We start from the raw sequence: 57,671 nt of genomic DNA on the forward strand, positions 1-57,671 counted from the left end.
GAAAGCGGCCCGGGCACCTCATTTATCTGCATGAAGCAACCCGGATACAAACACTTGGTAGCAGGCTGGGAAAAATCAGTTGCAGCGCCACAGCCATGTCCCCAGCCCAGACAAAACCTACGACAACATCGACTGCATGATGCGCTGCAGCTCATCCAGGTCGAACGGCTTGTCCAGGACCGGCGCCTTGCGGGTAATGGGGCTGTCAGTGTCGCGCACTTCCTGGGCGTAGCCACTGATGAAAATGACCTTCAGCTCAGGACGCAACTTGACCGCAGGCTCGGCGATCTGCACGCCGGAGATACCACCCGGCAGGCGGAAATCGGTAATCATCATGTCCAGATGAGGCTTGCTCGCCAGGATCTCGAACGCCTGGGCACCGTTTTCGGCCTGTAGCACCCGGTATCCCTCGCCCGACAGGTAGGCCGACAACACCATCAGGATCGACGGGTCATCCTCGACGATCAATACAACATCTTGCGCATCTTCACTCATGAGAAGCCTTTGTTCGATCAATAGCTGCTGATACGACCTTGGGGTCTCGCAGAGGTTGCGTCTGTTCAGCGGTTTTGTCCAAGACAGTTTTCTGCAAAGGCAGGCAAACACGAAACAAGGCCCCTTCATGGAGGCGACTGTTGACCGTGATTGTCCCGCCATGGGCCGTGACAATCTGCTCGGAAATGAACAGCCCCAGCCCAAGGCCAGCAGCAGCCGCCTTGGACGATACGCGTTCGAACTGCTGAAAAATACGTTTCTGGTTTTCCTCGCTGATACCGATGCCATGGTCCTGGACCTCGATACAGGCGTGGTCGGGCGTCTTGTAGACGCGCACCTCGATCGGGCCCTTGCCGCCGTAGCGCAACGCATTGGTCAACAAGTTCGAGATCACCTGCTCGATACGAAACTCATCCCAAAGCCCCTCCACCGACGGTTCAGCCAGGCAGGTCAACGAGCATTCGGCAACGGCGATCTGCGGCTGAAAATTGCGCAGCAGGTTTTCCACCAATGCTGTCAAGTTGAAGCGGGTCGGACGAATCGACAGCTTGCCAGTGCGAATCCGCGAGACATCCAGCATGTCCTCGATCAGCCGGATCAGGCTCTTGATCTGCCGCTCATCGCGTTCAACCATCGCCCGCACCTTGTCCAGGCTGAAGGCCGCGGCGTTGTCCCGGGCCAGGTGCATCTTGCGCAGTTGTGTCTCGAGGATGAGGCCATTGAGGGGCGTGCGCACCTCGTGGGCGACGATGGACATGAAGTCGTCACGCATGCGCACCGCTTGCTCCAGCTCGCCCCGGGTAGCCTCCAGTTGCTGCAACAGAACCTCCTGCTCGCGGCGACTTTGCTCAAGGGCTACGACCTGCTCCTTCATGGCCTTTCGCTGACGGTACAACTCGACGAACACATTGACCTTGCTTTTGACCGCCTGGGTGTCCAACGGCTTGTGCAGGAAGTCCACCGCTCCGTTTTCATAACCGGTAAAGGCATAGTTGCGTTCACGACCAGCGGCACTGACGAAAATGATAGGGATGCTGCGGGTCTTCTCCGTGCCGCGCATCAGCTCGGCCAGTTGGAAACCGTTCATGTCCGGCATCTGCACATCGATGATGGCCAGGGCAAAGTCGTGTTGCAGCAGCAGGGACAGTGCTTCGTCCGCCGACAGGGCCTTGAAGACCTCGCGGTCGCCCCCCTTGATCAACGCTTCCAGGGCCAACAGATTCTCAGGCAGATCATCGACGATCAGCAGTTTGGCTTGAATATCTCTTGGCATGTGGTTCATTCCAGCCCGGCCAGCAATTGGCCGATGCCTTGCAAAGTAAGGATATGGTCGGGTTCGTGCAGGGCCAGCGCCGCTTCGGGCATGGTCGAGACCTGGGCTTCATTGGGGTCCTGGACCACCGTGATCCCGCCCAGCGCCCTGACCTTCGCCAAGCCACAGGCGCCATCGTTGTTGGCGCCGGTCAGCACCACGGCCAGCAATTTCTGGCCGTAGACATCGGCGGCCGATTCAAACAACACATCGATGGACGGCCGCGAATGATGCAGCGGCTCCTCCAGGCTCAACGACAGGCTACGGTCAGCCTCGACCGACAAGTGATAGCCGGGCGTGGCGACATACAAGGTTCCCGGCACGATGTCTTGCTTGTCCCGGGCTTCCTCCACCGGCACCGCCAGACGATGTCCGAAGACACGGGCCAGTTGGCTTTCGCGCTCGTCCGGCAAATGCAATACCACCAAAATGGGCACGCCAAAGCCTTTGCGCAGGTGTCCGAAGACCTTGAGCAGCGCGTCGACGCCACCGGCCGATGCACCGACGACAACGGCCTCGATGGGCGGGTTGGATCTGTCCTTCGTCTGGTTCATAACTTGCGATAGATCCGTTCCTGTTTGACCAACGGCTCGAATCGATGGCCGTAAGCCGAGAAATCCAACGTCTCCTTACTGCCCAATACCAGGAAACCACGGTGACAAAGGGACTCATGAAACAATCCGAACGCCCGATCCTGTAGTTTTTTATTGAAATATATCAATACATTGCGACATGAAATCAACTGAGTTTCTGAAAAGACACTGTCGGTCGCCAGGCTGTGATCGGCAAAGGTCACGTTCTCGCACAGGGTCTTGTCGAACATCGCATAATCGTAGGCCGCGGTATAGTAATCGGCAAACGAGCGCCGGCCTCCGGCCGCCTGGTAGTTCTGGGTGTAGGTACGCACGTTCTCCAGGGAGAAAATCCCCTGCTTGGCTTTTTCCAACGAGCGCGGGTTGATATCGGTGGCATAGATGAGCGTGCGGTCCAGCAGGCCTTCTTCGCGCAGCAGGATCGCCATGGAGTAGACCTCCTCCCCCGTGCTGCAACCAGCGATCCAGATCTTGAGCGAAGGATACGTCCTGAGCAGCGGCACGATTTCCTCGCGAATGGCCAGGAAATGCGTGGGGTCGCGAAACATCTCGCTGACCGGGATCGTCAGCAGTTGCAGCAGTTGCATGAACGCCCCCGGGTCATGCAGCACGCGCTCCTGCAAGGCCGAAATGGTCTTGCACTCGAACTGGCTCAGCGCATGGTGGACCCGGCGCTTGATGGACGCACCGGAATAGTCGCGAAAATCGTAGCTGTACTTGAGGTAGATCGCTTCGATCAACAAACGAAGTTCAATGTCAGTGTCACGTTCCACTAAATTCTTTCCATATTCGGCAACCACACGCGAATCAGCGAGAACAGACGATCCAGATCGATCGGTTTGGCCAGGTAGTCGTTGGAACCCGCCGCCAGGCAGCGCTCCTGATCATCCTTCATGGCCTTGGCCGTCACGGCAATAATGGGCAGCTTGCGCCAGCGCGGGTCCTTGCGGATCAGCGCGGTGGCTTCGAAACCGTCCATCTCCGGCATCATTACATCCATCAGCACCAGGTCGATGTCGTCGAATTCGTTCAGGCGATCGATCGCCTCCAGGCCGTTACGGCCAATGACAACAATCGCCCCCTTCGCCTCCAAGGCGCTGGTCAGGGCAAAGATGTTGCGCACATCGTCGTCCACCAGCAGCACCTTGCGACCTTCAAACACCTTGTCGCGGCTGCGGGCGGTCTTGAGCATCCGCTGCCGTTCATGGGACAACCGGGATTCGACTTTGTGCAGAAAGAGTGTCACCTCGTCCAGCAAGCGCTCTGGCGAACGGGCACCCTTGATGATGATCGAGCGCGAATACTTGCGCAGTTCGGCCTCTTCGTCGCGGGTCAGGTTCCGCCCGGTGTAGACGATCACCGGCGGGAAGGAACAGATGTCTTCGCTGGACATGCGCTTGAGCAGGTCATTGCCGAGCATGTCCGGCAACTTGAGGTCGATGATCATGCAGTCGTAGACGTTGGTCCGCAGCAGGTCCAGGGCTTGCTGGGCCAGGCCAACAGCGGTGATCTCGATATCATCGTCGCCGATCAGGCGGGTAATACTCTCGCGTTGCAGGTCATCGTCCTCCACCAGCAGCACCCGCTTGACCTTCTGGGTCAGCTTGGCTTCCAGGCGGGCGAAGACATCCTTGAGTTCTTCGCGGGTGGTCGGCTTGACGGCATAACCGATGGCGCCCATGTGCATGGCGGCTTCGACGCGGTCTTCGACGGAAATCACGTGCACCGGAATGTGCCGGGTTTCGGCCCGCTCCTTGAGCCGCTGCAACACCGTCAGCCCGGAATGATCCGGCAGGCGCATGTCCAAAAGGATCGCGTCGGGAGCCAGTTGCAAGGCCAGGTCGAAGCCTTCATCGGCACCGTGGGCCACGAGGCACTGGTAACCGAGCTCATGGGCCAGGTCGAACAGGATGCGGGCGAACTTGGGCTCGTCCTCGATCACCAGAATGCATCGGGTATCGAACGGCGCCTTGTCGCGGTCGTCGGCAAATCGGGCAATCGGCGTATCCACTTCAGCGATCAGCGGTGCCGGTGCGGTTTTTGGTGCAGCCGGCGCTGGCGCGGTGGCCGTCGGGGTGAATGTCAACGGTTCTATCGGCGACTCCCCGGGCTCGACATAACGTTCAGGCATTACCAGCGTAAACACGCTGCCCTGCCCCGGCTCGCTGGAAACGCTGATCGAGCCGCCCAACAACGTGGCCAGGTCCCGGGAAATCGACAACCCCAGGCCGGTGCCACCGTAGCGACGATTAGTCGTGCCATCGGCCTGGCGGAACGCTTCGAAAATGCTTTGCTGCTGATCGGCGGCGATGCCGATCCCGGAGTCGCGCACGATGAACGCGATGCCCGAGCCCGGCTGCCCGGCCACCGACAGGCTGACGGTGCCTTGCTCGGTAAATTTCACGGCATTGGACAGCAGGTTCTTGATCACCTGTTCCAGGCGCTGGCGGTCGGTGTAGAGCATCGCTGGCGCATCGGGCAATACCTGGACCTCGAACTCCAGGCCCTTGTCGACTGCCAACGGCTCGAACATGTCCCGCAGGCCCTCCACCAGACGCTGCACGCTGGTGTTCTCCGGGCGCACTTCCAGCTTTCCAGCCTCGACCTTGGAGATGTCGAGAATATCGTTGATCAGGTTCAACAGGTCGTTGCCGGCGGAGTAGATCGACTCGGCAAACTTGACCTGTTCCTCGCTGAGGTTCTGCTGCGGGTTTTCCGACAGCAGTTTGGACAGGATCAACGAACTGTTGAGCGGCGTGCGCAGCTCGTGGGACATGTTGGCCAGGAACTCGGATTTGTACTTGCTCGAACGCTGCAACTCTTCGGCGCGCTCCTGCAACTGGATCTGGGCCAGGTTCAGCTCGCTGTTCTTCTGGTCCATGGCGTCGCGCTGTTCGGCCAATTGCTCGTTGGTCTGCTCCAGTTCCTGCTGCTGGGCTTCCAGGTGGGCCTGGGACTCCTTGAGAATGCGCGACTGCTCTTCCAGTTCCTCGTTGGCAGTCTTGAGCTCTTCCTGCTGCACTTGCAGTTCTTCGTTCAACTGCTGGGTTTCGGCCAGCACTTCCTGCAAGCGCTGGCGATAACGAGCGGCCTCGATGGAGGTGCCGATATTGCCGGAAATCAGCTCCAGCATCTCAATGTCGCGCTCGGTCAATGGCCGCAGGAAGCCCAATTCGATGACACCGTTGATCCGGTCATCGTCACTGGTGGGCGCCACCAACACGCTGTTGGGCAGCCCTTGCCCCAATCCGGAGCTGACTTTCAGGTAATCGTCCGGTACGTCATCCAACCGAATGAGACGCCCCTGTCGGACGGCTTGGCCAGCAATACCTTCACCGTCGACGATCACCTGCTGCTGCGCGTCATCCTCCCGGGACAAGCCATAGCTGGCGACGCGCTTGAGCAGGCCATTTTCTTCCCGTACATAGAGCGCAGCGACCGCCACCCCCAGGTACTTCGCACAGAACTGCAAGATATTGCGGCCCAACAGGTCCAGGGACAACTGTCCCAGGACCTGCTCGGCCAGCTGCGTCTGGCCATTGCGCAACCAAGCCTGCTTCTCCAGGTGCAGGGCGCTGCGTTGCTGGACTTTCAGGCTGGCGCTGTAGCTCTCGGACAAGCTCAACAGATCCCGGCGACCGACGTAGGCCAGCAATCCACTGACTGCGGCGACGAACAGCAGATACAGGGCGATACTCCAGACCGTGGTGGCGCGCACCTCCGCATTGCGCGCCGCACGCAGTTGCTGCTCGGTCTCGACAATTTCTTCGAAGGACTGGCGAATCTCGTCGGTCAGGCGCTTGCCGCGCCCGGCCTTCACCGCCCCCCGGTAATCGCCACTGGTACGTTGCAGGTCGATCATGCTCTGGGCGTAATTGGCCCACTCGGTCTGGAGCGCTTGTATCTTGTGCAGGCGGTCGGTCTGGACAGGGTTGTCGGCTGTCAATTCCAGCAGAGTGTCCAGCGCAACGGTGATCCGGGGCTTGGCGACTTCATAGGGGTCGAGGAAATGCTCGTCACCGCTCAAGAGATAGCCACGCATGCCAGTTTCCAGGTCCACGCTCAGCTTGAACGCCTCGTTGGCGTTATTGATCACCCGGTCGGTGTGGCCGACCCATTGGATCACTGAGAGCAGGTACGTGATAAGGATGATGAAAAACACCGCGCTGAGGGCGCCCATGCCCAGCGGCAGGCTGATATTGCGGCTCAGGAGCTTGCGAAAACTTTGCTCGTCGACCGAAGACGAAGGAGTCATGGAAAGGGCCTTGGTGGACAGTTGAAAACCGTGGAGTTTGCCCGAAAAACGGCGCTTGGATCCACATTATCTGACGAGTCAAAGGCGCAAGTCCCGCGACGATCTACCTTGTAGCAAGGAAGCGACTATCCTTGTCAGCTCTTGTACTATAGATCCTTTCTTGTACAACCTTGGGAACTTGTGCCGCCTCGGAGCTTACTCATAAAAGAGGCTTATGAAAGAGACCGATTTCTTCGAGCCCCTTCCCGACCCCAACCTTCGAGAATGTCAACTATGTCCACCCCCCCTCCTGCCACCCCGCCCACCATCCTGGTCGTCGAAGACGACGACATTGTGCGGATGCTGATCGTCGACGTGCTGGAGGAATTGGAATACCAGGTGCTGGAGGCGGATGGTTGTGAGCAGGCGCTGGCATTTTTAAAAAACGACGCGCAACCCATCGCACTGATGATGACCGACGTCGGCCTGCCGGTCATGGACGGGCGCGAATTGGCGAAACAGGCCCGAGCCGTGCGGCCACAACTGCCTGTGCTGTTTGCCAGCGGTTATGCCGAAAGCATCGATGTGCCAGAAGGCATGTCGGTGATCGGCAAGCCTTTCTCCATCGATCAGTTGCGAGACAAGGTCAAACGCATTCTTTCTTGAGCCGGATCGTATTCTTGGTCACTATCGGCGCCCCGCGCGCCGACAGCGCCTGATCCGCTTCGAGGAACCCCCTGCTCATGCATCACCCCACCGCCACCAAGGTCCTGGTTATCGGCTATGTCTGGCCCGAGCCGCGCTCATCGGCTGCCAGCGGGCATGTCATGCAGATCCTCGACACCGTCCTCGGGCAAGGCTGGGACATCACCTTCAGCAGCCCGGCGGGCCCCGGTGAACAGCGCGCCGACCTGGTCGCGCTGGGTATCCGCGAAGTACCGATCGAACTCAATAGCAGCAGCTTCGACGCCTTCATCAGTGAGCTGGCGCCGGACATCGTGCTGTTCGACCAATTCATGATGGAAGAACAGTTCGGCTGGCGGGTCGAGAAGCACTGCCCCGGTGCCCTGCGGGTGCTGGAGACGTCAGACTTGCAGAGCCTGCGCCACGCTCGGCACCAGCGCTTGAAAGACCGCCTGAAGCAGGATGAGGCTGGCGAGGATTTCAGCGACCTCTTCGCCCCAGCCCTGGACGAGGAGTTCCAGCGGATGGCCGACACCGACCTGGCCAAACGGGAAATCGCCGCATTGTACCGCTGCGACCTCAACCTGATGGTGTCCGAGGTTGAAATCGAACTGTTGGTGGAGCACTTCGGGTTGCCCCGCAACCTGCTGCACTGGTGCCCGTTGATGCTGGACCTGCCCGGCGAGCCGTCGGCGCCGTTCGAGGACCGGGCGCATTTCCTGAGCATCGGCAACTTTCGCCACGCACCGAACTGGGACGCCGTGCTCTGGATGAAAAACGCCATCTGGCCACTGATCCGCCAACAATTACCCGGCGCGCAGCTGCACCTGTACGGCGCCTACACCCCGCCCAAGGCCGCCGCGCTGCATAACCCGGCCCAGGGCTTTCACATCATGAACTGGGCGGAGGACGCCTTGCAGGTGATGTCGGCGGCACGCATCTGCCTGGCGCCGCTGCGTTTCGGCGCCGGCATCAAGGGCAAGCTGATCGATGCCATGCTCTGCGGCACCCCCAACGTCACCACGCCCGTGGGGGCCGAAGCCATGCACGGCGACATGCCCTGGCCCGGCGCAATTGCCCAGAGCGCCGAAGGCATCGCCAATGCGGCGGTGCAGTTGTATCGCGATCAGGCGCGCTGGACCCAGGCCCAGGATGCTGGCCTCGCCCTGCTGGAAAATCGCTACCGGCAACAGGTGCACGGCCCGGCACTGATCGACAGCATCAACGCTTGCCGGGCGGACCTGGCACAACGACGTCGGGACAATTTCACCGGCAGCATGCTGCGTCACCACCAGCACAAAAGCACCCAATACATGTCCCAGTGGATCGAAGAAAAAAACCGCAACGGTTAGACGTCAGAGTGGCAGCCGCCTGGCGAAGGGGGCATTATCCAATGGCGATAACAATAAAAGCGCCAGGCCCATGACCCGTACAGCCAGAATCACCGACCCCTCCTACGAGTTGATGGACGACCATAATGGGTTGTCCATCATCTACCGTCAGCACGGTTTTCCCTGCCCGCTGGTGCGCTGGCATTTCCACAAGGAATACGAGCTGCACTTGATCGTCGCCAGTTCCGGCAAAGTGTTCATTGGCGATTACATCGGCAACTTCTATCCGCAGTCACTGTTCCTCACCGGCCCCAACCTGCCCCATAACTGGATCAGCCAGGTGGCCGAGGACGAAGTGGTGCATAAGCGCGACATGCTGGTGAACTTCACTGACGAGTTGTTCGAAAGTGGCCACCAGGTGTTCGCTGAACTCAAGACTGTCGCACCGCTGCTCGAACGTGCCCAGTACGGCATCGAGTTCCGCTGCAAGCGCACCATCCGCCAGGCCATGACCCTGATGCAGCGCATCGCCGATTCCCAAGGCATGAGCCGCCTGGGGCATTTTTTCATCCTGATGGAGCTGCTGGCCGCCACGGATGACTACCAACTGCTGTCCGGCGCGACCTCTGCGCAAACGGCGGACGAACACAGCATCGACCGCACCAACCGCGCGGTGGACTACATCTTTGCCCATTACGCCCGGGAACTGTCCCTGGAAGAAGTGGCCGAGCACCTGGGCATGAAACCCACCTATTTCAGCCGGGTGTTCAAACAGGCCACCGGTCGCTGCTTCATCGAATTCGTCAATCGCCTGCGCATCAGCAAATCCTGCGAGTTGCTGGCCGACGGTGATAAACCGGTGACGGACGTGTGCTTTGAATCGGGTTTCAACAACATTTCCAATTTCAACCGGCGTTTCCAGCAGCTCAAGGGCATGACCCCATCCCACTACCGGCGGCTGGCGGTGCAGCGGTTGACCGAGCAGAACCAGGGCTGACATTTTTCTCACCCAATCCCCTGTGGCGAGGGCGCTTGCTCCCGCTGGGCTGAAGCAGCCCCTATATCAGCCTTTCGCAGCGAGTTGTCAGGGGAATTGTTGAGGGCCGCTGCGCGCCCCAGCGGGAGCAAGCTCCCTCGCCACAGGTTCTTTGTCCGCCTGAAGTGGCAGGCATCAATCCCTCCAGTGCAAAAAAGTATCAGTGAAAGTGCGACGGATGATTTGTCACGCCGTCCATTGAGGGCTGTAATCAGCGCACATTCTTCCCTTCATCCGGAAGACACAAAAACAATAACTGTCCTTCTGCCGCCTTCGGGCGCGGAAAAGGAGTGCGCGATGAAACCTTCGGTAAAAGCTCTGCTTGTCTCCACCTGCATGACCCTCAGCAGCGTCAGTTTCGGCGCACAGACCCTCACCATTGCCACCGTCAACAACAGCGACATGATCCGCATGCAAAAGCTCTCGAAAACCTTCGAGGCCGAGCACCCGGACATCAAGCTCAACTGGGTGGTGCTCGAAGAAAACGTGCTGCGCCAGCGCCTGACCACCGACATCGCCACCCAAGGCGGACAGTTCGACGTGCTGACCATTGGCATGTACGAAGCTGCACTCTGGGGCGCCAAGGGCTGGCTGGAGCCGATGAAGGACCTGCCGGCCTCCTACGACCTGGACGACGTTTTCCCTTCCGTGCGCGATGGCTTGTCGGTCAAAGGCTCGCTGTACGCCCTGCCGTTCTATGCCGAAAGCTCGATCACCTATTACCGCACGGACCTGTTCAAGAACGCCGGGCTGACCATGCCCGAACACCCGACCTGGAGCCAGATCGGTGAGTTCGCGGAAAAACTCACCGACAAGACCAAGGAACAATATGGCCTGTGCCTGCGGGGCAAGGCCGGTTGGGGCGAGAACATGGCGCTGATCACCACCCTGGCCAACGGTTATGGCGCGCGCTGGTTCGATGAGAAGTGGCAGCCACAATTCAATGGACCCGAATGGAAGGAAGCACTGAATTTCTACGTCGACAACATGAAGAAATCCGGCCCGCCGGGTGCGTCCAGCAACGGCTTCAACGAAAACCTGGCACTGTTCAACAGCGGCAAATGCGCGATCTGGGTCGATGCCAGCGTCGCCGGTTCGTTCGTCACCGACAAGACCCAGAGCAAGGTGGCCGATCACGTTGGATTCACCTTCGCCCCCCACGAAAAAACCGACAAGGGCACTTCGTGGATGTACTCCTGGTCGCTGGCCATCCCGACCAGCTCCAAAGCCAAGGACGCGGCCACGGTCTTTACCACTTGGGCGACGTCCAAGGAATACAGCCAATTGGTCGCCAAGACCGACGGCATTGCCAACGTACCGCCAGGCACCCGCACCTCGACCTACAGCGACGAGTACATGAAGGCCGCGCCGTTTGCCAAGGTGACCCTGGAATCGTTGAAAGTCGCCGACCCGAAAGCGCCAACCCTCAAGCCTGTGCCCTACATCGGCATCCAGTTGGTGACCATTCCCGAGTTCCAGGCCATTGGCACCCAAGTGGGCAAGTTCTTCTCGGGCGCGCTGACCGGCCAGCAGAGCGTGGACCAGGCGTTGACCGCAGCGCAGTCCACCACCGAACGCGAGATGAAACGCGCCGGGTATCCAAAATAAGGTCTGCATTTCTCCAATTGTGGCGAGGGAGCTTGCTCCCGCTGCGGGCGAAGCCCGCCCTGGCAATCCACGGATTGCCAGTCGAAATAGGCCCGCTGCGCGGTCCAGCGGGAGCAAGCTCCCTCGCCACAGGGAATGCGTCGCAGAAGAGTAAACGTTCATGAATAGCTCAACGACAACTGCCAAAGCCCCCATCGAGATTGCCCCGCCGCCGGCACGCAAGATCCGCCTGGCGAACCCCGGTTGGTTCCTGGTCAGCCCTTCGGTGGCCTTGTTGCTGCTGTGGATGATCGTGCCGCTGGGCATGACCGTCTACTTCTCGATGATCCGCTACAACCTGCTCTACCCCGGCGAAAACGAATTCGTCGGGCTGGAGAACTTCACCTACTTCCTGACCGACTCGGGTTTCATGCCCGGTGCCACCAACACCTTGTTGCTGGTGGGCAGCGTGCTGCTGATCAGTATCGTGCTGGGGGTGTTGATCAGCGCGCTGCTGGAGGCCAGTGAGTTTTTTGGTCGCGGCATCGTCCGTGTGCTGCTGATCTCGCCGTTCTTCATCATGCCCACCGTCGGCGCGCTGATCTGGAAGAACCTGATCTTCCACCCGGTCTCGGGCATCCTCGCCTCGGTGTGGAAACTGTTCGGCGCCCAGCCAGTGGACTGGCTAGCCCATTACCCGCTGCTGTCGATCATCATCATCGTGAGCTGGCAATGGCTGCCCTTCGCGATCCTGATCCTGATGACCGCCATGCAGTCGCTGGACCAGGAACAGAAAGAAGCCGCGCGCCTGGACGGTGCCGGCCCGATCGCGATTTTCTGGCACCTGACCCTGCCGCACCTGGCTCGCCCGATTGCCGTGGTACTGATGATCGAGACGATCTTCCTGCTGTCGGTGTTCGCCGAGATCTTTACCACCACCAACGGTGGCCCCGGCTACGCCTCCACCAACCTGGCCTACCTGATCTACAACCAGGCGCTGGTGCAGTTCGACGTCGGCATGGCTTCGGCCGGTGGCCTGATTGCCGTGGTCATTGCCAACATCGCCGCCATCATCCTGGTCCGGATGATCGGCAAAAACCTCACCGACAAGCACTGAGGCCGTCGCCATGACTCTTCAACAATCCCGTCGCCTGCAAAGCCTGCTGCTGGGCACGCTGGCCTGGGCCATCGCGATCCTGATCTTTTTCCCGATCTTCTGGATGGTGCTGACCAGCTTCAAGACCGAAATCGACGCGTTCGCCACGCCGCCGCAGTTCATCTTCACGCCGACGCTGGAGAACTACCTGCACATCAATGAGCGCAGCAACTACTTCAGCTTCGCCTGGAACTCGGTGGTGATTTCCTTCAGCGCCACCGCCCTGTGCCTGCTGATTGCAGTGCCGGCGGCCTACTCCATGGCGTTCTATGAAACCCAGCGCACCAAAGGCACGTTGCTGTGGATGCTCTCCACCAAGATGCTGCCGCCAGTGGGCGTGCTGATGCCGATTTACCTGCTGGCCAAGCAATTTGGCCTGCTGGACACGCGTCTCGCGTTGATCGTTATCTACACGTTGATCAACCTGCCCATCGTGGTCTGGATGATTTACACCTACTTCAAGGACATTCCCCGCGACATCCTCGAAGCCGCGCGCCTGGATGGCGCGACGCTGTGGCAGGAGATGGTTCGCGTCCTGCTGCCAATCGCCAAGGGCGGCCTGGCCTCCACCGTGCTGCTGTCGCTGATCCTGTGCTGGAACGAGGCCTTCTGGTCGCTGAACCTCACCTCGTCCAAAGCCGCGCCACTGACGGCGTTGATCGCCTCTTACTCAAGCCCCGAAGGTCTGTTCTGGGCCAAGTTGTCGGCCGTCTCGACCCTGGCCTGCGCGCCGATCCTGATTTTCGGCTGGATCAGCCAGAAACAGCTGGTGCGCGGTTTGTCCTTCGGCGCGGTGAAATAACGCGCCCTACACAATAATCAGAAGTGGAGGCCCATCATCATGGCCAACCTGAAAATCAAGAATCTGCAAAAGGGTTTCGAAGGTTTCTCCATCATCAAGGGCATCGACCTTGAGGTGAACGACCGCGAGTTCGTGGTCTTCGTCGGCCCGTCGGGCTGTGGCAAATCCACGCTGCTTCGGCTGATCGCCGGCCTTGAAGAGGTCAGCGACGGCACCATCGAACTGGATGGCCGGGACATCACCGAAGTCAGCCCGGCCAAGCGCGACCTGGCGATGGTGTTCCAGACCTACGCCTTGTACCCGCACATGAGCGTGCGCAAGAACATGTCCTTCGCCCTGGACCTGGCCGGCGTGCCCAAGGCCGAGGTCGAGAAGAAGGTCAACGAAGCGGCGCGCATCCTCGAACTGGGGCCGATGCTCGAGCGCAAGCCCAAGCAACTGTCCGGCGGCCAGCGCCAGCGTGTAGCGATTGGCCGGGCCATCGTGCGTAACCCGAAAATCTTCCTGTTCGACGAACCGCTGTCCAACCTCGACGCCGCCCTGCGGGTGCAGATGCGCCTGGAACTGGCACGCCTGCACAAAGAGTTGCAGGCGACCATGATCTACGTGACCCACGACCAGGTCGAAGCCATGACCCTGGCCGACAAGGTGGTGGTGCTCAATGGCGGGCGTATCGAACAGGTCGGCTCGCCGCTGGAGCTGTATCACCAGCCGGCCAACCTGTTTGTCGCCGGGTTCCTCGGCACGCCGAAAATGGGCTTCCTCAAAGGCAAGGTCACCGGCCTCGACAGCCAGGGCTGTGAAGTGCTGCTGGACGCCGGTACGCGTATCAGCCTGCCGTTGAGCGGTGCCAACCTGAGCGTCGGCGGCGCGGTGACCCTGGGAATTCGCCCGGAACACCTGAACCTGGCGCAACCGGGCGACTGCACGTTGCAAGTTACCGCCGACGTCAGCGAGCGGCTGGGCAGCGACACCTTCTGTCACGTCGTCACGGCCTCCGGCGAAGCCTTGACCATGCGCGTTCGCGGCGACCTGGCGAGCCGTTTCGGCGAGCAACTGAGCCTGCACCTGGACGCTGAACACTGCCACTTATTCGACGCCGAGGGCGTTGCGGTGACCCGTGCGCTGCGCGCCGCCGCCTGATTACCGAGACCTGCGATGAAACTCAACCGACAAAACCTGCACAACCTCAACCCTGGCGTCGCCCTGCCCGCCTACCCTGTGGGCGATGTCCGCCAGGGCATCGCCCACATCGGTGTCGGCGGTTTCCACCGGGCGCACCAGGCCTACTACACCGATGCGCTGATGAATACCGGCACCGACCTGGACTGGGCCATCTGCGGCGTGGGCCTGCGGGCCGAGGATCGCCGTGCCCGGGATGACCTGGCCAGCCAGGACTACCTGTTCACCCTGTACGAACTGGGCGACACCGATGACACCGAAGTCCGGGTGATTGGCGCGATCAATGACATGTTGCTGGCTGAAGATGGCGCCCAGGCGCTGATCGACAAACTGGCCGATCCGCAGATCCGCATCGTCTCGCTGACCATCACCGAAGGCGGTTATTGCATCGACGACAGCAACGGCGAGTTCATGGCCCACTTGCCGCAGATCCAGCACGACCTGGCCCATCCTGACGCTCCGAAAACCGTCTTCGGTTTTCTCTGCGCCGCCCTGGCCAAGCGTCGCACGGCGGGCATCCCGGCGTTCACGTTGATGTCTTGCGATAACCTGCCCCACAACGGCGCCGTGACCCGCAAGGCGTTGCTGGCCTTCGCCGCGCTGCGCGACGCGGAGCTGGGGCAGTGGATCGACCGCAATGTCAGTTTCCCCAATGCCATGGTCGATCGCATCACGCCCATGACCAGCGTGGCCCATCGCCTGCAACTGCATGACGAACATGGCATCGACGACGCTTGGCCGGTGGTCTGCGAACCGTTCGTGCAATGGGTCCTGGAAGACAAGTTCGTCAACGGTCGCCCGGCCTGGGAAAAGGTCGGCGTGCAGTTCACCGATGACGTCACACCCTATGAAGAGATGAAGATCAAGCTGCTCAACGGCAGCCACCTGGCGTTGACCTACCTGGGCTTTCTCAAGGGTTATCGCTTCGTCCACGAGACCATGAACGACCCGCTGTTCGTGCGTTACATGCGCGCCTACATGGACCTGGACGTGACGCCGCAACTGGCGCCAGTGCCAGGCATCGACCTGACCGACTACAAGAACACCCTGGTGGAGCGCTTTTCCAATCAGGCGATTGCCGACCAGTTGGAACGGGTCTGTTCGGACGGCTCGTCGAAGTTTCCAAAATTCACTGTGCCGACCATCAACCGCTTGATCGCCGACGGTGGCGAAACCCGCCGCGCGGCGCTGGTGGTGGCCGCCTGGGCCGTGTACCTGAAGGGCGTGGACGAGAACGGCGTGACGTATTCAATCCCGGACCCACGGGCAGCGTTTTGCCAGGCATTGGTGGCCGACGATGCGCTGGTGACCCAGCGGATGCTGGAGGTGGAAGAAATCTTTGGCACCGCCATTCCCCGCTCGCCGGAGTTCGTGGCAGCATTCGAATGGTGCTGCAACAGCTTGCGCGAGCATGGCGTCACGCGAACGCTTGAGCGCGTGCTGGCTGACGCGGACTAACGGTCCGCTTTTGTGGCGAGGGAGCTTGCTCCCGCTGGGCTGCGCAGCGGCCCCCAAGACAGCCGACACGGAGAACCTGACAGACCGAGTGGCAGGTTTTGGGGCTGCTTCGCAGCCCAGCGGGAGCAAGCTCCCTCGCCACAGGTAGGTGTTGGCTGACCGAGCGGCTATTTCCTGCGGGTATTGATCTGACGACCAAGGATTTCCATGGCAAACCAACAACTGTTCCTGGGCATCGACTGCGGCACCCAAGGCACCAAGGCGCTGATCCTGGATGCGATCAGCGGCCAGGTACTCGGCCAGGGCGCCGCTGCCCACAGCATGATCAGCGGGGCCAACGGTCGTCGTGAACAAGACACCCAGCAATGGCTCGATGCATTCACCCAGGCAACTCATCAGGCCTTGGCCGCCGCCGGCGTCGATGGCCAGGCGATCCTCGGCATCGGCGTCTCCGGCCAGCAACACGGCCTGGTGCTGCTTGACGAGCAGGGCCAGGTCTTGCGCCCGGCCAAGCTGTGGTGCGACACCGAGACAACGCCGGAAAATGATCGGCTCCTGGCCCACCTGAGCGGTGAAGACGGCAGCCTCGAACGCCTCGGCGTGGTGATCGCGCCGGGCTACACGGTTTCCAAACTGCTCTGGACGCGGGAGCAGCATCCCCAGGTATTCGAACGCATCGCCAGCGTCCTGCTGCCCCACGACTTCCTCAACTACTGGCTCACCGGCCGCCATTGCAGCGAATACGGCGATGCTTCGGGGACCGGCTATTTCAACGTACGCACCCGCCAATGGGACGTGCAACTGTTACAACACATCGACCCCAGCGCACGCTTGCAAGCGGCGCTGCCGGAACTGATCGAGGCCCATCAGCCCGTCGGACGCATCCTGCCGGCCATTGCCGCGCACCTGGGCATCAACCCCGACGCGGTGGTGGCCAGTGGCGGCGGCGACAACATGATGGGCGCCATCGGCACCGGGAACATCCAGCCCGGTGTGATCACCATGAGCCTCGGATCCTCCGGCACGGTGTACGCCTATGCCGCCGAACCTGCGGTCAGTCCACAGCCGTCCGTGGCGACGTTCTGTTCCTCCAGCGGTGGCTGGCTGCCGCTGATCTGCACCATGAACCTGACCAACGCCACTGGCGCGATACGCGAACTGCTGGACCTGGACATCGACGCCTTCAACGCCCTGGTGGCCAAGGCCCCGATTGGCGCCGAGGGGGTCTGCATGCTGCCGTTCCTCAACGGCGAGCGGGTGCCTGCCCTGCCCCATGCCACCGGCAGCCTGCTGGGCCTGACCTCCACCAACCTGACCCGGGCCAACCTGTGTCGCGCCGTGGTCGAAGGCACGACCTTCGGTTTGCGCTATGGCTTGGACCTGCTGCGAGCCAACGGACTCCAGGCCCAGAGCATTCGCCTGATCGGCGGAGGTTCGAAGAGCGCGCAGTGGCGGCAGATCGTCGCCGACACCATGGACACCACGGTCATTTGCACCGAACAGAGCGAAGCCGCTGCATTGGGGGCGGCGATCCAAGCGGCATGGTGCCACTCCGGTTCACAGACGGGCTTGGCCGAGCTGTGCGAGCGCTGCGTCAAGCTCGACCCGAGCAGCGAAACCCGGCCAATCGCCGCGCATGTCGCGGCGTCGCAACAGGCCTATGAACGTTATCGACAACACGTCGCAACCCTTTGAGAGCGGGAAACTATGTATTTGGTGTGTGGTGAAGCGCTGTTTGATTTTTTCAGTGAGACCGAGGCGGATGGTCCGGCCTCGCACGTGAGCTACAAGGCCATTGCCGGTGGTTCACCGTTTAACGTGGCCGTGGGGCTGCGTCGCCTGGGTATTGAATCGGCGCTGTTTACCGGGCTGTCCACCGACTACCTGGGTCGACGCTTGCACCAGGTGCTGCTCAATGAAGGTGTCAGCGCCCAATACCTGGTGGACTTCGACGCACCGACCACCCTGGCAATGGTTGCCGTAGGCGCCAATGGTTCGCCCCACTACAGTTTTCGCGGCGAAGGCTGTGCGGACCGACAACTGAGCCTGGCGCATCTACCGGACCTGGGCCCCGAGGTGCGCGGCTTGCATTTCGGCTCGTTCTCGCTGGTGGTCCAGCCCATCGCCGATACGCTCCTGGCCCTGATGCAACGCGAAAGCGGCCGCCGCCTGATCAGCCTCGACCCGAATGTGCGACTCAACCCGCAGCCGGATATCGAGCTGTGGCGCTCACGGATTGCGACGCTGGTGCAATATGCCGACCTGATCAAGGTCAGTGACGAAGACCTGGACCTGCTCTACCCCGGCAAGAAGCCCGAGGCGATCATCGAAGGTTGGCTGGGGAACCGCTGCCAATTGGTCTTCCTGACCCGTGGCGGCCAGGGCGCTACGGTCTTCAGTCGCCAACACGGCTCATGGTCGCTGCCGTCCTGTCCGGTGAAGATCGCCGACACCGTGGGTGCAGGCGATACCTTTCAGGCCGCGCTGATTGCGTGGTTGACTGAACAACAATTGGATTCGATCGAGGGCTTGCATACCCTGACCCGGGAACAGATCAGCGCAATGCTTGAATTCGCCATTCGCGCCGCCGCCCTGACTTGCGGCAAAACCGGGCCAGACCTGCCCTACAGGCACCAATTGAACTGAATGGCGCATCGCAGCTAAAAAAACAGCTGAAAAAAACTGGACGCCGGGTTCGGACATGACCGGACCCGAGCGTCAGGCTTACAAGGACAAGGCCGTTATCAGCGGCCAGTCATCCGCTGGTGTTGCTGATGAAAGTGATTGCCAGCGGCAGGGTTGTGGTCGAGCTCGGTACGCAGTTCCGCGATCAAGTCGTTGATGGCCCGACAACCGGTGAGTTTATTGGCATCGATGTCGGTTTTGAGCAATGCCACGCGATCGGTTGCATGATCGTCGTAAATCTTGACCGTCATCTTGAGCTCAGGTGACAAGGTGCATTGCGAGCGCTTGGGCAGCAAGCTGCTTTCAATGATGTTTCGCATTTCGAGGGCAGATAGAAACATGGCGACTCTCTCCTGTTGAGGCGGCCAACTTATGTTCACGCCGGCGGTATTTTCGTCCGTTTTCTTCCCTGCGGACTGGGACTACGAATACCGTGCCGTTCGTTCGTTCTTTTTAGCGTTTTCAGTCAACGAGTTCGCCAGGCGAACTCTTGAATCATCCCGCAAGAAGCATGCCTGTATCGAAGACCTTGCGGATTGATCTGAATCAAGCGCTTAGCTTCGTCCCGCGCCGGAGAACTCGTGCAAAATGCAAGGAAACGCTACTTTTTCCATGCAAACTGCAATCGCTTTTATCCTGTTCGCAACTTAGAGTAGCCCCTAATACGAAGACGCAAGTGGGCATCCGTCGCCTGCTTCAAAAAAAGTGTGACGTAGCGTAAAAAACTCAAAACGCGCCCACTGCCGCCCGCTCGGCCACGTGGCGCAAGCTGTCGAAATTGATATTGGCACCGGAATCGATCGCCACCAGCGTCTGGCCTCGCGCCCCCGTGTCGGCCACGTACTGCTTGATGCCTGCCACCGCCAGTGCGCCCGACGGCTCAGTGATGGAGCGGGTATCGTCATAGATATCCTTGATCGCGGCGCACAGTTGATCGTTGCTCACGGTCATCACCTCATCGACACAGAAACGGCAGATATCGAGGCCATGGGCGCCGATCTGCGCCACGGCCACGCCATCGGCGAAGGTTCCCACCTCAGGCAAGGTCACTCGCTCACCGGCTGCCAGCGCCGCCTGGAGACAGGCCGAGTGCTGCGACTCGACGCCGATGATGCGTACTTCCGGGCGCAGGTACTTGACGTAGGCTGCGATCCCGGCAATCAGCCCACCGCCACCGACCGGGACAAAAATCGCATCCAGCTGGCCGGGGTGCTGGCGCAGGATTTCCATGGCGACGGTGCCCTGCCCGGCGATCACGTCCGGGTCATCGAAAGGCGAGACGAACTCCCGTCCGCTCTGCTCGGCCAGGTCCAGCGCGTGCGCCAGGGCAAACGGAAAGCTTTCCCCGTGCAGAATCGCTTCGGCGCCTCGGTTGCGCACGCCCAGCACCTTCAATTGTGGAGTGGTCACAGGCATGACGATGCTGGCCGAAATACCCAACTCCCGTGCCGCCAGCGCGACACCCTGGGCATGATTGCCGGCGGACGCGGTGATGACGCCACGGGCGCGCTGCTCCGGGGTCAGTTGCACGAGTTTGTTGTAGGCACCGCGGATCTTGAAGGAAAAGGTCGGTTGCAGGTCTTCGCGCTTGAGCAGGATCCGGTTACCCAAGGCCTCGGACAATGCGGGAGCCGCTTGCAGCGGCGTGCGCACCGCCAGCTCATAGACCGGCGCGGCGAGAATCTTCTTAACATAGTGCTCGAGCAGGGTTTGCTCGGTGCGGGTAACGGTCATGGCGATCTCCTGGTTCAGGCGGAGCCCAGGAGACAGAAAGAAAAAACCCGCCTCCAGGGCGGGTTGGGTGCAGCCGACAGCTAACCCGCCAAATAAGGAATGGCGGTAATAATGCTTGGCTGGCTGCGCAGTACGAGTGAGTTCATGCCTGGAAATTAGCGGTGCGTTGGCGGCAAGTCAATGGGCAATATCAAGTGCCAGCCGATATTCGCTGCATTGACCTCAAGTGAACAACATTCCCTGCGGGAGCGAGCTTGCTCGCGATTGCGGAGTATCAGTCGGCATCAATGCCAGCTGACCCATAGCAATCGCGAGCGAGCTCGTTCCCACGGTTTTCTCCAACTATTTGAGGCCGACTTTGTACAACGCCCCGTCGTCCTCATCCGTCAACACATAGAGATACCCATCCGGGCCCTGGCGAACATCACGGATTCGCGCCTTGAGCTCACCCAACAGGCGCTCTTCATGGACGATCTTGTCGTCTTGCAATTGCAGGCGGATCAGTTCCCCTGGCACCAAGGCGCCGATGAACACATTGTGTTGCCAGGCCTTGAAGCGCCCATGGTCGTAGAACGCCATGCCACTGAGCCCCGGTGAGACCTGCCAGACGTGGTGAGGGTCAAGGCCACCCTCGACGGTCTTGCCCTGGGCTTCGGGGATCGGAGCGCCGGAGTAGTTGATGCCATGGGTCGCCAATGGCCAGCCGTAGTTCTTGCCGCGCTCGATGATGTTCATCTCATCACCGCCCTTGGGCCCGTGTTCGTTCTCCCACAACGTGCCATTCCAAGGGTTCAGGGCCGCCCCCTGGGGGTTGCGCATGCCGTAGGACCATATCTCGGGACGGACGTTTTTCTGGCCGACGAAGGGGTTGTCGTCGGGCACCTTACCGTCGGGGTAGATGCGCACGATCTTGCCTTGCAGCTTGTCCAGATCCTGGGCGGTGGGCCGCTCGTTGTTTTCCCCCAAGGTAATGAACAGATAACCGTCGCGGTCGAAGACCAGGCGCGAGCCAAAGTGGTTGCCCGTGGACAACTTGGGCTGCTGACGGAAGATCACGTCGAAATTCTTCAGGCTCTTGAGATCTTCGGACAGTTGCCCGCGCCCCACGGCGGTGCCGGCCTTGCCATCTGCGCCCGCCTCGGCATAAGACAGGTAGACGGTACGATCCTGCTTGAAATCGGGCGACAGCACCACGTCCAGCAGACCGCCCTGGCCCTTGGCCCACACTTCAGGCACGCCACTCAAGGGGGCGGACAATTGGCCATCGGCGCTGACCACCCGCAGGTTACCCGGTCGCTCCGTCACCAGCATGCCCTGCTGGCCAGGCAAGAATGCGACAGACCAAGGGTGCTCCAGCCCCTTGACCACGGTGGTCACTTCCAGCGTGCCCTCCTCGCTCTTGAATGACTGGGTTGGCGCGGCATTGGCCGGGGTGGCAAGGGCCAGGACAGCGCTGGCGCAGAATGCGGCCAGGAGTGTTTTACGCAACATGCACATTTCCTTCTGCGGTGTTGAAAGAGAACAACGGGCGCCAGCGCCTAGCGGTTGCCATTCTGGCTGTTGCGCGGTGGCGCAGGAGACTCGATGGTCGGTCGCGGCGAACCCGACGGCGGGCCGGAACGCGGGTAGCCGTTGCCGATGCCGCCGTTTTCCAGGGTCGGTGGCCGTGGTACCGGCACTGTCGGGTTGTTATGTATCGTCGGCACGTTGGGCCGGGTGCCCTGCATGCTGTTGGGATTGGCCCGTCGGGTCGGGCTGTTATAGGGATTGTTGTTGCCCGGCAGGTTTTGGGCCAGGACCGTTGCGCCTGCGCTGGGCGTGGCGGCCTGAGCAGCGGCAGTCAGTAATAGCGTCATGATGACGAGCATCAGCCTGTTCATTGGGACACCTCTGGGGTTCAGGCATATCGAAAGCACGCTACGCCGCAGGTTCGCCCTTGTTAAGCGAAATATCCCGGTGAAGATGTAACGAAGCGTCTCCGAGGACAGGTGGGAGCAAGCTCGCTCGCCCTACAATGGAAACTTTTCCCAAGGCGCGAAGGTCACCAGAAAGACATCCACCGGCAAGGACAACACCACCATGGCACGGGCAATCTGGAAAGGCGCAATCAGCTTCGGACTGGTCCACATTCCTGTCGCGCTGGTGTCGGCCACCTCGTCCCAGGGGGTGGATTTTGACTGGTTGGACAAACGCAGCATGGATCCGGTGGGCTACAAGCGGGTCAACAAGACCACGGGCAAGGAAGTGACCAAGGATGACATCGTCAAAGGCGTCCAGTACCAGAAAGGCCAGTACGTGCTGCTCAGCGAGGAGGAAATCCGTTCCGCCCACCCCAAGTCCACCCAGACCATCGATATCTTTGCCTTTGTCGACAGCGAGAAGATCCCGTTGCAAAACATCGACACACCCTACTTTCTCGCCCCCGACAAACGCGGTGGCAAAGTCTATGCCCTGCTGCGCGAAACCCTGGTCAAGACCCACAAGGTCGCCCTGGCCCATGTCGTGCTGCATACCCGCCAGCACCTGGCGGCGCTCATGCCCCTTGAATCGGCGCTGGTACTGGTGATGCTGCGCTGGCCTGCGGAGGTACGCGACCTTGATGTCCTCGAGTTGGGCGACGAAGTGACGAACCCAACCCTGGCCAAGGGCGAGCTGGAAATGGCCAAACGTCTCGTGGAAGACATGAGCGCCGACTGGGAACCGCAAGAATACCGGGACAGTTTCGAAGACAAAATCATGGAACTGGTGGAGAAAAAGGCCAACGAAGGCCGCCTCGAAGCGGTGGAAACCGACCCGGGCGAAGAACAACGCAAGACCGCCGATGTTATCGACCTTACCGAGTTGCTCAAGCGCAGCCTGGGCAGCAAGGGCAAGGCCACCGACAAATCCGCCGGGAAGCCCCCTGCAAAACCTGCGAAAGCCCGCAAATCCGCTCCTGCCAAAAAAGCCACCAAGGCCTCCCGGGGGTAAACCCTGGCGTGCGCAATACAAGGGAATCTGTCATGGCCAACGCCGAGAGTGAATCTGCTCGTTTGTCCAACGCCAAGCCGGACGCTAAGACAGCCCGAAAGGCGCCTCAAAACCGCCTGCCCGAGCGCCTGTCGCCGCAATTGGCCACGCCCGTGGAAGAACCGCCCACCGGCGAATGGCGCTATGAAGTCCAATTCCACGGTTATCGACTGCTGGCCCGCATCGAACAGGGTGAAGTCCGCTTGTTCAATCGCAATCACCAGGACTGGACCGAGCGGCTGAAGCTGCATGCCGACGCCCTGGCCGGGTTGAACCTGGGGGACAGTTGGCTCGACGGCGAACTGGTTCTGCTCGATGAGACCGGCCGCTCCGATTTCGCGGCCCTGCGCCAGGCCTTCGACATCAGCCGCACCGTCGACATGCTGTATTTCCTGTTCGATGCGCCGTTCCTCAATGGCGTCGACCTGCGCCAGGCTCCGGTGGAGGAACGCCGTGCGGCCCTGAAAAAAGCCCTTGGCAACAACGCCAGCAAGCGCCTGCGCTTTTCCGAGTCGTTTTCGGCCAGCCCGCACGACATGTTCGAAAGCGCTATCGCGCTTTCATTGAACAGCGTGGTCGGCAAGCGCCTGGGCAGCCCATATAGGTCCCGGCGAAGCGCCGATTGGGTAAAACTCAAGTGCCGGTTGCGCCAAGCCTTCGTCATCGTCGGGTTCACCCGCCCCCAAGGCAGGCGCAGCGGTTTCGGCGCGCTGTTGCTGGCGGTCAACGGGCCGTCGGGGCTGGTGTACGCCGGTCGGGTCGGCACGGGATTCAGCCAGACGCAAATCAAACAATTGCATACGCAACTGTGCGCGCAGCAACGCGAGACTTCGCCACTGGCGTTGCCACTCAACGGTGTGCAGGGACGCGGCGTGCAATGGGTCGAGCCTGGCTTGACCTGCGAGGTAGAGTTCATTGAATGGACTGGCGACAACCAAGTGCGGCAGGCCATTTTCCTGGGTTTTTCGACCGAGACACCGGCCAACAAGGTTGTTCGTGAGCAGCCGCTGCCGATAAAATCCACGACAGCAAAAACCCAGCGTCGCAGCAACGCCCGCGCGGCCAAAGTCGACGGTGTGACGATCACCCACCCCGATCGGGTCATCGACAGTGTCAGCGGTGTGCAAAAGGCCGAGCTGGCGCAGTATTACCTGGACATCGCCCCGTGGATCCTGCCGCACCTCAAGCAGCGGCCGGTCGCGCTGCTGCGGGCACCGGACGGTATCGGCGAAGAGCAGTTCTTCCAAAAACACGCCGATCGCCTGGACATTCCCCATATCAAACAGCTGGATCCGCGACTGGACCCGGGCCATGCAGCGCTGATGGAAATCGATGACATCCACGCCCTGGTCAGCGCGGCGCAGATGGGCACGGTGGAACTGCACACCTGGACCGCGACCCACGATCGGATCGAGACACCCGACCTGTTTGTCCTGGACCTGGATCCAGACCCTTCGCTGCCCTGGAGCGCCATGATCGAGGCGACCCACATGACCTTGGCGGTGCTCGACGAGTTGGGTTTGCAAGCTTTTCTCAAGACCAGCGGTGGCAAAGGCATGCACGTGATCGTGCCCTTGGCGAGAAGTGAAGGCTGGGACACCACCAAGGCATTCGCCAAGGCCATCTCGCAGTTCCTGACCCGGCAAATGCCAGAGCGCATCACGGCCACCATGGGACCGAAGAACCGCGTCGGAAAAATATTCGTCGACTACCTGCGCAACGCCCGCGGCGCCAGCACGGTGGCCGCCTACTCAGTGCGCGCCAGGCCAGGCCTGCCGGTCTCGGTGCCAATCGCCCGGGCCGAACTGCCGACCCTGCGCAACGCACAGCAATGGGACATCTATACCGCTCTGGAACGGGCCAAGGGCTTGGGCGCCGATCCTTGGGAAGGCTACCACCACCGTCAGCGGATCACCGCCAGGATGTGGGAACAGCTGGATGCGCAAAAGCCCGAGGCATGAAGGTAAATCCAGCGTTCAAATCCAGATAAAGATCACCAGCAGGCCGCCAAAGAACGCCCACTTCTGCAGGTAATACAGCGTGCGGTTACGTTTTTTCAGAGCCTTGCCCTGTAACCGTATCTTGTAGAGCCTGGAAAACGCCCGGTTCAAGGCGCCCGTCCTGTCGCCCGCGTCGTTGGGCGCACCGGCTGCTGCCATCACGGTGCGGCTGAACCAGCGGTTGAACGCGCTAGCCCAGCGAAACTTCATGGGCCGCTCCACGTCGCAGAACAAGATGATGCGATTATGGTCGGTGGTGTTCTGGGCGTAATGAATGAACGTTTCGTCGAAGATCACCGCCTCGCCATCGCGCCAATGATAGGGCTCGCCATCGACATTGATGTAGCAGCCAGCATCGTTGGGCGTTTCCAGGCCCAGGTGATACCGATAGGAGCCGGCATAGGGGTCGCGGTGCCGGACCAGCTTCGAACCCGGTGGCAACTCGGCGAACATTGCCGCCTTGATCGAACCGATGCTCTGTACCAGCTCGGTAGTACGGGGGCATAGCTTCATGGCCGAAGGATGGCTGTCGCCGTACCACTTCAGGTAGAAACGCTTCCAACCGGTCTTGAAGAACGAGTTGAAGCCCACATCGTCGTATTGATCGGAACGCTTGATCTCCCCCGCGTGCAGCAGGCCCAGGCCTTCGGCCCGGATCTCTTGCCAATGGGCCTGCAACGGGCTCAGGTCCGGGAACTGCGCCGGACTCAGGAACGGCCTGTTGGGCAGTTTCGAGCACAAGTAAAGCAGGCAATTGATCGGCGCGAGAAACGACGAATGATCGCTCAGTTGGCGTCCGAACTTATGCCGCACCCGACCGCGCAGGTGAACGTAGCCAATGGAGAAGATGTAGAGTGCGACAATGATGAGCTTCACGAAAAACCGTCACAATGCTGGAGTGAACAGATCGTTTCCCCGGGGCCAGCCAAACGGCAAGGCAGTGGCACAGGGTGAAATGGCATTCTAGCCACAGTTTGTAACCAAAAGTTATCCTTCAATTGTGAAAAACTGTCTTGCCCGGGCAATACCCTATCGTTTATGCGGCCAGACCAGTACAATCGCCGCCAACTATTACGCGTCCCCTTTGGTCGATACCGCAAACGCGGCTTCGACGCACGTCTACCGGGCCAGGCGCTCCGTATTGCTGCTGTCCTCTTATGCCGGATGGACCCTTGCGCTTGCGACCGCGACGCCTTTGCGCGGTCGGGACGTGCGCAAACAGGTACTGAACAGGTACTGCCGCACCCTTAGCTACTCTGAATGTTCCGCAGGATAAACCTTTGATCTCTACAGCTAACATCACGATGCAGTTCGGCGCCAAGCCACTGTTCGAAAACGTCTCTGTCAAATTCGGCGCGGGTAACCGCTACGGTCTGATTGGCGCCAACGGTTGCGGCAAGTCGACCTTCATGAAAATCCTCGGCGGCGACCTCGAGCCGTCCGGCGGCCAGGTCATGCTCGAGCCGAATGTGCGCCTGGGTAAACTGCGCCAGGACCAGTTCGCCTACGAAGAATTCACCGTGATCGACACCGTGATCATGGGTCACGAAGAGCTGTGGAAGGTCAAGGCCGAACGCGATCGCATTTATTCGCTGCCGGAAATGACCGAAGAAGACGGCATGGCCGTGGCCGAACTGGAAACCGAATTTGCCGAGATGGACGGCTACACCGCCGAATCCCGTGCCGGTGAACTGCTGTTGGGCCTGGGGATTGGCATCGAACAGCATTTCGGCCCGATGAGCGAAGTGTCGCCAGGCTGGAAGCTGCGTGTGTTGCTGGCCCAGGCGCTGTTCTCCGACCCGGAAGTGCTGCTGCTCGACGAACCGACCAACCACCTGGACATCAACACCATCCGCTGGCTGGAAAACGTGCTGACCCAGCGTTCGAGCCTGATGATCATCATCTCCCACGACCGTCACTTCCTGAACAGTGTCTGCACCCACATGGCGGACCTGGACTACGGCGAGCTGCGCCTGTTCCCGGGCAACTACGACGAGTACATGACCGTGGCGACCCAGTCCCGCGAGCAACTGTTGTCGGACAACGCCAAGAAGAAAGCCCAGATTTCCGAGCTGCAGTCGTTCGTCAGCCGTTTCTCGGCCAACGCCTCGAAAGCCAAGCAGGCCACCTCCCGTGCCAAGCAGATCGACAAGATCCAGTTGGCCGAGGTCAAGCCATCGAGCCGCGTCAGCCCGTTCATTCGCTTCGAACAGACCAAGAAACTGCACCGTCAGGCGGTCATTGTCGAGCGCATGGCCAAAGGGTTTGACGGCAAGCCGCTGTTCAAGGATTTCAGCTTCACCGTCGAAGCCGGTGAACGCGTGGCGATCATTGGCCCGAACGGTATCGGCAAGACCACCTTGCTGCGCACCCTGGTCAATGAACTGGAACCCGATGCCGGTACCGTGAAATGGACCGACGCCGCGGAACTGGGCTACTACGCCCAGGACCATGCCCACGATTTCGAGGACGACGTCAACCTGTTCGACTGGATGGGCCAGTGGACCCAGGGCGGCGAACAACTGGTGCGTGGCACCTTGGGCCGCATGCTGTTTTCCAACGACGAGATCCTCAAGTCGGTCAAGGTCATTTCCGGTGGTGAGCAAGGCCGCATGCTGTTCGGCAAGCTGATCCTGCAAAAGCCGAACGTGCTGGTGATGGACGAACCGACCAACCACTTGGACATGGAATCGATCGAAGCGTTGAACCTGGCGCTGGAAAACTACCCGGGCACGCTGATCTTCGTCAGCCATGACCGGGAGTTCGTATCGTCCCTGGCCACCCGCATCATCGAGCTGAGCGCCGATGGCGTAGTCGACTTCAGCGGCACCTATGACGACTACCTGCGTAGCCAGGGTGTGGTGTTCTAAGGGCAGCTGCGAGTTGCAAGCTTCAAGCGGCAAGTAAAAAGCCCTGTCCACTGTGACAGGGCTTTTTGTATTTCAAGGCGCATATCCCGTGATGCCGTTCATGCAAGAAGAATGAGGAAATCCGACAAACACGTGCGCCATGAACACGCTGGGCTTTAACAGCACAGTGAAGGGATGGCGATGCACGGGTTAGGCTTATAAAGCCGTTCTAATATTATTCGCTCTCCATTTCTGGTCACTGTCCCCACTCTGCAGCACGCGCCTATAATTAGGGTCATTGTAATTAGGTGGTGCATCTCCAGGGTTCGGTGGCATGATTTCTAGTCCCGTTGATTTAGAATAACTCGGCGGATTAGAAGGAAGGGGAGCAGTAGGAGCGTATGGATTGCCAGACTCTACCGACGCTGAGGATACAGAAAGCCGGGGAGCAGTAGCAGCGTATGAATCGCCAGCCTTTCCCGACGCTGAGGATACAGAAGGCCGGGGAGCAGTAGCACCAGCGAATGGATCGTTAGTCGACGCATTGCCAGTTCCAGTGCGAGACCGTGGATGCGCAACGGGCATTCTATTCGGCGCTGGGGTCATCCTAAATGCCGCCACGCCTAAACCAATCGACGCCGCCGCCGTTACCGAAGCAATGGCGATAAACACAATGCGAGCCGTGTTGTCGTCGGTGAGAGCCGCACCAACACTTGTGGAGGCAGCTATAACGCCTAAAAGCAAGGCGCCCAACGCCGCGTTAACAACGAAGTGCCCCGTAGGGTCTACCTCATCGAGCGGCCTCTGGCTGTATGCATACCCATTGAGCCCCCCCTTGCCGAATGGACTCCAGCTGTCCGGGCTATTGAATCGCATGAGCACCGGGCTATACACCCGGTAACCCTTTCCCAGCATATATCCTCCGGTCTGAGCCTCCCTCAGTTCACCATTGAAACCCAGTTCGGTACTGATAGGTTGTTCGGCGCTACGATGGCCATAAGGACTGTAAGCAAGAGAATGGGTTGAGTTGGAGCTGACTTCATTCATTACACTGTTGGTGAAATTACCGGCCAGTAACAGCGTGTTGTCGCCCTGACGCTCTGCCAATAAATGGTCATCGCCGCGCATGAAGGTACTGCTCCGCTCCCCGTCCACAAGGTTGGCGATGTGATCGCCCTTGTAAAAATGTTGCTGGGAACCGCCACCGTCATCGTTATTGGATAACCGGTCCAGCGGATCATACTGGAAGTTACCCGTTTTACCCGATCCGGACTCACTCACACTGAGCAGCCGATTAAGCGCGTCATATTCCAGGACTCGGCCTTGCTCGTCTTGAATCAGGTTCCCGTTGGCATCATAGGAAAGCACCAGCTCGTCTGGATGCCCCGCATCCCCTGAGTTGGTGACTCGACTCAGTTGGGCAGGGTCTTGCGGATTTTCATAATGATATTCGGCCATGTTGTTTTTTCCATCGACCGTCTCTGTGATAACGATGATCAGATTATCCATCGCATCGAAGATAAAGGTTTGTCCCGAGAGCCTGTTGCCATACGGATCAATTGGCGGTTGGCTGCCCGCACAGGTATACGTCTCCAGGCGTCCACGAAGATCATAGGCATAGGTTTCGTCACGCAGCGTCTGGGGGCCTTCGGTCAAGGTGCGTCGCACGAGACAGTCAAACTCGTCGTATACCTGATCCAATACCTGGATAACACCATCAAGGTCGAACGTACGCTTTGTTTCACGATGAAACTCATCGTATTCAAGGCTGATACCAAGGGTTCTCGCCGGTGCGCCGTCGACGATGTCCTGCGTGGTGATGGTAGCGACACGCCCCAAGGCGTCGTAAGTGAAGGCCGACGAAGTCGTTCCCAAGGATGTACGCTCCAATCGACCTTTAGGGTCATATTCATACTGCTGTATTTGATCGAGCACATCGGTATAGCTGAGCAAACGACTGCGAAAACTATACTCGTAGGCCATCGCGAAAGTTTGCCCATCCGCTTCAACGGTTTCACTCTTGGGCTCGCCAAAACTGAAATAAGTACGTGCCAGTGTCCGCCCGCCCACGCTGGCCTTCATCAATCGCGCGTTGGCCGGGTCATACTCGTAGTTACAGATGTCCCCACCTGAAAGTTGGCGACGCAGAGGTTCGTCACTCAACTGTGGCATGTACTGGTATTCGACCGTTTGACCACTGGCGGGGGTCACGGTCTTAGGTCGGGTCTGCTGCGGATCGTATTCATAGCGTTGCAAACGCCCTCCGGTGACCGACTCGGTCATGCGGCCCAGCCCGTCGAACGTTTGCGTTCCCAGTTCCTGTCCATCCACGCTGATGCGTGTAGGCCAATCTTCAGCGCTGTGCTCGGCATATTCGCGCACAATCCTGGCACCTTGAGGCAAGATGGTTTGCGTCATACGGTCGAAAGCATCATAGCTGTACTCGGTAACGCGCAACGGAGTCCTGAGGCCCAACTCTTCCTTCACCGACCGTCCCAACCCGTCATAACTATACTTTTGCCGACTGATTACGCTTTCATCCAAGGCCAGACGCTCTGTCTGGACAGGCTTTTCAAACAGGTTGAGACGCGTTTCAGTGATCCCGCTGAAGTGGACCTTCGTCAAATCCTGCTCCCAGCTTCGTTCAATCGGGCCTGACCAGTTTCGATCGCCAATCGGGTTGACTTGCTTATAGCGCTCCACCCCGTCCGGGCCGATCTCGCAGAAGGGCTGATTCCAGTCGTCGAACAGAAACCGTGTCTTGAAGGCTTTCTCCTGCGCTCCCCACCAATCGTATTCGGTCTGCTCGATCAGGTTCCCGAAAACATCGTACTGGGCGGCATAGGTCTGGCGCATTGCCGGTTGGCTGCTGTCGGCATCGTTGCGCTCTTCGTAAACCGCCCTGTTAAGCCCATCGAATGCCGTCACGGTCTTCACGCCCTTGACGTCGAACAACCATTGCTCGGCCCGTTGCCCAATGCTGGCGGAGAGATAATATTCATAATTGCGCGTTGCCTTGTAGCGTGGGTCGTTCGGTGCCACGGTTTCACTGGTGACCCGATTCAGCACATCGTAAGTGCGGCGTATCTCTACGTCATTGTCGTCGCGCTCAAGCAGCGACTCGCCGTTGAGTAGCGAGCTTTCCAATGTAATGATTTTGTGCACCTGATCGAAGTCTGTCGTCAGCGTTTCCACTGTTTGCAGAACCGTCCCGTCGGCCAGGGTGCCCATCGTCACCCCGTACGTGTAGGCGGTTTTCGTTGCTTTTTCATTCAAGGCAACCGACTGGTGCTTCAGGCGTCCATGCACCACATGCGCCTGCGCGTCGTCCTTGTCGTGGTAGTACTCATAGGCCGTGCTACGTAATTCCATGACGGCGCCGGGAGCCGTTCGCGTGAGCGTTTCACGTTCGAGCGCCAGCCACGACGAACGTCCGCTGCCGTCCAGCGATGGATACAGCTCGTAGCGATAATCGGTCCGCAGGGTCGGCGCACCGGCCACATAGCCAGGAGCGGGCGTCTGGGTTTGACTTTTGAGATTGCGCACGAAGCCATCGGGGTCTTTCGGGCAGCCATCTTCTCCGTCCTTATCGTAGTAAAAACTGGTTTCGACAACACCTGTGGGATGGGTCTGGACCAACAGATTGCCGTAGCTGTCATAGGTGCTACTGGACTTTTCGCTACGTAATTGGCTACCCAACCGCCAGCGGTTGGTGACTTCGTGAGGGAGTTGAAACCAGTCTGGTTGGCCATCGAACCCACCGGGGATCTGACCATACACAGTCTCGACCTCCTGCTGTGCCGTGTTGCGCGTCGTGGTCTCCAGGGTGAGCAAGTGAAACTGGTTGAAGGTACGTTTGATACGCTGGACCTCCACCCCGCCATCCATCAGATGCTCGGTGCAACCGTAGGCGTAATGGCTGCCAGTGAACTGATAGAGGTTATCCAACCCGTCATCGTTCCAACTCAGCACCAGATTGCGACCCAGGAAATTATTGGTCTCCAGGTAGGTCGAACCGTCGGTGAAACTGTAATGCGTTTCTACCATGGGCTGTCCGCTGCCAGGGAACACCCGGTGTTCTTTCACCCGGGGTATGGGCTGACGACCACTGCCGGTGGGAAACTCATGGCCCTGCGCGTCATAGACCACTTCTTCCCGCCCGCCCAGTGGCGTTTCCACCGACACGATGCAGGTGTATTCGCCCACTGGCCTGTAATTCAGACGCCAGGCAACGTTCCGACCCGCTTCGCTCGGCAAAGTAATGACTTTGACGTACTTCTCGGTGCCGGAATCCAGCGTCATCGAATAGCGCGCCAACGGCGTGCCGTTGGCGCCGGCAGTGGGGTGCAGGTCCAGGATGACGCTGCCCTCCTGACGGTCTACCTTCAGCAAATCGCCGCGCTCATCGCTGATGCTCGCAAGCCGGAAATCATGGGCACCGAAGGGCAAGTGCCCCAGCGTCACCGCATGACCTTCCGGCGCGATCATCCGGACAGGCAAGGCAACCGCATCGTCTCCCCGGCCATGGACCCTGAGTTCTTCGACCAGACCGGACTTATGCACCAGTCGGTAGAGTTGATCGTCGTCTTTATCACGGTAAAAACGGAAGGTGTTGAGCTTTTTCTCTTTCATCAGAAGCTCGACCAGAAGCCCTTCCTCCCGTTGCGCCGTAACCTTGTAACGCTCGCCGCTGTTCAAGGTCAGGATTTGCCGCTGAACCCGATATTGCGATTGCTGCACGTTCCAGCCAGTGCCGTAACCGCTGTCATGACGGTTCATGGGATTGAAGCCCATGGCCAGGGACAGCAGCGGACCGTTCAAGAAGTTGGGTTTGAATTCGGGGAAGTTGATGGAAAAAGTGTATTGATTGGTTCGAGGATCAACCCCGCCCGCTATGTAACTCATGAAATTGAAAGCGTTGGAATGTACCGCCGTGGAGTCGGTCATGATTGCCACCTCTGGAAAGAAACAAACTCAGAAAACCACGCGCCAATATTGAGTAACCTTGAGCTTCCCAACCGCTTGCTTTTAGATTTCACCGCCAAAAGTGAACGCTAGGCAGGCATGATTAACTTGCAGGCGTACCTGGCCATATATAAACACAGGACAGCTTCCCTTCGACATTCTCATTATTTTTGTTTTTCCCCTCTACAAACATCACTCCCGGCTTGAGAAGTTGCCCTGGTATCGCCGATGCCACTACACCCGGAAGTGAAATCAAGGATGTATTAGTGGGATCAATATAGGTCTTCACCATATAGTACCAGTCCCCCGTATAGCCCGGCCCCGTAACTCGGCAGTTCCTTTCCGAACCGAAGGCAATCCTCACGGCAGACTCCACATTGTCGAGGGTAAAAAAGCTGTACACATCATTATCGCAACCATGATATGCCATATCATAGTCCTTATATGCAGCGGGAATAGCAATAACGCATGTTTTACCAGGATCCTCTATACTCCCTTTTTGATATAGCTTAATACTTCCCTGAGCCAGAACGACAGTCATCGCCTGAACGGCAACAATCAGCAAGCCGGCGCCTATTTTCGTAAAAATGTTCATTGTCAGTCACCTGCAAAGGTTCGACCAATCATGGATGAAGGGGAAAGATCATAAAGCCGTATTATCCAGATAATTACGATGATAATAGGTTCCCTTGGGCTTGAATGAAATTCTCTGTTTGTGAAGATTGCCGTTCTTGTCTCGCAAGGCAACCTTCAAATCTTGATCCAACCGCGGACGCGGATGGGCGCGAGGCAAAATGTACGGAATGTTATCGTTTCGACACAGTAAAACAGCAAAGGTGAAGGGGTCATACCGAGTGGATTTGGCAACATCCAGAAGCTGGGGATCTTTTACAACATCAGGCATGAAATCATCGAAAGCCACCTTGTTTTTTAAATCATTATTTCCAGTAACATCTTCAAAGTAATAGCCCAGCCAACTAAACATAGTCTCCTCCAGCTTTTCGCTTTCCCAGCGAATGGAAGACACATTAATAAAATTCGGAGCACCCGGTTCTAATTGATCAGGAAGTAGCCATTCGAGCATGATAAAGTCCTGCCCCCTGCACTTGAGCGTCCACCAATCCTGGCTGTTAAGAATCATATCGAAGTCAGCGTTATCATTGCCAGGTTCGCCTCCGCTGCCACCGGCTATGCGCACCCGAGTGAGATCATATACAAACTCTGCAGGCTTCACGGACCTGACAGTGATTCGTTTACCGATGCCCTCTTCCCCCTCTTTCGCTGTATCGATCCACTCACCACCGCCATCGGCGCTGTCTTTCTGAAATCTGGCATGCAGCGTTGCGGTGGTATTGACGGGCGCAACGGAATGAAGATAGAAATCCTGCTCGACCAGAGAATCATTTGCTCGCAGAGCGTCGGCATTCGGTACTTGGCCGGGGTTAGATGGAATGGCCAGGTCGAAGTAAGGACTCAGGATTTTATGCACTTGCAATTCTTGTGACGCCCCCGGATCGACTCCCAGATCCTCCACCGGTATAAAAGGCAGCTCATTGTAATTTTTGTAGAGCAGGCGCATGCTTGCCAACTCCGTCAAACTCAGTTTGTAGTACTTGAGCTCTTCGTCTATTGGATCCCACACACCATTGGTCTGGGTGCTGACTTGAACATGAAGTTGCTGGTAACCATTGGCCAGCACATTACCTTGCGTATCCAGCTCCGGCCCACCCACCACTTTGATCGTGAACAGGGCCAGGGGGACTTCCCAAGTCGGATCCGGGTCCTGCTGTTTTTCGCCAATCACGCTGTAGCCCCGGAAAAACACCACGCCGTTACGTACGACTTCGCACAACACCACGCTTGTCTGCTCCACCCCTTGCGGTGGGGCGGTGTAAAGCCCTTCGTCCACGCTGCCGACACCACTGACCACTCGCCACCGCCGCGGCACCTGCGGCATCAGAGAAACATCGTGGTTCAATTGCACCGTATTGGCGGCGTTGAGACGCTCCACCACAGCCGGCTCGACGCTTAAAAACGACTGGGCATTGTCCAGCACCAGGGTAGATTGCGTTGTTTTGACGTTAGCACCGAGCGTCTCGCACAGCACCTTCTGAATCGAGAAGCTCTTGAGCTCAGCCTCGGCGCTGGCCACGAACCGCCACTGCGTGTCGGCAACCCTGGTCAGGCTGCCTTGTAGCGGCGCAAGCAGGCTGCATCGGGCTTCCTGCCCCATCGCGGTCGCGTTCAGTGTAACTTCGCCAGGTTCCTTCTTGAGCAAGTGGGTCACCAGTTTCGGCGCGATTTCCACCTTGCTGTAGTCCACCCTGAGCAAAGTCGAGGCGGTGTAGGTTTTGCCGTTGTTTTCATAGGTAGCCGTCACCAGCACACGCAACGAGTGGTAGCCAATACGTTGCGACGACACCGCCCTATACAAGCCATTGTCTATGGTGCCGTGCCCGTCCTCGGAGTGACTTTGCAGGCTGACGGCTTTCCACGTTTTGGCCGTCAGCGTCCTGCCTTCCCAATCGAGTAGCTGGAATTGCTGTCGCCCCCCGGCCTCGATGACTGGGAACGCGGGCTCCAGGCGTATGCTGGTCTGTGCGGGGCTGATGCGACCAAACGACACCACGTCATGAGGTCTGTGTTGCGAGACTTCTTCGTAGAAATTCAGTCCGGGGAAAGATAGATGCGCCGGTAACTCCACGTCGTTATTGCTGGCATACCTCAGCATGTCCCGGGATAACACCCACAAGGCGGTGTATTTGCGATCACCACCAGGATTGGTGTCATCGGGCATCAAGTAAGGAAAGTCGACACCGAGTTCTTGCCCCGGGCCACTACCGGCCAGCAGTTCGATCAATGCGAGCACCACACCATCGCCTTCATTTGCCGCACCTCTGACCTTCGCTCCGGGTGCAGCCTGGGTCCGCAGGCGGAAACGCCTTGGGGCAAGCCCGTGGTAGCCCTTGAGGCCGATTCGTCCCAGCTGAAACACCGTCTGGTCCGACGACAATTTGTCAAACTGCTCTTTAAAATAGGCACCGAGGCGCTCTGCGTGCTCCCCGCCCAAGAGATCGCAGGTAAAGGTACTGGCCCCCTTCAAATCCATCGTGATACGGCCTTGCCGGTCGACTTCAGCCACCACCAAGAACAAGTTGACCTTCATCGTCAGGGTGAAACCCTGTTGTTCGGTGATGTAACCCGTGGACAATAGAGTGTCCGAAGCGCCCACTCGAGATTGCCACGTCTTGATTTCCCCGCCCACGATATTCATCGTCACCGTAGCGCTGGAGTCCGCTAAGGTCGCACTCTCGAAAGACACCTTCGGCGCACCGAGAACGATTGATTTAACCTCGACAGACTGACTCTCAGACGCGTTAATGACAGTGCGACCATTCAAATAGGGTAAGAAAGTGAACTCTTCATAACGCGTTACATATTGCTGTTCCAGAAGATAATTAATGCGAAGGCGGTCGCATATGAATAATGCATCCCAACCTCGGGTAGTCAGTCTACCCTGCATAAGCGCAAGAACTTCATTCAACGTAGCCATGATAAATCCTCTTCCAATAAAAGGATGGATTACAAACTCAACGCTCGAATGACCGCACCTGAATCGGCTAACGGTAATGGCACGATGGTGTAACCTTCAAATAGACCAAGCACGGGTTCAACCCATTTTGCGCCAATGACGACGCAAGGTTGTGCACTGGGTCCGCCTTCACGATACAACCCCGTATCGCTATCGATTTCTCCGGGACCGTCAAAGGGGAGGAACCACTCTGCCTCGATGGGAAAGTGGTTAATCGTGGCGCGTAACTGAAGTTCACCTTCGGCGGAAGATTCAAGATCGGGCTTTATAACCATTATCGTGTTTTTATGTTGTGCCACCACATAACTTGACCATGTATTGCCGCTGTCTTCATCAGTCACGTTGATTTCATCGAAAACAAAGGCGGCCTCACCCGTAATCTCGTCAGCGGCAATATAGTCGTATCCACCGGTGGCAGGATTGGGGACCAAATCTCCACTTTCACCCGGTACCCGATTCTTTATTTCCCATGTCAATGGTCCGCCACCGATGGAGCCCGCCAAAAACGAAATGCGATCCTGCGGGTTGCACACTTGAATAACGGGATTGACCACAAGACTTTCCCTGATCACCGTTACTACGACCACACTTCGCTCGTCACTGGCCTCATCATGGGCAATGACCAGTACCTGAAGAGGGGCTGCGCCCAGCGTATGGGCCGGCGGTGCCCGGTACTCCCCTTCTGGCGTCATCCTTCCAGGATCCAAAGCGCCCGGCGCCTCTATCGTGAAACTGACTCCGGGGGCGGCCGGCTCCACCTCGAACAAAACAATTTCCCCAGGCAATAACAGCGTTTTCGGCGCACGGATCGTGAACGAGGCGCTGGAGGAAAGAACCCGGCCAAAGTCGACATAATCCTGTGGGAGCGCCACGACTTCCGATTGCAACCGGTGGGCACCCGCCAGGTCTACATCCGCCAAAAACACTTGGGTACCGGTGGCCGTCAGGCATTCGGCGTACTGCTCGATCAACGCGGTTTTAACCGCATGCCCGATAAACGCCACGATCCGACCGCGCAGGAGTTGCGGTGTGTTATCCGGCAGGCCACTGATATACGTCACGTCCGGCGTCTGCGTGCGTGGCACAAATAACTCGGCACCCACTTCGTACGGCGCGAACTCATCAACCATCATCCGAAACACCTGCTCAAGGCTGAAGGTGAACGTCACCGTAAAAGAGGTCCATCCACCCGTGCTGCCCTGGAGCCGATAACGCAGTGGCACATCGGCCCTGGTTTGCCAGTGCTGAACGGCCCGAGTCAGTTCAAATTCGGCCGTCAGTGGCTGAGCTCCTTGCACCAGCGAGATACCAAAAGAGTCACAGCCAAAGTCGTAAAGATTGTCCTTATAATCGCGAGCCGTAATGGTCAACTCGCCCGAGGTGGCTTTCATGCCTATCACATGTCCATCGTCTTCCATCAGTTCGAAGTGATTGCTGCCAAACATGCTCAACAGTGCCCCGCCGAACGCGGCCCGATTGATCAGCCTGGACGAGAACAGCGCGGTGCTGGCGTAGTCCTTATCGGCGTCATTGGCGATCAGGTATCGGTATTCGCTCGGTTTGTAGCCGGGCCTGCCCATCGCCATGGTTTGATAAAACAGCAACGCCCCTTCGCCCGCGACCTCCCCGCTCGATTGAGTGCCCACATCAATGGACTTGATACACAGGAAAGGATTTTCCTGATCCGGGAACCTGGCCAACGGAAATACGGAACGTTCATTGGCCAAGGCTTCAAATTGCGCCTTGAAGAACTTGCCGCCAGCGACCTGTTCCTCCGGCACCGGCGAACTCGTCAGCCTGAGTTCTTCTGCCAGCGTCAGGTCCAGCACGACCTGCGCATCGCGCCCGGCTGCTGGCTCTTGGAAAGTAACCGGTTGCTCGTCTGTGACCAACTTATAAGCATTAAGTGGGCTAAAGAGAAAAACCGACTGGATAAGCTGTTGATCAATTTTTTTTTGCGTGATCACTTCTTGACCGCCGCTCACTTGCAGGGATGAACCCACGGCATTCGATACATACGACGTTGATGGAAAGGAAATCTCGGGATAACTCAATGAGCACCCGATCAAGTGATGGGTAAGCGGAGTATCCGGCACCTCGTAACTTCCGGTGATGCCATTCAGGCTTATGCCCTGGCTCAATCGGAGTGCATGGTCCTTTTGTAGCGCCTGGTTCACCGAATGACCCGACAAGGCAAACAATGCATCCCACTCGCGCATCTGGCTGGTGCCCTGCATCCAGCCTAACAGTTCGGTTACCGAATAACTGGCCATCGCTACTTTCCTCATTTAATAAATGGGTTGCAAGCAAGTCGTTATACAGATCAATAAACCAGGCCTGTCCCGCCCTCAATCGCGGCAACACTCAGCGGCACATCGGGAATATCGAGCAAGGGCAGCGCGAGCAGTAAATGACCTTCAAGAACACCTATAACCACCGAGTCCCAGGACGCTCTGATGAACACGAAAGCCTGCGGGGCCATTTCGTCAACCTTATAGACGCCTGGGGTTTCGCTGTGCCATGAGCCGGGGCCGTTGAAGTCAATACTCCACTCAACGTGTTCGGTAATATCCCTGTTATTGGCTATGGCTCTTAAAGCGACTTCTGTCAAACCTTTCAAGCTGCCAGGGGCTTGAATGGTTATCCCGGGATTTGTCTGTGTAACCACCATGTAAACCGACGCCGTATACCCTTTGTAAGTCGCCACGAGCTCATCCATCACATAGGTTTTCTCTTCGACGACTTCTTTATTTGAGACATAGGTGTAAACGCCATTATTGGATTCGATAGAACCGCTCTCCCCCGGAACCGGATTGTTGATGACCACCGTAGGCGCAGGGCTGTCCTCATCGTCCTTCAGATAGCCAAGCTTTAACGGTACACGCTCGTCTTTATCGCAAATCTGAATCAGTGGATTGATCGTCAAGCGCGAGCGGACTACCGTCACCAAGGCAGAACTGCTGAACTGGGTAACAGGGTCGGTTGCGGTGACCCGTACACGGGTGAAACGCCCCTGGACCTGGTGCACTGCCGGAGGTGTATAGACCCCTGTGTCTTCATCGATCGTACCTACGCCGACAGCGAGACGCCGCAAGTGCTCAACAGCCCATTTCAGGCCGGGTCTTTCAGGAAAAACCTCAAAAGCATAGTGCGGCGCGCCGGCGGCAATACGGGGTTCCGGCGTGGTGATGGCGAACGTTGTTTGAGCGGGATTGATGCGACCGAACAGGCCGACATCATAAGGGGACTGTAAATTGAGCATCTGAATGGTTTCGCCGTAGTTAAGCTCGAGATTTTCCGCAATAAATCCCATCACAGCGTGGCCCGTAGGGAACTGCTCTTTGATTGCACCCTCAATCATCCCCGACGCATCCATCGTCAACAACCGAAGTAAAACTTCAGCAGCCTGCACCATCGCCAGCCCTAGCAAAAAATACAGTATAAGCGATATACTCGTTGTTTGACCTTCCAGAATCAACTTACGCTTAACGGCATTTTCAAATCCGGAAAAATCATCGCCTGGCTCAGGGACTACATCGCTTTCAACATCAAATTTTATTCTTTTTAACGCGCCGCCGGCGGCATCATCAACCAATTGATAGGTCGCCGTGACGGTTAAGCCGTAACGCAAAGTATTGCCCGGATACAAATCTATGAGCGATTGAAGTGGATGATAATTAGTTTCTAAAACATTAATTTTAGCGTTAATAGTCCCGCTACACGGCCACTCGACGCTAATCTCTTGCCCCCGCAGCGCAACCTTCAGACTTCCACTGGCCGCCAGAAGAAATTCAGGATGAACAACCTCAAGATCCGCCCATATTGGCCCCCCCACCACGGGATTCATATCCAAACGATGATTAAATGTCCCACGAGGAACCGTAATACCCCCGCCTTTAGCTGTCGCAGTAACGTCTCCGCTATCATTATCAAAAACAAAATCAAAATCATCGCTATCAATCATTTCCCCCAGCGATCGTACCAACTCAGCAATAACTACTCGGCCTCGCCCTACCAATACAGTGGCAGAGTAATCTCTTCCGGCGTCATTCGGGATCAAGTAACGAAAACCACTGTTCGCACCAGGAAAGGCTCCCTCATGTCTACCCTCCATGCGCACGAAGGCAAGCATCGCTCCCTCGCCCTCCTGGGCACCCCGCTGCGTGCGCAAGCCGAAAGAACGCGGTTGCATCATGGGGTTGCTGCCCCGCTTAATCGTGCCCAGGGTCCAGACACGCTGTTCATCATCCAATCGATTAAACAAGTCCTTGAAAACTCTGCCGGCCAGCTCTTGTTCGGTCTGGGTTTCGGCAAACGTCAAGCGAAAGTTATCGCTTTTGCTCAGGTCCAGGCGGATATTCCCATTGTCGGCAATTTCTCCCGACACCTCGGGCAATAACAGGTCGAGGAATAAGCTCGGCCCGTCCAGCGGGTCATAATCCAAGATGCGCTTGGCATGCCACACCGTCACGTCTTTTTCGATGGAGACTTGACGACCGGCCACAACGGCCATCCGCAGATTGGCCTTCGAATTATCAAGACCGGTATCCTCGTAATGCAAACGAGGTACATCCATTACAAACTCTTGAATATATTCCCGAAAACTGCCACCAATGCCACCTGTTGCAATGGCTCCGGTAATGTACGGGATATAGCTGCCGTAACTGAACTTATCAATGTAGTTTTGAATCAGCAGCAGATTGGTTTTGTTGCGCTCCATGGCCACAATCGCATCCCATTTGCTCATGCGATCCTGATCCTTCATCCAGCTCAGAAGCTCTGCCAACGTATAGGTAGTTGCCATTGCCATACCCTCAAATGTCAAAATCAATGGTGAGCCGAGCCGTCTCGCACACTCACGACTGAGCGCTTCCTATCGAGATAAACGTCACAAAACCATCTGATCGCCAGAACAGCAAAAAGCGATTACCGAACCATGCCCTTCAACGACAATCAGTCTTTCCATCCAAAAAAATAGTGCGTTCAGGGCGCCAGAAGAAACAGCCGTTCATCCACCTTCTTATAAGTGCTGCCCTGGTCGTAACTCAACTGAACCAAGACAGAAAGTTTTTCAGCCATTACCAGCGAATCTAAAAAGCCCTTATCAAGCGCTGGCAATATATATCCAACGTAGTATTCATCGTCGGTAAGGGGCTGCGTTTCGTCACGCATCGTATTAGTCACTACCTGGCCTGTCGCTGACGATACGCCGCTTGCCTGAATTTTTAGAAGTTGCCCTTCTGCGATGAAATACCAGCTTTCCAATTTAAAGAGCATGACCGGGTCGGTGATCTCGCTTAACTTGATAGAGCCACCGCTAAGTTTCGGCCTTTCCGCCTGGATCCGCGGCCAACCACTGTCGAAGTTTCTTATTTCCAGATCATAAAACGGTGAAGCGTGAGGAACGGCTTCATCTGGCGGCAGAACCTCGTAATGAATCAAAACATGTTTCCCCACATTCATCGGTACGGCCGTACGGGGAATGTTGAATCGCCTGTCGTTGCCGATCGAGGGTGTCGTCACCACCAGCGGATCGCCAAAGCCGTCCCAGATCATGCTGACCTTGTCATCGTTGCCAATCACGGAGTCCTGCGGGATATCGATGACGGCCCCGGTCAGCACATCAGCGGCATTCACCCACCCCTTGACCACGCCCGACCCGTCGTCATCGTAAAGATTGGCCTTATCCACATTCGGTGCATACAGCTCAAGGGGGCGCCGAACCATCAGCGTCAACGGGCGCGAGCTGAACGAAGCCCCTGCCCGCGCATAGTGATAAAGCAGCTCGACAACCTTGCCGTTGTTCTCCTGTAACCAGCGGTGTTCGAGGACCAGCGTGATAATCCCGCTTTCGACCGCCGACACATCCAGCAGCGCGGTAGCGAGCAGGTTGGTGTCGCCTTGCGCATATACCGTCACCACGTCACCTGGCTGCCGGCTGTCATACAGTGGCACCTGCACGGGCAAGCCATCGGGGTGTCGTGCCGGGTCAATCGAGCCACTGTCGGCACCCGCGACAATCAGTTCGGGCAACAACGGTTCAAGGGTGTCCACTGCCGTAATGGTCTGTTCGGCGGAAGTTGATTCGGGCGTGAGCGGATCCTGTGGATCGGCGTACTGCACCTGGTACTGCATAACCCCATGACCACCGTTCTGGATCAATGTGAGTTGTGCCTTGGGCAAAGACCACTCCAGGGTTTTGCCCACGTCATCGGCGCTCAATGTCCGGCGTATCGTATGGGTCGTAGGGGTCCCTCCGGTAGCGCGATGGGCCACCCAGGTGAAAGTAAGCTCATCACCTTCGGCCATCGCCTGATAAGGCGCGGTGGAGATGAGCGCGGGGCCGGCGATGGCGCTTGGGTCCACGCACAATGCGTGAGATTCCTTCATCTGCGCCACAGGCAAGCTCAGGATACCGACGCGCTTGCCCACATAAAAAAACAGACGCCGGGACTCTTCCCCCAGCGGTCCGCCATCCGATTGCCGATAGGAGTAAAACACTTCGCCCTGATTCAGGCCGATGAGTTTGGCGTTCTCAATCACTATCGGCATTCTTGGATGACCATTCTCGTCATGTTCCAAACGGTCATCGACATCCTGGTAGTTGGTTTCATCGATCGCTTCGCCCAACGGGCTGCGCCCTCGCCAGTTGGGTTCGATCCCATGACCTATTGCAAGCCCTGGATACTGCACATAGGTCAACAAGTCGTCTGTTCCCAACACATCCAGATCAATCACGTTATCGCGACCGAGTAGCGGAATGTGGGGAGCCGGCGGGGCATCTTTTGTATTCATGGGTTTGACACCCTCGTTGAGTTTTCATGCAGCGATAAAGACGTTTTACCCCTGACCGATCGCGCCGACCACTATCAGAACTGTTAGGTTACCGGCGCTCTGCAGTCTGTTACCGTATCGACAACTCGCCGTAGCCCTCCCGTTAAAAAGCGCCGTTCATTATGGCTATCGCGGCAATGTCATGACCGACGATTATGTCGACTACAACGCTATTGCATTGCACCAAGGCGTCGAGCCCATGGGGAGCTTTAATAAATGGGTTGCAAGCAAGTCGTTATACAGATCAATAAGCCAGGCCTGTCTCGCCATCAGTCTCGGCAACACTCAGCGGCACATCGGGAATATCGAGCAAGGGCAGCGCTAGCAGTAGATGACCTTCAAGAACACCTATAACCACCGAGTCCCAGGACGCTCTGATGAACACGAAAGCCTGCGGGGCCATTTCGTCAACCTTATAGACGCCTGGGGTTTCGCTGTGCCATGAGCCGGGGCCGTTGAAGTCAATACTCCACTCAACGTGTTCGGTAATATCCCTGTTATTGGCTATGGCTCTTAAAGCGACTTCTGTCAAACCTTTCAAGCTGCCAGGGACTTGAATGGTTATCCCGGGAGTTGTCTGTGTAACCACCATGTAAACCGACGCCGTATACCCTTTATAAGTCGCCACGAGCTCATCCATCACATAGGTTTTCCCTTCGACGACTTCTTTATTCGAGACATAGGTGTAAACGCCATTATTGGATTCGATAGAACCGCTCTCCCCCGGAACCGGATTGTTGATGACCACCGTAGGCGCAGGGCTGTCCTCATCGTCCTTCAGATAGCCAAGCTTTAACGGTACACGCTCGTCTTTATCGCAAATCTGAATCAGTGGATTGATCGTCAAGCGCGAGCGGACTACCGTCACCAAGGCAGAACTGCTGAACTGGGTAACAGGGTCGGTTGCGGTGACCCGTACACGGGTGAAACGCCCCTCGATCTGACTCGCTGCCGGAGGTGTGTAGACCCCTGTATTTTCATCGATCGTACCTGCGCTGACAGCACGACGCTGCAGGTCTCCAACAGTCCATTTCAGGCCGGTTCTTTCAGGAAAAACCTCAAAAGCATAGTGCGGTGTGCCGGCGGCAATGCGGGGTTCCGGCGTGGTGATGGCGAACGTTGTTTGAGCGGGATTGATGCGACCGAACAGGCCGACATCATAAGGGGACTGTAAATTGAGCATCTGAATGGTTTCGCCGTAGTTAAGCTCGAGATTTTCCGCAATAAATCCCGACACAACGCGGCCCGTAGGGAACTGCTCTTTGATTGCACCCGCGATCATCCCCGACGCATCCGTCGCCAACAAATTAAGTAAAACTTCAGCAGCCTGTACCATTAACAGCCCCATTAAGATTAACAGCTTGCCTACTAAATCCGCTATAGGATCTACTGGATCTGCCAAACTCAACTTACGCTTAACGGCATCGCCAAACTTAAAAATATCAACACCCGACTCAGGATCTACATTGCTTTCAACATCATACCTTATTCTTTTCAACGTACCACCGGCGCCATCATCAATCAATTGGTAATACGCCGTGACGGTTAAATGGTAATACAAGCTCTTGCTCGGATATATATCTATGAGCTCTTGAAGCCCCTCATAATTAGTTGCTACGACATTCATGCTAGCTCTAACAGTCCCGGCACATAGCCACCGGACGCTGATCTGTTGCCCATGCAGCTCAACCTTCAGACGTTCACTGGCCGCCAGAAGAAATTCAGGATGAACAACCTCAAGATCCGCCCATATTGGACCCAACAGGGTGGTCATCTCCAAACGATGATTAAATGTCCCACGCGGAATCTTAATCCCCCCCCCTTTAGCCGTCACGACAATATCTCTGTTATCGTCATCAAAAACATAATCAAAATCATCGTGATCAATCATTTCCCCCAGCGATCGAACCAACTCAGCAATAACTACTCGGCCTCGCCCTACCAATACAGTGGCAGAGTAATCTCTTCCGGCGTCATTCGGGATCAAGTAACGAAAACCACTGCTCGCACCAGGAAAGGCTCCCTCATGTCTACCCTCCATGCGCACGAAGGCAAGCATCGCTCCCTCGCCCTCCTGGCCACCCCGCTGCGTGCGCAAGCCGAAAGAACGCGGTTGCATCATGGGGTTGCTGCCCCGCTTAATCGTGCCCAAGGTCCAGACACGCTGTTCATCATCCAATCGATTAAACAAGGCCTTGAAAACTCTGCCGGCCAGCTCTTGTTCGGTCTGGGTTTCGGCAAACGTCAAGCGAAAGTTATCGCTTTTGCTCAGGTCCAGGCGGATATTCCCATTGTCGGCAATTTCTCCCGACACCTCGGGCAATAACAGGTCCAGGAATAAGCTCGGCCCGTCCAGCGGGTCATAATCCAAGATGCGCGTGACATGCCACACCGTCACGTCTTTTTCGATGGAGACTTGATGACCGGCCACAACGGCCATCCGCAGATTGGCCTTCGAATTATCAAGACCGGTATCCTCGAAATACAAACGAGGTACATCCATTACAAAATCTTGAATATATTCCCGAAAACTGCCACCAATACCACCTGTTGCAATGGCTCCGGTGATGGACGGGATATAGCTGCCCAAATTGAACTTATCAATGTAGTTTTGAATCAGCAGCAGATTGGTTTTGTTGCGTTCCATGGCCACAATCGCATCCCATTTGCTCATGCGATCCTGATCCTTCATCCAGCTCAGAAGCTCTGCCAACGTATAGGTAGTTGCCATTGCCATACCCTCAAATGTCAAAATCAACGGTGAGCCGAGCCGTCTCGCACACTCACGACTGAGCGCCTCCTATCGAGATAAACGTCACAAAACCATCTGATCGCCAGAACAGCAAAAAGCGATTACCGAACCGTGTCCTTCAACGACAATCAGTCTTTCCATCAAAAAAATAGTGCGTTCAAGGCGCCATAAGCGCTAGCCCACATAAAAAACAGACGCAGGGACTCTTCCCCAACGGTTCGCCACCCTCGTTGAGTTTTCATGCAGCGATAAAGACGTTTTACCCCTGACCGATGGCGCCGACCACTATCAGAACTGTTAGGTTACTGGCGCTCTGCAGACTGTTACCGTATCGACAACTCGCCGTAGCCCTGCCGTTAAAAGGCGCCATTCATTATGGCTTTCGATGACTCATTGAGGTGTGCCCCCATGAGTGCCGATACTTCCGTTCCCTCCAACGCATTCAACTTCATGCAGTCGCTGCAAAGTGGCGTTGACCCACGTACCGGGCAATACCGGATATCCCTCGACTTACCCGAACTCAAGGGCAACGATTTGCGCGGCCCGGGGTTTTCGCTGGCATTGGCTTTCAGCGCTCTCAACACAACGGACAGCGGCTATGGCATCGGCTGGAATGTGCAGCTGTCCGAATACGATATGAACAAGCAGGTTTTATCCACGAGCACAGGCGAACGCCACACCGTGACCGCCAATGGCGTGGATGGGGAACTGCTGATGGAGACCAAAAAACTCGACAGTTTCCGATTCTTCGAATACACGCCATTTCAAGATAAGAAACAGTTCATGCTGGTGCACAAGACCGGCACCGTGGAAATTTTGCGAGAGCGCGGCATGGGTAGCGACCGCGTCGCCGTTCCGATCGAAATCTATAGCCCCCTGGGCCACAGGCTGGTCCTTGCCTATACCTCATTCAACGGACACACGCTGCTGCAATCGGTCAACGACGACGCGGGAATCCCCTTGTTGAGCGTGCGGCGCGACGCCGGCAAACTGGATCTGGATCTCTACCCCAATGTCGATGAAGCGCTCCCTGCGCGGGCGCGCTATACGATGACTTTCGACTCGGGCGAGCTGAAATATGCCCGCACCATTGCCCTGCCTGCCGATGAGTCCGGCCAACGGGGTTACTGGCGATTCGACTACGAGATCAAACATGGGCACACCGTGGTGACCAAGGTGGAAAACCCGTTGGGCGGTAGTGAACTGATCGTCTATGACAGCGAACACAGCTTCCCCGGCCCGTCAGGCCGCTACCTGCCACGTGTCAGCCGTCACGAGATTTATCCCGATGGCGCCCCTGACAACCCGGACAAGGTGCAAGTCGAATACACCTATCCGGATGATAAGAACTTCCTGGGCAACACCTTGCCGATCCAATGGGGCACCGACAACAAGGACCCGCTGATCTATCAGAGCGGTACTTACGACTACAGCACCGTGGAAACCCATTACCTGGCGGGAAAAGCTGTGCGCAGTGTCAAACGCACGTTCAACCGTTTCCACTCGCTCATACTCCAGACCACGACACAAGGTGACAACATCCAGGAAACCGAAACCGTTTACCCTTTGCGCAACGGCTCGGTGCTGGATCAACCGAATACCTATCAGTTGCCTACACAGGTGATCAATCGCTGGCGGCTTAAAAGCAACCCGACACGTCAACGCGCAGAAACAGAGACCTACACCTACGACAGCTCCGGCAATGAACTGACCCACGTTGAGGCCAGTGGCATCACCACCACCAACGTCTACTATCGCGCCTCTGGCGAAGAGGACTTCCCCGATAACCCTTATGGGTTTGTCTGCAAAGTCAAGAGCAGCACGGTGACGCCCGCACCGGACCACGAGCCGGCCCCGACCTTGCGGACCCACTACCGCTACATCGAAATACCTCCACTGGCCAGGACCCCGCTCGCGAGGCCCGTCACGCTCGACGAGCAAGTTCTGGTTCAAGTGCATGATGCCGGCACCCCCGAGGAACGAGAGGAGGCGTTGCAGAGCACCACTTACCAATACTGGACTGACCTGAACGACCCTTTACGTCATGGTCAATTGTCGCGGCAGGCTGTACGCCTCAATGGCGCCACCACCTACACTGATACTGATTACAAAAGACTCTTCGGCGTCGACTTCCCCGAACCCGCCATCCAGCTCACCACGACCTTGAGTACCGATTTCGACGGTGTCAAGAAAGTCAATATCGAGCAAACTTCGGCACTGACCGGAAAGCTCTTGTTGTTGCACTCGAGCGACATGGAAATCAGCTATGAGTACGACAAACTAGGACGGCTGGTTCGTGAAACCACGGCGCCCCGAAGCAGCGAATTCAAGGCTGTACGCACCTATCGGTATTTTCCTTCTGCCGGCGTGGGGCACTTCAGTGGGCGAGATGCCGTCAACACACGTGGAATCACCACCCGAACCCAAATTGACGGACTGGGACGCCAGATTTATGAAGAGCGCGATAATGTCAGCGAAACCAACCCCACGCGCGTCGAACAAACCTGGAAGGCTCGTTACAACGGTTTGGGCGAGCTGATCGAAGAAACCCGCTACGATTATTTTGAAGGACGCTCCTTCGCCTACACCACCACCTATGAGTATGACGACTGGGGCGAACAGTCCTGTGTCACTGGCCCTGACGGTGTGCAGGCCCACACCGAATTCAACCCCATCGGCATCGCCGTCGGTCACCCATCTCCCTGGAACGGTCTGGTGGAGACCCGCTGGCGGCAAGGCCCTCGCCACTCTCCGATGATCAGTGGCAAAAGCGAGACCCGCATCAACTCGCTGGACAAACCGGCGCAGACAGCCAGCCTCGATGCACAGGGCCAGGTGCTTGCCACCCGCACTTACCAGTACGATGGCCAGGGTAACTGCACACAAGAGGTCGACGAACTCAAACGCAAGACGCTTTACAGCTATGACCCCTGGTCCCGCATGGTCACCACCACCTTGCCGGACCAGTGTGTGGTATCACGCGAGTATGCCACCCATAGCCGCTCGGAACTGCCCACGGCACTGTGGGTGAAACCCGCCTCCGGCAGTTCACCCGCCCCCGTGTTGATCGGCACCCAGACCTTCGACGGCCTGGAACGCCTGACCGAAACCCAGACCGGCATGCGCAGCGAAACGCTCGGCTACATCGACGATCAGTTGCAACCCAACACGAGAACCACCGCCGCCGGCGCGGTGATCACCTATGAATACAAAAACTTGCAACTGACCGATCAGCCCACCGCCATTCATTCGCCCGATGCACAGAGCGCCTTTGACTACCACCCGGTCTCGGCTCGTCTGGTCAAGGCGCAGAACGAGCAAGGTTCGCGTCACTACGAATACGACATCACCAACCAGGTGCGCAGTGAGCAATGGGTCGATGAGCAGGGATTGTCCTGGGAAACCCAATACATCAGCACATCGGGCGGACAACTGCGCAAGCGCTTGGATATCAACCACCTCAACACCGTCGAAAACGTCTACGAATACGACAGCGCGGGACTCGTTACGCGCAGCGTTCAGGGTGGCCTGGAAGCGACATTCGAATACGATGCTCTCAGTCGCTTGAGCAAAACCACCAGCGTTGATACTGACGCCAATACCACACTCATCACCGAGTTGACGTATGACGATCAGGATCAGGAAATCCTGCGGACGATCACATTGCCGGGGCATTCGACACGGACCATCGAGCAGGTCTGGTATCCCGACGGGCAGCTCAAGTCACGTCATCTGCAAGTCGAGGAGGCAGGCCTTCTGAACAGCCTGCTCCTGGAGGCGTTCGACTACGACGACCGTGGCCGCTTGAGCGTCCATACCTGCTCGGGCCGGGATTTGCCCAAGGATGAAGCCGGTCGCGCCATCGAGCAACAAATGTACGTTTTCGATGACCTGGACAACATCACCCTACGAGTGAGCCAGTTTTCGGGAGGGGCCAGCGAGGTCAACGAATACTTCTACGCCGACGACGACCCCTGTCGCCTGGTCAGGATGACCCGCAGCCTCGATGGAGGCCCCACGCAGGAACAGACCTTCGACTACGACGATAATGGCAACATGCGTAACGATGAGCAGGGGCAATTGCTGCGCTACGACAGCCAGAGCCGCCTGCTGGAAGTGCGCTCCGTCAGCCAGCAACCGGTCATGCAATACCAGTACGATGGGCATGATCGCCTGATCAGTTCCCAGGAGGGTACCCAGGCGAAATCCTTGCGCCTCTACCAGGGTGACGAACTGAGCTATACCGTCCAGAGCGCCGCACAGACCCACTTCTTCACCGCCGCAGACCAGGTCCTGGGCCAACACCAACCGGGTGATCCGTCGAAAAACCTGCTGTTGTTCACCGATGCCAATGGCAGTGTACTGGGCGAATGCCAAGGTGCCGCGTTACGCGCCGCTATCTATAGCGCCTACGGCGAGCGCAGCAGCGAAGAACCGTTATTGAGCGTTCGGGCCTTCAATGGCGAGGTGCGGGAAAGTAGCAGTGGCTGGTACCTGCTGGGCAACGGTTATCGCGCCTACAACCCGGTGCTGATGCGCTTTCACAGCCCGGACTCCTTCAGCCCTTTCGGTGCCGGTGGCGTCAACCCCTACTGCTATTGCCTGGGTAACCCGATTCGCTTCAAGGACCCGACTGGCCATGTGAGTTCGGTCTCGCGCATGAAACACCCGGATGAGGATCGGGTTCCGGGCGCGTACAAACGAAGTAAAAACTGGGTCACTGTCGCTATCAGCGCCGCCGTGACTGTCGTTGCGGCAATCTTTGCTGTCATTACCTGGGTCCCCACAGGCGGTCTGAGTGGCCTGGCATTGGCTGCCGCTGTGATTGCTAACGTAGCATCAGTGACTGCCGTAGGTTTGGGGTTCGTTACTACGGTGATCAAAGCGGCAACACCCGATGATAATGAGGACGCTTTGCTGGTGGGCCAGATATTGGACTACGCGGGCATGGGAATTAGCTTGGTTGGCGCTGTCGGTGGTTACACTATAGGACGCGCTCTAGCAAACCAGACGTCTAAGTGGTCCAACGCGCTCGTCATGAGCGGGGCCGCGGAACTCCCACCTACACCCGTGCCCGTGGAAATACCCAGAGCGGTACTGAGGCGTAACCTGTCTTACTATCGCAATTCAGCCAAGGTGAGTTCGGCAGGACAAACTGCAGCGCCCCCTTCTCCTCCCGCTCCCCCTCCCTCGCCGAAGCCGCAAGCACATGGGCTTGGCAACCCGCAAAGAACTTTATTAGAGCAGATTAAAGAGGGGGTAACACTCAATAAAACCGGCGGTCCTCAGAACAGCCCCGTTGCAACTGCGCAGGACCAGCTCGCCGTCGCAGTGGCAGCAAAAAGAAAAGGAGCCAGCGTTAACGCCGCTGCTAACGCGGGAAATATGCACGGTGAAAAAACATTCGAAACAATATTGGGGGCCAGCGGAGCACCGAAACATCTGAAGAACACATTTTTGATCGAGTTGATCAATGAAAATTTGAGAATTGCGTGACTCCCCCCTCACTCACCTGAACACCAACCTGACCGAGAACACCTCGGTCTCGGTTGGTGCATGCCCCCCGAAACATTCTGTCCCACCTCCCTGACGCCCCACGTTCACAATGAGAACTCTCTCATATCCCGCCCCCCACGCCGCTTCTTAAACTTATCCAGAGAGACCTTATCGACACCGGCCAAATCGCAGTGCGCCCCGTCCGGTCTCACGCCTTGAATGCCGAGCACTGCGTCCACTGGATTCCCACCATGAAAAAAACTTCCCTCGCCCTGTGCCTTGGCCTGGCAACCAGCCTGGCAGGCACCGCGGCGCTTGCCAACACCGGTACCATCCACTTCCAAGGTGAAATCACCGCCAGTACCTGCCCCATCGAAGTCGTCAACCCAGGCGATGGCACCATCGGCAATACCGTTTACATGGGCAGTGTCGATGCCAGTCACTTCACCCAGGTCGGGGATGAACTGCTGGGCAAGGACTTTGTCCTGCGCGTCAAAGGCGGCTCAGGCTGTGTGATCGCCCCTGGCCAAACCGCCACCACGACCTTCAACGGCGCCGCCGACAGCAGCGGCGACTACTTTGCCGTTGCCCCGACACCGGGCCATGCGATGGGCGTATCCATCGCGATCCGCGACAAGTCAGGCGCCGCCATCGCACCCGGCACCAGCTCCGTCGCGTACAACCTGGTCGCCGGCGGCGAAACCGACATGCTCTTCCATGCCCGTTATCGCTCGACCGCTGCCACGGTAACGCCGGGACCTGCCTCGGCGCACATCATGTTCCTTGTGAACATCATCTGATTTCCGCCCGCGCACGCCATGAGTTGCCGGCTTGTAAGCCGGATTCCCCATGGCGCAAGCGCACTGCACCTCAGGCGCAGTCCCGCGCCTGATCCACCGGTACTTTTCTATGTTCACGTTCATCAAGCAGCCTGGGGCCGCGCGGTCAATTCTAGGTGCCTGCGCGGCACTGTCGATCTTGTTTTTCCAGAGTGCCCAGAGTCAGGCGGCGCTGAGCCTGAGCGGCACCCGCGTGGTGTTCGACAGTGACAAACGCAGTGTTTCGCTGATCATCGCCAACCCCAGCGAGAATATTTTTGCCGTTCAAACCTGGGTCAACACCGCTGCCGACGACACCACCACCGCCGTCCCCTTCATGCCGTCACCCACGTTGTTCCGGCTCAACCCCGGCAAGGAGCAACAAGTGCAGATCAATGCACTCCCCAACACCTTGCCGACGGACCGTGAATCGCTGTTCTATTTCAACGTCCAGGAAATTCCCCAGGCCGATACCAGCCACGCCAACGCCCTGAATATCGCCCTGCGCACCCGGATCAAACTGTTCTATCGCCCCAGCCAAATCAAGGACAACCCGCAAGCCCGCCTCAAGGATCTGCTGTGGTCGATTGAGCAGGTCAACGGCTCGGCGCAGTTGGTGGTCTACAACCCAACCCCCTTCCATGTCTCATTCAGCCGGCTTGAAGTCAGCGACCAGCGCCAATCCGAAGAACTGAATAACCCGGCCATGTCGGCACCGCTGCAACGCCAGACATTTGCCTTGGGCCGGATCAAACCGACAGCCGGCTTGCAGGTCACTTTCGCCACAGTCAATGACTACGGCGCTTTCAGCGCGCCTTTGACCGCCCCCGTGCAGCTCCCTTCAACACTGTGACGCCATGCGCTCTCGGACACTTTTAATGACTCGACTCTTGAAACGCTCGGGTATCGGCGGCGAAGCACGCCTGGCTCACTGGGTCGCCCTGGGTGCCAGTACGGCACTGCTCGATATCACACCCGCACTGGCCGATGCGACGGTTGAATTCCAATCCGGTTTCCTGCGCCAGCATCCGGAATACACCCGCGATGCCGGGGCATTGGCACTCAGTGCGCTGGGCCAAAGTCAGGACCTTGGACCAGGGCGCTATCGGGTCGAACTTCAAATCAACCGGCGCTCCTTTGGCCTGCGTGAGCTCGACTTCAGCCTCAGCCCCGAGGGCGACCTGCTGCCCTGCCTATCGTCCGATTTGCTTCAAGAGTTGGGCGTACGTCTCGACGGCCTGGCCGACAACCAAGCGCTGAACACCGACTGCATCGACCTGGCCAGCGTAATCCCCGGGGCCAATATCGAATTCGAAGGCGCCAAGCTGTGGTTGTCACTCTCGGTTCCCCAGATCGCCATGCGCAGGAATCAGTCAGGTTATGCCGACCCCGAGCGCTGGGATCACGGAATCAACGCGGCCTTTATCAATTACCAGGTGTCGGCGCAGCAGAGCAATCATCAACAAGGCGGCTCCAGCCAGAGTGATGACCTGTACCTCAACAGTGGGCTGAATCTGGGCGCCTGGCGTTTGCGCAGCAACCAGACGTTACGCCGCAACGAACAGAACCAACGCGAGTGGAGCAGCGCCTATACCTATGCCCAGCGCGATCTTCCCGGCTTGCAAGCCAATCTGACCCTGGGTGAAACCTTTACCCGGGGCGATGTGTTCAGGAGCCTGCCCATCAAGGGCGCAATCATTGCCTCGGACCCAGACATGCTGCCCGATGCCCTTCAGGGGTATGCCCCTGTCATACGAGGCGTGGCCCAGACGCGGGCCAAGCTCGAAGTCCTGCAAAACGGTTACCCGATCTACTCCACCTATGTCAGCCCCGGCGCTTATGAAATCGATGATCTCACTACCGTGGGCGGCAGCGGTGAACTGGAAATCGTATTAACCGAAGCCGATGGCCAGGTTCATCGCTACACGCAGCCTTACGCCACACTCAGCAATCTTTTGCGCGAAGGTCTCTGGCGTTACAGCACGACAGTCGGGCATTACAACGCCATCAGCGAGGGTGACCACCCTCTGCTCTGGCAAGGTACGCTGGCCTGGGGGCTCGGCTGGAGCACGACGTTATATGGCGGCGCGATGGGCAGCGACTTTTATCGGGCCGTCACATTGGGGGCCTCCCGGGACTTGGGTGCGCTGGGCGCCCTGGCCTTGGACCTGAGTCACTCCGATACGCAGGCAAGCCAGGACGTGCAAGGCAAGAGTTACTCGGTCAAATACGGCAAATCATTCCAAAGCGGGACCCAGCTGCGTTTCGCTGGCTATCGCTATTCCACCGAGGGTTACCGCGATTTCGACGAAGCTGTGCGCGACCGCGAGCACGACGTCCGTTTTTTCGGCAGCCGACGCAGCCGTCTCGAAGCGGCAATCAACCAGAAAATCGGGAAACACAGCTCCGTCAACCTGACGTTCTCGCACCAGGATTACTGGCAAACGAATAACACCCAACGCCAGTTCCAGTTCAACTTCAATACCCAACACAAAGGCGTGACCTATAACGTCTATGCCTTGCAATCGCTCAGAGATAACGACAAACGCAACATGAGCGAGCAGCGCCAAATGGGGTTGAGCGTATCATTGCCGCTGGACTTCATGCCTTCGAGCACTGCCACGTTCGACGTACAGAACAACGCCGGACGCCATAGCCAGAGGGCCAGCCTGAGTGGTAACAGTCTTGAGAACCGGCTCAACTATCGAACCAGCATCAGCCACGACTCGCAACAGCGACAGTCAGCCGAGTTGGCTTTAGGTTATCAAGGGACCACTGGCAGCGTCGGCGCCGGGATCACTCAAAGCAGCCACTACCGCACGACCTCACTGAACGCCAGCGGCGCATTGCTGCTTCATGCCGATGGTATTGAAGCCGGCCCGTACCTGGGAGAAACGCTGGCCTTGGTTGAAGTACCGGATATCCCCGGTGTGGGAGTCAAGAACGCGACAGGCGTGAAAACCAACGCCCAAGGCTTCGCGCTGGTCCCTTACCTGCGGCCCTATCGAATGAACCAGGTGTCCCTGCAAACGGATGATTTGGGGCCTGAAATCGAGATCGACAATGGCACAGCGCAAGTCGTCCCACGCCGCGGGGCCGTGGTCAAGACCACCTTCACCGCGCGTACCATCAATCGCCTGCTGATCAGCGGGCAGACGGCTAACGGCCAGGCCCTGCCTTTCGGGGCTCAGGTCAGCGATGCCCAGGGCACTGTTCTGGGTACCGTGGGCCAGGCCGGCCAGGTATTGCTCTCTGTAGGGCCCGAGCCACAACAACTTAACGTGCGCTGGGCACCGGGCGACGCCCCTCAATGCCGGCTGGACGTCAATCCGCAGACGATGGAGCAGGTGCAGGGCTACCGCATTCAGGCGCTGACATGCCATTGACACGCGCCACCCAGCCACTGGCAAACAGCCTATTGTCATGCCCGATCCCACAGGAAACACCATGAAACAATCGACACGACTGCTGCTGACATCCCTGGTGCTGGTCACCGGCAGCCCGACTTCATCCGCATTCGCCGCCGCCGATACTTGCTGGTGGGAGGCCGGAAGTGGCCCCCTGAATTTCCAGCCTCAATTGGGCACGCTTTATGTCCCTCGGGACGCTGCCGTAGGAAGTGTCATCGGCACCTTGAACAAACACACCTTCACCAGCGGCGGTGGTTCGCAACTGGACTGCAGCGTCGATACCCCCGGCACCATCCTCAACTTCCAGGCCCAGCCAACCGCCCCGCTGTTCGCCGGCCAGTTGCCGCCGGTTGACGGGTTCGATGTGAACGGCAAGGTATTCAACACCAATGTTCCCGGCGTGGGCGCCTTGATCCGCCTGGATTTTCCCTTCGATGGCAGCGGCAACAACACCTTCATCCCCATCGGCGGACCGACCTATCGCCCGATCGTGCCCTTCGATGGCTATCAGGACCAGATCACCACGTTCATACGCTTTACACTGCGCAACCTGCGGACCTACACCACCCTGATCAAAACCGGCCCCATTCCGACCGGTCCCAACCCACTGGATGGCCGCGAACTGTTCAGCGGGACCTTTACCGGCGTCGGCAAAGGGTTCGGCGTAGGCCCCGTGGGCACGGTGATTCAGGCTCATTGCGGCATCTCGGGCAACCCGGTAAGCGTCAATCCAGTGCCACTAGGGACCTGGGACACCTCCGAGTTCACAGGCCCCGGCTTCGGCACAACCCTTGCGCCTTTTACCATCACGCTCAGCGCCTGCGAAGCCGACCCGTCAGATGGCAATATCGCCGTCGCAACGATCAAGCTCGATGGTGTTCTGGGGTCCGTCCCCGTCGATGAAAACAACGGCGTTTTCAGCCTGACCGCAGACTCTGGAGCATCGGGCGTAGGTGTTCAGATACTCAGGGGCGACGGCCTGACCCCTGTCGCACTGGGTATGGAGGTTCCCCTGGTGCCCATTACATCCGGCACGACGGTGCTGGACTTCAACGCACGCTTCTACCAGTTAGCGCCTCACGTCGGTCCCGGTGTGGCCAAAGGCGCGTTGAACTTCACCATGACCTACAAATGAGCGCGAGGCGCATCGCTGAAACGGTAATACCTCATGCTCAAGGGTCAGTTGGTTAATTGAGGATCTATGCTTGGAAAGTCGTGCCAGGTCTGCTTATTGTCAAAGCTGACCTTCGCGATGAAGGTGAGCTTTTCACCGATTTGAAATCTGCGAAGCTCCGTCTTGAGTATCTGTCCTGCTTGCATTTCACCCACCGAAGTCACAGGCTGAGCATCGAGAATCGTCACGGTGTGAGCGCCTCCCGCACTCAGCAATCCCCTCATCTCGACCCTGAGGAACTGTGACGTCGCCATGTACTTCCAGCTACCCAGCCTGAGAACAGCCGCCCCGCCCTCGGGAATGTTGGCCAAGCTCAACGTCGTCGCATTAAAACTGGTGGACTGAAGGACCGGCAACCCGCCGCTCAGGCTGGAGATCGTCAGGCTGTGCGTCTGAGACACAAGCGGTGTGGGAATATTGGGACCGGTCACCTCGAAGATTATCGGTATGTTTTTTCGCAGGTTTCGGGCGACATACTCCTTG

General features: G+C 57.9%; 36 protein-coding genes (1 of these 36 running past the window's edge). 18 read left to right on the plus strand and 18 right to left on the minus strand.

The annotated features are described in order from the left end of the window. Window positions 1-117: 117 nt before the first annotated feature. From BM300_RS07905 to BM300_RS07925, 5 genes are read right to left on the minus strand one after another with little or no spacing between them, the layout of a single operon-like run. A complete protein-coding gene (locus BM300_RS07905; protein ID WP_063320934.1) occupies window positions 118-495 on the minus strand; it encodes a response regulator in 378 nt (125 codons plus the stop codon). Next, entirely contained in the window at window positions 488-1,768 is a 1,281-nt protein-coding gene (locus BM300_RS07910) for a hybrid sensor histidine kinase/response regulator (RefSeq protein WP_063320933.1), read from the minus strand. The genes BM300_RS07905 and BM300_RS07910 overlap by 8 nt, the downstream gene beginning before the upstream one ends. Window positions 1,769-1,773: 5 nt before the next feature. After that, window positions 1,774-2,361, minus strand: coding sequence for a chemotaxis protein CheB (locus tag BM300_RS07915; protein ID WP_063320932.1), 588 nt, complete (start codon window positions 2,359-2,361; stop codon window positions 1,774-1,776). After that, complete coding sequence (locus tag BM300_RS07920) at window positions 2,358-3,173, minus strand: CheR family methyltransferase (protein WP_063320931.1); 816 nt, start codon at window positions 3,171-3,173, stop codon at window positions 2,358-2,360. Before BM300_RS07920 ends, BM300_RS07915 begins: the two co-directional genes overlap by 4 nt. After that, the gene (locus BM300_RS07925; protein WP_092462473.1) at window positions 3,173-6,655 is read right to left on the minus strand and encodes a response regulator; all 3,483 of its coding nucleotides are present in this window, start codon (window positions 6,653-6,655) and stop codon (window positions 3,173-3,175) included. The genes BM300_RS07920 and BM300_RS07925 overlap by 1 nt, the downstream gene beginning before the upstream one ends. Window positions 6,656-6,928: 273 nt before the next feature. On the opposite strand from BM300_RS07925, the gene BM300_RS07930 reads away from it, so the two are divergent. From BM300_RS07930 to BM300_RS07975, 10 genes are all read left to right on the plus strand, one after another. Continuing rightward, window positions 6,929-7,300, plus strand: a complete 372-nt coding sequence (locus BM300_RS07930; protein WP_072346783.1) for a response regulator — start codon at window positions 6,929-6,931, stop codon at window positions 7,298-7,300. A gap of 77 nt (window positions 7,301-7,377) precedes the next feature. Beyond that, window positions 7,378-8,670: a glycosyltransferase gene (locus BM300_RS07935; RefSeq protein WP_092462475.1), complete on the plus strand. Its 1,293-nt coding sequence runs from the start codon at window positions 7,378-7,380 to the stop codon at window positions 8,668-8,670. A gap of 70 nt (window positions 8,671-8,740) precedes the next feature. Next, a complete protein-coding gene (locus BM300_RS07940) occupies window positions 8,741-9,646 on the plus strand; it encodes an AraC family transcriptional regulator (protein WP_072346779.1) in 906 nt (301 codons plus the stop codon). Window positions 9,647-9,982: 336 nt separating this feature from the next. After that, window positions 9,983-11,293 carry an ABC transporter substrate-binding protein gene (locus tag BM300_RS07945; RefSeq protein ID WP_092462477.1) on the plus strand — a complete coding sequence of 437 codons (1,311 nt, stop codon included), beginning with the start codon at window positions 9,983-9,985 and terminating at the stop codon, window positions 11,291-11,293. A gap of 160 nt (window positions 11,294-11,453) precedes the next feature. Beyond that, window positions 11,454-12,389, plus strand: a complete 936-nt coding sequence (locus tag BM300_RS07950; RefSeq protein ID WP_053184628.1) for a carbohydrate ABC transporter permease — start codon at window positions 11,454-11,456, stop codon at window positions 12,387-12,389. A gap of 10 nt (window positions 12,390-12,399) precedes the next feature. After that, window positions 12,400-13,230, plus strand: a complete 831-nt coding sequence (locus BM300_RS07955) for a carbohydrate ABC transporter permease (protein ID WP_003202324.1) — start codon at window positions 12,400-12,402, stop codon at window positions 13,228-13,230. A 39-nt stretch (window positions 13,231-13,269) separates the two neighbouring features. Beyond that, window positions 13,270-14,373, plus strand: coding sequence for an ABC transporter ATP-binding protein (locus BM300_RS07960; RefSeq protein ID WP_014338172.1), 1,104 nt, complete (start codon window positions 13,270-13,272; stop codon window positions 14,371-14,373). 15 nt (window positions 14,374-14,388) lie between these two features. After that, window positions 14,389-15,870, plus strand: a complete 1,482-nt coding sequence (locus BM300_RS07965; RefSeq protein ID WP_092462479.1) for a mannitol dehydrogenase family protein — start codon at window positions 14,389-14,391, stop codon at window positions 15,868-15,870. 207 nt (window positions 15,871-16,077) lie between these two features. Further along, the gene (gene xylB, locus BM300_RS07970; RefSeq protein WP_092462481.1) at window positions 16,078-17,565 is read left to right on the plus strand and encodes a xylulokinase; all 1,488 of its coding nucleotides are present in this window, start codon (window positions 16,078-16,080) and stop codon (window positions 17,563-17,565) included. A 12-nt stretch (window positions 17,566-17,577) separates the two neighbouring features. Then, the gene (locus BM300_RS07975) at window positions 17,578-18,516 is read left to right on the plus strand and encodes a carbohydrate kinase family protein (RefSeq protein WP_092462483.1); all 939 of its coding nucleotides are present in this window, start codon (window positions 17,578-17,580) and stop codon (window positions 18,514-18,516) included. A gap of 98 nt (window positions 18,517-18,614) precedes the next feature. On the opposite strand, the gene BM300_RS07980 is transcribed toward BM300_RS07975, so the two are convergent. The 4 genes from BM300_RS07980 to BM300_RS07995 form a co-directional block, all read right to left on the minus strand. After that, window positions 18,615-18,896 carry a DUF1652 domain-containing protein gene (locus BM300_RS07980; RefSeq protein ID WP_063320921.1) on the minus strand — a complete coding sequence of 94 codons (282 nt, stop codon included), beginning with the start codon at window positions 18,894-18,896 and terminating at the stop codon, window positions 18,615-18,617. 385 nt (window positions 18,897-19,281) lie between these two features. Then, the gene (ilvA, locus tag BM300_RS07985) at window positions 19,282-20,289 is read right to left on the minus strand and encodes a threonine ammonia-lyase, biosynthetic (protein WP_092142893.1); all 1,008 of its coding nucleotides are present in this window, start codon (window positions 20,287-20,289) and stop codon (window positions 19,282-19,284) included. A 342-nt stretch (window positions 20,290-20,631) separates the two neighbouring features. Next, entirely contained in the window at window positions 20,632-21,780 is a 1,149-nt protein-coding gene (locus BM300_RS07990; protein WP_092142889.1) for a PQQ-dependent sugar dehydrogenase, read from the minus strand. A 47-nt stretch (window positions 21,781-21,827) separates the two neighbouring features. Continuing rightward, window positions 21,828-22,169, minus strand: coding sequence for a hypothetical protein (locus BM300_RS07995; protein ID WP_063320919.1), 342 nt, complete (start codon window positions 22,167-22,169; stop codon window positions 21,828-21,830). Window positions 22,170-22,368: 199 nt separating this feature from the next. Between BM300_RS07995 and BM300_RS08000 the strand changes: the two genes are divergently transcribed. Both BM300_RS08000 and ligD read left to right on the plus strand, forming a co-directional pair. Beyond that, window positions 22,369-23,259, plus strand: coding sequence for a non-homologous end joining protein Ku (locus BM300_RS08000; protein ID WP_092142883.1), 891 nt, complete (start codon window positions 22,369-22,371; stop codon window positions 23,257-23,259). A 32-nt stretch (window positions 23,260-23,291) separates the two neighbouring features. Further along, entirely contained in the window at window positions 23,292-25,259 is a 1,968-nt protein-coding gene (gene ligD, locus BM300_RS08005) for a DNA ligase D (protein ID WP_092462485.1), read from the plus strand. A gap of 15 nt (window positions 25,260-25,274) precedes the next feature. Here the strand turns inward: ligD and lpxO are convergent, their stop codons facing one another. After that, a complete protein-coding gene (lpxO, locus tag BM300_RS08010) occupies window positions 25,275-26,174 on the minus strand; it encodes a lipid A hydroxylase LpxO (RefSeq protein ID WP_092142877.1) in 900 nt (299 codons plus the stop codon). Window positions 26,175-26,578: 404 nt separating this feature from the next. On the opposite strand from lpxO, the gene BM300_RS08015 reads away from it, so the two are divergent. Then, window positions 26,579-28,168, plus strand: coding sequence for an ABC-F family ATPase (locus tag BM300_RS08015; protein ID WP_003181279.1), 1,590 nt, complete (start codon window positions 26,579-26,581; stop codon window positions 28,166-28,168). Between the two features lie 195 nt (window positions 28,169-28,363). Here the strand turns inward: BM300_RS08015 and BM300_RS08020 are convergent, their stop codons facing one another. The 7 genes from BM300_RS08020 to BM300_RS08055 form a co-directional block, all read right to left on the minus strand. Next, a complete protein-coding gene (locus BM300_RS08020; protein WP_092462487.1) occupies window positions 28,364-33,094 on the minus strand; it encodes an RHS repeat domain-containing protein in 4,731 nt (1,576 codons plus the stop codon). Between the two features lie 121 nt (window positions 33,095-33,215). Continuing rightward, a complete protein-coding gene (locus BM300_RS08025) occupies window positions 33,216-33,707 on the minus strand; it encodes a hypothetical protein (RefSeq protein ID WP_063320914.1) in 492 nt (163 codons plus the stop codon). A 48-nt stretch (window positions 33,708-33,755) separates the two neighbouring features. Next, entirely contained in the window at window positions 33,756-36,665 is a 2,910-nt protein-coding gene (locus BM300_RS08030; RefSeq protein WP_092462489.1) for a hypothetical protein, read from the minus strand. Between the two features lie 29 nt (window positions 36,666-36,694). Beyond that, window positions 36,695-38,977, minus strand: a complete 2,283-nt coding sequence (locus BM300_RS08035; protein WP_092224047.1) for a hypothetical protein — start codon at window positions 38,975-38,977, stop codon at window positions 36,695-36,697. Between the two features lie 50 nt (window positions 38,978-39,027). Continuing rightward, the gene (locus BM300_RS08040) at window positions 39,028-41,508 is read right to left on the minus strand and encodes a hypothetical protein (RefSeq protein ID WP_256575806.1); all 2,481 of its coding nucleotides are present in this window, start codon (window positions 41,506-41,508) and stop codon (window positions 39,028-39,030) included. Between the two features lie 179 nt (window positions 41,509-41,687). Beyond that, complete coding sequence (locus BM300_RS08045) at window positions 41,688-43,499, minus strand: hypothetical protein (RefSeq protein WP_139232345.1); 1,812 nt, start codon at window positions 43,497-43,499, stop codon at window positions 41,688-41,690. Window positions 43,500-43,782: 283 nt separating this feature from the next. Further along, window positions 43,783-46,269 (minus strand): hypothetical protein, encoded by a 2,487-nt coding sequence (locus BM300_RS08055; RefSeq protein ID WP_256575807.1) that lies wholly within the window; start codon window positions 46,267-46,269, stop codon window positions 43,783-43,785. A gap of 429 nt (window positions 46,270-46,698) precedes the next feature. Here BM300_RS08055 and BM300_RS08060 point away from each other — a divergent pair, with 429 nt between their 5' ends. The 5 genes from BM300_RS08060 (at window position 46,699) to BM300_RS08080 (ending at window position 57,149) form a co-directional block, all read left to right on the plus strand. After that, window positions 46,699-51,786 carry an RHS repeat-associated core domain-containing protein gene (locus BM300_RS08060; RefSeq protein WP_170862031.1) on the plus strand — a complete coding sequence of 1,696 codons (5,088 nt, stop codon included), beginning with the start codon at window positions 46,699-46,701 and terminating at the stop codon, window positions 51,784-51,786. Window positions 51,787-52,037: 251 nt separating this feature from the next. Continuing rightward, a complete protein-coding gene (locus tag BM300_RS08065; RefSeq protein WP_063320906.1) occupies window positions 52,038-52,586 on the plus strand; it encodes a fimbrial protein in 549 nt (182 codons plus the stop codon). A 109-nt stretch (window positions 52,587-52,695) separates the two neighbouring features. Next, window positions 52,696-53,457 carry a fimbrial biogenesis chaperone gene (locus tag BM300_RS08070; protein WP_072348824.1) on the plus strand — a complete coding sequence of 254 codons (762 nt, stop codon included), beginning with the start codon at window positions 52,696-52,698 and terminating at the stop codon, window positions 53,455-53,457. Between the two features lie 25 nt (window positions 53,458-53,482). Next, a complete protein-coding gene (locus BM300_RS08075) occupies window positions 53,483-55,990 on the plus strand; it encodes a fimbria/pilus outer membrane usher protein (RefSeq protein WP_092462493.1) in 2,508 nt (835 codons plus the stop codon). 61 nt (window positions 55,991-56,051) lie between these two features. Further along, window positions 56,052-57,149 (plus strand): fimbrial protein, encoded by a 1,098-nt coding sequence (locus BM300_RS08080; protein WP_170862032.1) that lies wholly within the window; start codon window positions 56,052-56,054, stop codon window positions 57,147-57,149. A gap of 44 nt (window positions 57,150-57,193) precedes the next feature. Here BM300_RS08080 and BM300_RS08085 read toward each other — a convergent pair whose 3' ends face one another. Further along, a protein-coding gene (locus BM300_RS08085) for a hypothetical protein (protein ID WP_139197727.1) crosses the window boundary here: on the minus strand, window positions 57,194-57,671 show its 3' portion. The gene runs 1,013 nt beyond the window's last position; the window shows 478 of its 1,491 coding nt (coding positions 1,014-1,491); the start codon falls outside the window, past its right edge; it ends in the stop codon at window positions 57,194-57,196.

Source organism: Pseudomonas sp. NFACC46-3, from assembly GCF_900114515.1.
GTDB lineage: Bacteria > Pseudomonadota > Gammaproteobacteria > Pseudomonadales > Pseudomonadaceae > Aquipseudomonas > Aquipseudomonas fluorescens_Q.

Bases quoted from the DNA above. Each gene is read 5' to 3' on its own strand.
- ligD (WP_092462485.1), top strand. From the start codon at position 23,292: ATGGCCAACGCCGAGAGTGAATCTGCTCGTTTGTCCAACGCCAAGCCG.
- BM300_RS07955 (WP_003202324.1), top strand. From the start codon at position 12,400: ATGACTCTTCAACAATCCCGTCGCCTGCAAAGCCTGCTGCTGGGCACG.
- BM300_RS08075 (WP_092462493.1), top strand. From the start codon at position 53,483: ATGACTCGACTCTTGAAACGCTCGGGTATCGGCGGCGAAGCACGCCTG.
- BM300_RS08055 (WP_256575807.1), bottom strand. From the start codon at position 46,269: ATGGCAACTACCTATACGTTGGCAGAGCTTCTGAGCTGGATGAAGGAT.
- xylB (WP_092462481.1), top strand. From the start codon at position 16,078: ATGGCAAACCAACAACTGTTCCTGGGCATCGACTGCGGCACCCAAGGC.
- BM300_RS08070 (WP_072348824.1), top strand. From the start codon at position 52,696: ATGTTCACGTTCATCAAGCAGCCTGGGGCCGCGCGGTCAATTCTAGGT.
- BM300_RS08035 (WP_092224047.1), bottom strand. From the start codon at position 38,977: ATGGCCAGTTATTCGGTAACCGAACTGTTAGGCTGGATGCAGGGCACC.
- BM300_RS08045 (WP_139232345.1), bottom strand. From the start codon at position 43,499: ATGAATACAAAAGATGCCCCGCCGGCTCCCCACATTCCGCTACTCGGT.
- BM300_RS07960 (WP_014338172.1), top strand. From the start codon at position 13,270: ATGGCCAACCTGAAAATCAAGAATCTGCAAAAGGGTTTCGAAGGTTTC.
- BM300_RS08060 (WP_170862031.1), top strand. From the start codon at position 46,699: ATGAGTGCCGATACTTCCGTTCCCTCCAACGCATTCAACTTCATGCAG.
- BM300_RS08000 (WP_092142883.1), top strand. From the start codon at position 22,369: ATGGCACGGGCAATCTGGAAAGGCGCAATCAGCTTCGGACTGGTCCAC.
- BM300_RS08040 (WP_256575806.1), bottom strand. From the start codon at position 41,508: ATGGCAACTACCTATACGTTGGCAGAGCTTCTGAGCTGGATGAAGGAT.
- BM300_RS08025 (WP_063320914.1), bottom strand. From the start codon at position 33,707: ATGAACATTTTTACGAAAATAGGCGCCGGCTTGCTGATTGTTGCCGTT.
- BM300_RS07935 (WP_092462475.1), top strand. From the start codon at position 7,378: ATGCATCACCCCACCGCCACCAAGGTCCTGGTTATCGGCTATGTCTGG.
- BM300_RS07980 (WP_063320921.1), bottom strand. From the start codon at position 18,896: ATGTTTCTATCTGCCCTCGAAATGCGAAACATCATTGAAAGCAGCTTG.
- BM300_RS07950 (WP_053184628.1), top strand. From the start codon at position 11,454: ATGAATAGCTCAACGACAACTGCCAAAGCCCCCATCGAGATTGCCCCG.
- BM300_RS07930 (WP_072346783.1), top strand. From the start codon at position 6,929: ATGTCCACCCCCCCTCCTGCCACCCCGCCCACCATCCTGGTCGTCGAA.
- BM300_RS07945 (WP_092462477.1), top strand. From the start codon at position 9,983: ATGAAACCTTCGGTAAAAGCTCTGCTTGTCTCCACCTGCATGACCCTC.
- ilvA (WP_092142893.1), bottom strand. From the start codon at position 20,289: ATGACCGTTACCCGCACCGAGCAAACCCTGCTCGAGCACTATGTTAAG.
- BM300_RS08020 (WP_092462487.1), bottom strand. From the start codon at position 33,094: ATGACCGACTCCACGGCGGTACATTCCAACGCTTTCAATTTCATGAGT.
- BM300_RS07915 (WP_063320932.1), bottom strand. From the start codon at position 2,361: ATGAACCAGACGAAGGACAGATCCAACCCGCCCATCGAGGCCGTTGTC.
- BM300_RS07910 (WP_063320933.1), bottom strand. From the start codon at position 1,768: ATGCCAAGAGATATTCAAGCCAAACTGCTGATCGTCGATGATCTGCCT.
- BM300_RS07925 (WP_092462473.1), bottom strand. From the start codon at position 6,655: ATGACTCCTTCGTCTTCGGTCGACGAGCAAAGTTTTCGCAAGCTCCTG.
- BM300_RS07905 (WP_063320934.1), bottom strand. From the start codon at position 495: ATGAGTGAAGATGCGCAAGATGTTGTATTGATCGTCGAGGATGACCCG.
- BM300_RS07940 (WP_072346779.1), top strand. From the start codon at position 8,741: ATGACCCGTACAGCCAGAATCACCGACCCCTCCTACGAGTTGATGGAC.
- BM300_RS07965 (WP_092462479.1), top strand. From the start codon at position 14,389: ATGAAACTCAACCGACAAAACCTGCACAACCTCAACCCTGGCGTCGCC.
- BM300_RS08030 (WP_092462489.1), bottom strand. From the start codon at position 36,665: ATGGCTACGTTGAATGAAGTTCTTGCGCTTATGCAGGGTAGACTGACT.
- BM300_RS07995 (WP_063320919.1), bottom strand. From the start codon at position 22,169: ATGAACAGGCTGATGCTCGTCATCATGACGCTATTACTGACTGCCGCT.
- BM300_RS08080 (WP_170862032.1), top strand. From the start codon at position 56,052: ATGAAACAATCGACACGACTGCTGCTGACATCCCTGGTGCTGGTCACC.
- BM300_RS07975 (WP_092462483.1), top strand. From the start codon at position 17,578: ATGTATTTGGTGTGTGGTGAAGCGCTGTTTGATTTTTTCAGTGAGACC.
- BM300_RS07990 (WP_092142889.1), bottom strand. From the start codon at position 21,780: ATGTTGCGTAAAACACTCCTGGCCGCATTCTGCGCCAGCGCTGTCCTG.
- BM300_RS08065 (WP_063320906.1), top strand. From the start codon at position 52,038: ATGAAAAAAACTTCCCTCGCCCTGTGCCTTGGCCTGGCAACCAGCCTG.